The organism is Halobellus sp. H-GB7, assembly GCF_030848585.1.
Taxonomy (GTDB): domain Archaea; phylum Halobacteriota; class Halobacteria; order Halobacteriales; family Haloferacaceae; genus Haloquadratum; species Haloquadratum inordinatus.
On sequence record NZ_JAVDDW010000003.1, the window covers coordinates 230687 to 287840 of the forward strand.

Genomic DNA, 57154 nt, shown 5'->3' on the forward strand with positions numbered 1-57154 from the left:
CATCGGCGACCGGAGCGACAGCGAACTCGGAGAGACCTGGCGACTCCGCACGGAAGGCCACCTGCGTGGCGTTCCGCTCGGTCACTCTGGTTTGCAGTCGGTTCCAAGACAGGTTCTGTGCGTTGTACCGATACAGCGCGACGCGCTCGGCTGAGACGTTCCGCTCGCGCAATCGCGTGCGGTTCACAGCAAACGTCATCGACGCGTTCGTGACGTTCTCGTTCGGGAATTGGTGTGTGATATTGAAGTACCCGAACGGCGCGGGGCCAGAGAACGCACCGACGCCGGCACTCGCGTTGGCGGCCGTTCGAAGGGCGAACTGGTAGTCGCCGCTCCGGTTAGTTCTAACTGCCATCTCTCGCATTCGAACGCCGACATCAGGAGAATCAGCCCGGTAACGGAACTGCACGCGAATCGTCTGATTCGCGCCGACGTTCTCCACTCGCATCGAGTGGCTTCCATTCTGATGTTGACCGGCTGTGACGTTCGGGCCGGGCCCAGGTCCAGAGCCGTGCATCCCATCACCGTTACCCTGTGCGGCGACAGTCGTAGCCAGAATCGGTGCAGCACCTGCGAAAGTGATGACGGACACGATGAAGACCGCAAGGAGAGGTTCTTTTTTAATCCTCATACATTAATATATAAATATTAATAATCATAAGTGTTCAGAATGGGATAAGTAAGTGGCAATAATCTGTGTCGCCTTAGAGGCCGGCATAGTCCCTGCTGCGTCGTTCTCGACCCCTCCAGCGAGCGAAACCCGGGTCCAGAACATGAGGCGTCGTTGAATATATATTGATCGAACGTCATATACGAGAACGCTATGAGTGACTCAGACGGGATCGACGAGGCGGTCCAGCGCGTTCGCGACGCATTCGACACGGCCGCCGAAGAAGCAGAGCAGATGACCGACGAAGCGCGTGGCGAAGTCGACGAAGCGATTGAGGAACTCGAAAAACGGATCGAAGAACTTCGAAGCTGACGACAGAAACCACTACAGTGAAAGTCGGCAGCGGTACTACAGTACCGCTTACAATGAGTACACATTCGATCGCACGCTGTCCGATCAGATACGCGAAAGCGTGCAAACGCTGCTCTAATTCTTACGGGGCACGTGGCGAATACGTTCAGAGACAGAACCATAATTGATCAGTCATATTCTCCGAAGTGACACCAATAAAGATTATTTATATCTCTTATTTTTTGTTCATTAAACCACTTTTTACGTTTTTGGCCCTATTTATTATCAGATTATTTCGCTATAGGGGATAGAAAGTAGTAATCTTCAACCCCAATATTATAATTTATAATATATACTATATACTTCCACATTCAATACTAGTTCGGCAGTTGTAACTTCCAAAAGTTTCCGAGTCGATGTCCTCGCACTGCGGGGTCACCATATGAGGTGCTTCCAGCCGACCCCTGCGGGAATAGCGAGGTACCCTCGGCGAGAAACAGGTCGCAGTCAGCCGAGTTACGTCGGGCCGGTCGTGCTGCGTGGCTGCGGCGTCCGGCTGCTGCCCTCCCCGGACGCGAGCACGTCTTCGACGCGGTCGACAGCCGAAGCGAGATACTCGAGCGTCTCGTCGCGGTCGTCGGTGACGAGTGCGTCCGAGGGACTGGCGACCGACAACGACCCGAAGACGCGTTCGTCAGCCACGACCGGCATTCCGATGGCGTAGATCCCAGAGATGTCTTCACCCTGATTGACGGCGTAGCCGCGGGAACGGACGTATTCGAGTTCTTTACGGAGGTCAGTAGGACTGAGAGAGTCGTCGGCGGCCGGGTCGGCGTCGATGATTTCGGAGAGTCGGTCTTCCGGGAGGTGCGCGAGGATGGCTTTCCCGGCGGCCGTATGTGTGATCGACGACCAGTCGCCGACGAGCAAATCCGGGTTGTGCGTCGGGTTCGATCCAGCACCGTTGACGAACATCAGTTTTCCGTTCTCCTCGATCGCACACCAGGCGGTTTTCTGGGTTCGATCTGCGAGATTCTCGACAGCCTCTTTCGAGGCCGCATAGAATGGCTGTCGGGTCTTGACCGCGGTCCCGATGTGGAACCACTGGTGCGACAGCCGGTACGTGCCGCTGTCGTTGACGGCGTAGCCGTGGGCTTCGAGCGTCTGGAGGTGCCGGTGCGCCGTGCTCTTGGTGAGATCGAGCCGTTTAGCGACCTCCGTCACGCCGACCGGCCCCGCCTCAGCCATCGCTTCGACGATCCGAAAGAGCGTTTCGTCGGCCCCGACGAGATTTCCGGTCATAGATCAAGTTGACGTTGCGGCAAAATAAAGATGCGGTATAAGATCGAACGTCGGGGGCGTTCCCCTCGTCGAGAGCTAGTTCTTCTGGCCGCCGACGTAAACGACGCCGTCTTCCACGACGACCTCGTAGGTCGGCAGGGAGATGTCGTCGTTGGCGAGGTGGTCACCGGACTCGATGTCGTAGGACCACCCGTGCCACGGGCAGGAGATCACGCACTCGTCTTCGGAGTACGACTTCTCGACGCGCTGACCCGGCTCTTTGAACTCGCCGAGGAGCTTCCGGTGGGTCTTCCCGCTGCAGACGGGGCCGCCGTCGTGCATACAGTAGTTCTGCAGCGCGTAGAACTCGTCTTCGACCTGCAGCACGCCGACCTCGACGCCGCCGACGTCGACGAACTCGCGGTCGCCGTTCTCGAACTCGTCGGCGGGTTTGACTTCGACGAGATCGCTCATAGGCCGAACACCTCCTGGGCGTTCTTCGAGAGGACCATCTCGACTTCCTCCTCGGAGAGGAACGGCAGGTCCATCACGGTCGTCGGGCGGTCGTAGTCCCAGTGCGGGTAGTCGGAGGCGAACATCAGCTGGTCCGCGCCGACCATATCGATACACTTCTCGAGGTACTCGGGATCGGCCGAGATCTCGAGCGGCTGGGTGCCGTAGTAGAAGTCGGTGATGTACTCACCGGGCTTCTTCTCGAGGAGCGGCGCTTCCTCGGGGCGCTTGAGGTACTCCTCGTCGAGGCGCGTCATCAGGCCCGGGAGGTACGTCACGCCGGACTCCATGAAGGAGATGTCGAGATCGGGGAACTTCTCGGGGACGCCCTGCACGACGAGGCTCACGATCTGGGACATATTGGATTCGAGGAAGCCCAGCGTGTGCGTTTCGAGCATCTCCTGATAGCCGCCGCGGACGTACTCGTCGAGGCCCGCGCCGCCGGTGTGGAACACGGCCGCGAGATCCATATCCTCACAGCGCTCGTAGATCGGGTCGTACTTGCGGTTGCCGAGCGGGGGCGTCGCGCCAGCAGTGACGAAACACGCGCCCACGTACTCGTCGCGGTCCTCGATCCGGTCGAGGATCTCCATCGAGGCGTCGACGTCGTAGTACGGGATCGGGGCCAGACCGTGGATTCCGTCGTCGGGGTCGAGAACCTCCTCGCTCATATACTCGACGTACGCCTTCGCGAAGGCGGACTGGCGGGTGTCGTCCGCGATCGTCCCGGCGCCAGCGAGGATAAGGTGTGAGATCAGGAGCGTCTCGTCGACACCGATCGACTCCATCCCCTCGCGGATCCGCTCCGGCGTCTCGGGGGAATCGGGGTACGAGGAGTGTTCGCGCGTGATCTTGCCGTGCGCCTGACGGTCACCCGTCGAGAAGGGGAAGAAAGAGCTGAGGTTCTGCTTGGCCCCTTTCTCGTCGAAGTTGCTACCCTCGAACTTCGTCTTCCAGGGTTCTTCCATATACTCTGCGACGTCGTTGAACGACTCCATATAGTGGCAGTCGCAGTCGATTACGTGATACGCGTCGAGGTCTTCTTGCCGTCTCGACTCGGTATCTGCCTGGGACATACCCTTACCTTCGATCAATATGTAATAAAGCTACTGGTAACGCGCTGTTCTCGTTTCGGATTGACACCCCGAATCGTCAACTCCGGAACGCAGTCGTGCGGTTATCGAAGACTAAACCCCGACCAAAGACAGAGATATCCGATCTGCAACAGTTGTCCCGTAATTCGGGACGGAATTTGACGATGGATTTCACCGTGAGATGTCCTATGCCCGCTAACAGTCGTACCTTTGTTAGGGTGATTCGGACGCCGGATCGTATATTTGATCCGGTAAGTAGTATAAGAAATTATTATATTCTCTTGTAGTTTATATTTTCTTATACTATATTTTCCCGAGTATTTTCCCAATAGAGTTCAAATACCCGCTTTGTGTATTATTTTTCTAATTTTTGTATGTATATATTATATTTTAGACATTTATTTTAATATATTCGTGAAAGTATAGATTGTCGACAGAAATCGCAGTGAATGCACTCACAGCCGACCATCTGACATCAGATTGTCCCGTGATGCGGGATTTTTGGATCAGTTCGTTCCGAACACTGCGGATCGAATCGCGGGGCAAAGCGTGCTTTGACGTCGCATACGGGAGAGACAGACACGCGACGACCTGCCGATTCGAACTTTTTTTGACTGACCGGACAGTCAGTTCGAACAACGAAATGGAGCGCCCCGAATGACGACGGAGACGGCGACTCAAATACTGCACGCGACACACAGCGCACTCTCCAAGCACGGCTACGCAGAGCTCACGATGCAGGACATCGCCGACGAGACCGATCTGTGTAAGGCGTCTATTCACTATCACTACGACGGGAAGCACGATCTTCTCGTAGCGTACCTCGACCACCTCTACGAGCAGTTCGAAGACCGTATCGCGGAGCCGGCCGGTGAAACACCCGCAGAGCGACTCCGGGGTCTCGTCGGCGCACTCGTTACAGACCGATCCGACGCGCCGGCGTTTCAGACTGCCCTGTTAGAGATCAAGGCACAGTCGCCGCACGACGACGCGTTTCGAAGCCGACTGCAACGCTTCGACGACGCGTTTACCGCTGCGGTCCGCGAGGTCGTCGCCGAGGGAGTCGCAGACGGGACGTTCCACGAGGACGTCAATCCGGACGCAGTCGCGTCGTTCCTCACGACGTACGTCAACGGCGCGCAGACGCGCCACGCCGCAGTCGGGCACCCGCTCGACGATTCGGCCGCGGCCGTCGACGCCTACATCGACGAGGCGCTACGGGCAGACCAAGCTGCCACCACGGGGGGCGGTCCACCGTCTGAAACCGTAGACGTAGGGGGCACCGAATGAGCCTCGGTGAGCGACTGGGTTCGCTCTTCAAGGGTCCCGACGAGCTAAACCTGACGAGCGGCGGCATCGGTCGCCCGCTGTTCTTCCTATCGCTTCCGATCATCATCACGAACCTCCTGCAGACGGCCTACAACCTCGCGGACACCTTCTGGGTCGGCCAGTACAGCACGGAAGCGCTGGCGGCGATCAGTTTCGCGTTCCCGATGGTGTTCTTGCTCATCTCACTCGGGATGGGCCTGTCCGTGGCCGGGAGCGTCCTCGTCGCACAACACATCGGCGCCGACGAGGAGTCCGAAGCAGGGTACGCCGCATCCCAGACGGTCATCTTCTCGATACTCGGGTCGATACTGCTGGGGGCGCTGGGCTACGTCGCAGTCGGCCCGTTCATCCGCTTCCTCGGTGCCTCGCCGGCGGTCCACCCGCTCGCGACAGGCTATATGCAGGTGATCGCAGCCGGGCTGCCGTTTATGTTCGGCTTCTTCGTCTTTATCGCGCTGATGCGCGGCTACGGCGACACCGTCACGCCGATGCTCGTGATGTTCGGGTCCGTCGTGCTGAACATCGCGCTCGATCCGATCCTCATCTTCGGGTTCGACGGAAATCCGTTGTTCGGAATGCTGGGCCTCCGCGGGCTGGAAGCCTCGCTGTTCGCGACGACCGGATACACGGGCTCTGGGATCACTGGCGCGGCGATCGCGACGGTGTTCTCACGCGCGCTGGCGTTCGTCGTCGGCATCGCGGTGATGATCGAAGGGGTCCGCGGGGTCCGAATCCGACCGAGTCAGATGCGGCCGGACGTCGAGTACCTGCGACGGCTACTCGACATCGGTGTGCCGGCGTCAATCGAGGGAACTGGCCGGGCGCTCTCGGTGAACTTGCTGCTCCTCGTAGTGGGGATGTTCCCGACGACTGTGGTCGCCGCCTACGGAATCGGCGTGCGCGTGTTCTCGGTCATCTTCCTCCCTGCAATCGCTGTCGCCCGCGGGGTCGAGACGATGACCGGCCAGAATATCGGTGCGGAAAAGCCCGAGCGCGCCGGCGCAGCGGCCGACTTCGCCGCGAAGTGGATGCTCGTGATCCTGTCGGGCGCGGGCGTCGTCGCCCTGCTCGTGCCGCGGCCGATCATCGCCGTCTTCACGAACGATCCGGAGGTCGTTCGCGTCGGCGTTGACTTTCTCCGATTCGTGGCTCCCTCCTTCGGATTCATCGGCGTAATGCGGGCTTACACAGGGAGTTTCCGCGGTGCGGGGAAGACCCTGATCGCGGCCGCGATCTCGGTGATTATGCTAGGCTTCATTCGAATCCCGGTCGCCTACGTCGCCTCGCTCAACCTCGGATCGACGGGCATCTGGCTGGCGTTTCCCATCTCAAACGTCGCCGGAGCCCTCATCGCCTACGCGTGGTACCGCCGCGACACGTGGCGAACGGGGTCGGTTCGTCGGCCGACGCCGGCCGACGATTGAAGAGCGAATACTGACAGGGCGAAAATAAGCAGACGTGCAGCAGAAACGAGGTCGCGGCCGTTACAGGGTGTCGTCGTCAAGCCCGCCGGGGTCCGAGGCGGTGTCGAAGAGATTGTTCTCTGCGCCTTCCATAAAGTCGTCACCGGGCTCGCCCTCGTCGACGACGTCGACGTTGTAGGCGTCGATGCCCATACTGAGCAGTTCCTCGACGGCCTGTTCTTCGGTTACGAACTCTTCGTCGACCAGTTGCTCGAACTCGCTCAGCAGTTCGTCGGGGAGCGTCACTTCAACGATTGGCATTGGAGACTGCTTCGTACTCAGGGTACTTGAGTGGCAGGCTTCTCACCGCATCGCGACAGCGGGCACTCGGTGAGGAGATCGGGATCGTAGCGGTTGCGCGCCGTCATCCTGTCGAGTGTAGATTACCGGAGGACGCCGCCGAGCAAGCGGACACCGAGCATCAGGACGATGCCGCCGAGAAAGACGAGGAAGTAAAGTATCGAGCGGCGAACTCCGGTTTCCTGTTTGATTTCGGGGATCAGGTCAGAACTCGCGATGTAGATGAAGTTCCCCGCCGCGAACGATAGCAGTACCGACGGTAATCCGGTGACGACGTCCCCGAGAAAGAAGCCGACGACGCCGCCGAGGATCACAGTCGCCTGCGTGAGATAGTTGAGAACGAGCGCGCGCCGCCGCCCGAAGCCACCGTACACGAGCACGCCGAAATCTCCGATCTCCTGTGGGATCTCGTGGAGCGCGATCGCCAGTGTCGTGACGATTCCGAGCGGCGTGCCGAGGAGGAACGCCCCGGCGATCACGAGGCCGTCGATGAAGTTGTGAAGCGTATCGGAGACCAAGACCAGATACGAGACGGGTTCGTGCTCGTGCGTCGCCGCGTGGTGGTGATGCCAGTGAAGAAACTGTTCGAGTACGTAGAACAGACAGAAGCCGCCGATAAGAAATAGAAACAGGGGGAGGGTATCCGCCGATCCCGACTCGGCGATCGCACGCGGAAGCAAGTGGAGGAACGCGCCACCGATGAGACTGCCCGCGGCGAGCGCGACCAGGCCGAGCAACACCTGATCCACCAGTTCCTCGCGGAGGAACAGCGTGAGAACGCCGATCCAGGCGGTGAAACTGATACTGACGGTCGCGACGACGATAGCGCTGAGCGTGTCCATTCGTAGTTCCAGTAGCAGTCACATACGTCAGTTAAGGAGCCGATTCCTCGCTCAAGAAGGTCCGGTGGTGAGCGAGATAATCGTAGCCACCACCCAAGACGAGCCCATACACGACGTACGAGAGGAGCGTGATGCCGAGAAACGGGAGGTTCGCCCGCAGCGACTCCCCACCGAAGCCGACCGCGAAGAGCACGATGACGAGGTAGCCCGACCAGAGGATCAAGCCGTAGATCACGCCGTGCGTGAGGCCCGATTCGCCGGGAAGTCCCCACGTGAAGCCGCCAAATAGGAGCGGCCACGCCACGGCGAAGAGCAGCATAAACCACGTGAGCGTCAGGATAGTCGCCGTCAGTGTTTGCGGTCGACAGTATGGCGGACCACCGACGGCACACAGGCTGGTGAAGGTGGCGAACACGAACAGGTCCGTGCCGGCGAGGAGCACGTCGAACACAAGCAGAAGCGCCAAGAGGACGATGGTGGCTGCGATCCCGCCACCGAGGCTACTGCGAACTGGGTCCATACCGCCGAGTTCGCACGTACGTTAGAAAAGTATACACCGATTTACGGGTGACAAAGAGCGACATCGGCCACCGTGCCGTCACCTGGTTCGCGGGCGTTTTGTCAATCCTCCCAAACGTATTTGTAGACAGCCGGGTTTGTTGCTATCGTATGTCACAGACAGCCGCGGATGCGGAAACTGAGGAGACGGCCACCGAGGTCGCGACGGATGTCGACGCCGACGCGGGCTCGGAGACAGACGAGCCAACGATCGAGGAAGACCTCTTCGAGGAGGAGCTCAAGATCGACGGCATCTGTGGCGTGTACTGAGATGCCGACGACCGTCTCAAAGCCCGCACACATCAAATTCCGGCGGGAGGCCGACGGCGGGCTCGTGTACGACCACGAGAACTACGGGTACGAGGACGCCTCGATGTACGCCGTCAGCGACACCGTCATCGACGTGCTCGAATTCGTCGACGGCGAGCGGTCGCGCGAAGCCGTCGAAGCGGAGTTCTCGCCGGACGTCGTCGAGACACTCCTACAGCGGGGGGTGCTCAGCGATGGCGAGTGAGCCCCTATCGGCTCCGGTCACGATCACGTGGGAGGTCACGCTGGGCTGTAACCTCCACTGCGACCACTGTCTGTCGGGGAGCGGCCCTGGTCATCAGATGCCGAACGAACTCACCACCGCGGAGGCCAAATCGTTCATCGCCGAACTCGACGAGATGGACGTCTTCCAGGTGAACATCGGCGGCGGCGAGCCGTTCGTCCGTCCCGATATGCTGGAACTCCTCGAAGCACTCACGGCGCGGGACATCTCGACGTGCGTGAGCACGAACGGGACCCAGTTGGACGAGACGACGCTCGACCGCCTGGAGGCGATGGATCCGCTGTTCCTTCAGGTGAGTATGGACGGCCTGCGCGCCGAAAACGACGCCATCCGCGGTGAGGGCGTCTACGATCAGGTCGTCGACGCGCTCGAACGGTTGGAGGACCGCGACATCGGTACCACCGTCAACACGGTGGTCACCCGGCAGAACGTCGCCGACCTCCCCGAGATATACGAGTTCGCCGACGCACACGGCGCGGGCCTGCGTCTGAACCGCTTCCGTCCGAGCGGCCGCGGCGAGGACGCATGGGACGAGTTCCGTCTCGAAGCCGAGCAGATCCGGTTCCTCCACGAGTGGCTCGAAGACCACCAGGACGTCCGGACCGGCGATTCGTTCTTCTATCTGAACGCGCTCGGCGAGGTCAGAAACGACACGCTCAAACAGTGCGGTGCGGGCTCGATGACGTGTCTGGTCGACCCCGCGGGCGACGTCTACCCGTGTGCGTTCACGCAATGGGACCACCTCGCATCGGGGAACGTGATCGAGGACGGTTTCGAGACGGCGTGGAGCGAGATCGCGAACCTCCGGAGCCGGATCGACGACCACGAGGGATGTCCCGCGGTCGCGATGGGCAGTTCGGACCCGAACGGCGAGGATCCACAACTGCGGGCGATCCTCTCCGGTGACTGACCCGAGCGATGGAACCGTCCCACTCCTCGTCCGACGCAGGCGCCGAAGTCACCCGCAATTCGCCGCGGAGACGGACCGGGGCGAACGAACCCGATCCCATCGGCGACGACACGACACCGGCGCCAGAGCGTACCGATCAAAGCGCACCCGACCCGAGCGGGGAGTATCGACTGCGGGACGGTGTCGGCCTCGCCGATGACATCCTCGTCTCGAAGCGTCCGCTCACGGCGACGCGACTCAACGACGCCGCGGTCCACGTCGTCGACGCGCTAGGTCGCGAGAGCGCGTTCCGCGCACCTGAGGCAATCGCCCAGGAAACCGGGACGCGTCCGTCGTCGATTCGAACCCTGTGTGAGCGGCTTCACCAGCGCGGATTCCTGGAGTGGCGACCCGCGCGGGACCCCACTCACACGCCGCCGGTATCGGTCGTCGTCACGGTCCGAAACGATCGCGAACACCTGCGGGCGTGTCTGGACGCGCTCGCAGAGCTGGCGTATCCGACCTACGAGGTCGTCGTCGTCGACGACGGATCGACCGACGGCACTCCGGACGCTGCTGTGAACCATCGACTCGCCGACGAGCGGCGTATCCGAGTGGTCTCCGTCGGAACGGCGGACGAGCCGCTGGGTATCGGTGCTTCCCGAAATCGCGGCGTCGAGGTCACCGCCTACGGGGTCGTCGCGTTCACCGACGCCGACTGCCGACCGCGGCCGTCGTGGCTCGCCGATCTCGTGCCGCATCTTGCCGCGCACGACCTCGTCGGCGGGCGGATTCGTCCCGCAGGGGACGGCCCCGCGAGCGTCTACGAGGGGCACAACTCCTCGCTCGATATGGGGCCGCGGGCCTCCCGCGTCGATCCCGGGGGCGAGACGCCGTACCTCGCGACGGCGAACCTCGTCGGGCGGCGGGCGGTCTTCGAGGCGGTGCCTTTCCCCGAACGAAACGTCGCCGAGGACGTCGCCGTGTGTTGGGGCGCGCTGGAAGCGGGGTTCGACGTCGTCTACACGCCCGACGGCGTCGTCGAGCACGTGTATCGAACCGGAGTCCGGTCGTTCGCCCGACGGCGGACGGCGTACGGTGCGTCGGAAGCGCTCCTCGCGCGTGAGCAGGGACGCGAGGGGATGGACAGCGTCGAGATCTCGGCAATCGGCCTCACCGTCGTCGTGCTCGCGAGTGCCGGAATGGCAGCGACGGTCGCGGCTCCGCTTCCGGACTGGCTCACGGCAGCCGTGGTCGGAGTCGGTATCGCGCTCGCTGGCGTGGGCGCAATCGCTGGCGGTGCTGCCCGGTGGCGACAGTTCCGACGGCTCTCGCCGGCAATCACGCCAGGTGACGTCGTCGAGAGTTGGGCACGGGGACGTCTCTCGTCGGCGTACGCGCTCGCCCGCGAACTCACGCGGTACTACACCGGACCGCTGGTGACACTCGGCGGAGTCGGTGTGTTCGCCGGAGCGACCGGCGTGATCAATGGCGCCGAAGTGGGTGGGGCGATCCTCCTGTGTGCTGTCGCCGTCGCGATGACGCTCCCGCTGGGAGTCGAGTACCGCGTCTCGAATCCTGAGACGTCGGTTCTCGCCTACAGCACGTACTATCTCGCGGATCACCTCGGCTACCAGCGCGGCGTGTACAGGGGGGCGGTCGAACACCGAACGCTTTCGCACCTCCGCCCGACAGCCCGGTTCAGGCTCTCGGGAATCGGTGTGAAGGCGCTCAGACGCCTCAGAGCAGCTCGTTCTCCCTGAGGAACGCGACGACGCGGTCGGCAGCCTCCTCGGGGGGCGCGTCGATACGCTCGCCGGCGCTCTTGGTGTCGCCGCTGCCGCGGCCGAGCATCCGATAGATGCGTTCTTCGACGGTCCCCTGACGAGGCGGTCGCCCGCGACCCCAGCGCTCGTTCGGCCGGACGTTCTCGACGGTCGCGTTGCCGATGCTCATCGAGAACCGAGTTTCGCCGGGCACGACGGCTTCGAGGTCGCGCGTTTCGATCTCCGCGCGGCGCCCGGTGATGACGGTGTCCAGCGACGCCCGATCGGGGTCGGTGAATCCCGCGTCGACGCCGAGCACTGTCGGAAGCGCGGTGACGACGACCTCCTGCCGGCCGATCGCGAGCTTTCGCTGGACCACGAGTTCGTCGTCGTCCGCCTCGATATCCCCGTCGACGTCGATGTTCTCGGCCCCGAGGGCCGTGGCCCGCGTCGCGCAGGGCCAGTCGATGCGGGCAGCCGCGAGCGATGCAACCTCCGATCCGGCGAACGAGGACGTTTCGCCGACGAAGACGACGTCCGGCGACTCGCGAGCCGCGATGCGGGCGAGCGCCGTCGCATACTTCTCGCCGGCGATCTCTTCGATCGGGTCGAACGCGACGTGGACCCCACGGTTGGCACCACGTTCGAGCGCGGATCGGACGCTCGCGCGCGCCGGGTCGCCGCCGATGCCCACGGCGACGACGTCGTCTGCGACGTCGAGGGCGGCTTCCAGCGCCACGCGGTCGTCGATGCTGAGTTGCCAGCGGTACGGTTCGGCGTTGCCGTCGTCGTCGACGACGCGGTGCGGTTCGGGTCGTGCAGTGACGAGTGCCTTCATCGTGCGGTGTACCCCCCGTCGACTGGGATCGTCGCACCTGTGATGGCTTTCGCGTCGGACGAGGCCAGGAAGGCGACCGTGTGCGCGACGTCCGCGGGATCGGCCATCCCGAGCGGCGTCTCCTCGATCATCCGGTCGAGCGTGTCCGGAACGTCGCCGTCGTCCTCTGTGCCCGCTCCGCTGTCCATCGCCGCTTCGAGCATCGGCGTCTCGACGACGCCCGGACAGACCGTGTTCGCCCGGATCTCGGGCGCGTACTCGATGGCGATCGAACGCGTGAGCGACACCAGCGCACCTTTCGTCGCGGTGTAGATGTCCATTCCCGGTTCGGCGACGAGCGCCGCGATAGAGGCGTTGTTCACGACGACGCCGTGGCCGTCGCCGGTGTCCTGCATCGCCGGAATCGCGTGTTTGCACGCGTACATCGACCCCCGGAGATTGACGCCGGTGAGGAAGTCGTAGGCGTCGTCCGCGAGGTCGGTGACCGGACCGTCAGCCTCGCGAGAAGCGACGGCAGCGTTGTTGACGAGGACGTCCAGGCGTCCGAACTCCGCCTCGGCGTGGTCGACCATCCCGGCGACGGCGTCTTCGTCGCTCACGTCCGTCTCGACGAACGACGCGCCGCCGTCGCGCTCGCGGTCGATCTCGTCCACGAGTTCTGCGCCCTGCTCTTCGTCGAGGTCGGCGACGACGACGTCGGCCCCGCGCTCGGCGAGCACGCGGCAGGTCGCCGCGCCGATCCCGCTCGCGCCGCCTGTCACGACGGCGGTTCGATTGTCGAGGCGCATCGTCACCCGAAGTCGAACTCGACGCCCTTGCCGCCCTCTGATTTTGACCAGGAGACGGCCCCCTTCTCGGGGTCGTTCGCACAGAACACCATACACGCACCGCACTCGATGCAGGGCTCGTACGCGAAGTAGATCCCGCCTTCCTGATCCTCTTGGTAGTCGAAACACTGCGCCGGGCAGAGGTGGAGACAGGGCTTGTCCTCACAGGTGACGCACAGCTCGTTGTCGACGGTGATGTGGGCCTCCTCGCTCACGTCCCAGTTCACCGTCTCCAGGCTGTCCTGTACGCTCATCGCTCTCTCCCTCCGTGGATCGCCGTCGTTCGTGTGGTGTGTGAACTCATACCTGTTACCGGTGTCTCATTGGTGTCGAAAGGCATTGCTTTTTGGGTCGCTTCGGTCATAGCGAGCGGAACCCCCGGAAACCGTCTTTGAGTAGGTCCGTGACGCCCGCATCGCTCTGCTGGAAGGCGCGGAAGGCTTGTTTCCAGGTGAGACCCTCCGCGTCGCTGCCGGCGGAGTACATACCGCGGAGCGTCTCGATCGCGATCCCGGGATACGCCCCGTACATCCGCTCGTTCTTCAGGAATTCGGGGAGGTGACGGTGTTGCTTCATATCTTCGAGGACGTAGGAGTTCTCCAGGCGCTCGTCGTAACGTCGGCCGAACGCGTCCCAGTTGCCGTCGCGCGTGCGCTCGATGGCGGCCTCGGCGGCCTCCAGCCCGCTCTTGATGCCGTAATCGAGCCCGCGGAAGGTGTAGCCCTTGTTCAAGACGAGACCCGCGGCGTCGCCGACGAGCGCCACGCGGCGATCGTAGCGGTCCGGGAGCGTGTCGTAGGAGTGCTCGGGGACTAAGATCCCCTGATACTCTTCGAGCGCGTCGCCCTTGACGTACGGGCGGACCGTGTCGAGTTCCATAAATTCCTCTAAGAGACCGTACAGCGGCGTTCCCGTCCCGCCGTAGCCCTGCTCACCGAGCCACCGAAGGGTTTCGAGGCCGCCGACCGCGCCGACAGAGAGGTACTCCTCGAAGGTGTAGATGAAGTAGCCGATCGTCGGCGCGTCCTCGGGGTAGCCGGTGTAGATGTACGCCGCGCCCTCGTCGCTGTCGAGGTTGAACCGCTCGTCGATAGTGTCGCGGCCCACGTCGAGGACCTTCTTCACCGAGAGCGCCATATCCTCGTTTCGCATCGTCCGCTGGATCCCGGTCGCGCGGCCGACCGTGGTGTTCACGCCGTCCGCACCGATGACCGCGTGACACGAGAGGTCGCCGTTCGGGCGGTCCGTGTGGACCACAGCGCGGTCGGAATGCTGGCTGACGTCCTTCACCGTCGTCTCCGGGAGAAAGATCGTTCCCTCGTCGACGGCGCGCTCGACGAACCACTGATCGAACTTCCCGAGCATCAGGGTGTAGTTCGGTTCCTCGCGCAGCGACAGGTCTCGGTAGCCGATCGAGACCTCGGCGTCGCCGTGGAGGAGTTTGATGTTGTGTTCGACGACGTGCCGCTCCAAGGGCGCTTCCTCGGGGAACTCCGGGACGAGTTCGTCGAGGATCTGTCCGTAGAGGACGCCGCCGGTGATGTTCTTCATCCCCGGCTGTTTAGCGCGTTCGACGAGGGCGACGTCGAGGCCCTCGGTCGCGAGTTTGTACGCCGCCGCGGTCCCGGCCCGTCCCGATCCGACGACCACGACGTCGAAGTCGACGTCGGTCATTCCCGCACCTCCTCGGGGGAGCCCTCAGCACCAGGATCGACGACGCGCTCGCCACCGTCGCCGACCGCCTCTGTCTCGCCCGTCCCCGGTTCGCTCTCGGCTTCGGCTTTCGCGTCTCGGATCGCGTTCGCGAGCGCCGGCGCGTACTCGTACGCGTCGCCAACGATGCCGATATCAGCGAAGTTGAAGATGCGAGCGTCGGGATCGGAGTTGATCGGGATCAGGTACTCCGCGTTCACCGAGCGCATATGGTAGGAGTCACCGGATATAGCACACGGAACGTACAGTTCGACGTCGATCTCCTTTCCCGTGACGCCGATCTGTCGATCGTAGGCTACCCAGCCCTCGTCGGAGGGCGGCCGAGACGCGCCCACCGCCGCCCCGACGGCGTCGGCGAGGTCCTCGATAACCTCGAAGCCGTCGGGGCCGCCGAGGCCGAACCCGCCGGCGACGATGCGGCGTGCCTTCGCTAAGTCCGCTTCTGGCACGTCGAACGTCTCGACGTGCCGGAGTCGGTCGTCGTCCGCGACGCTCACCTCGACTTCGCGAACCGATGGGGAGCCGGTCGGCGGGGCCGCCGGCGACCCGAGTGCCTCGGTGTTCAGCGTCACGACGGGCGGGCCGCCCTCGAAGGAGAGTTCGGCGTAGGCGCGCCCGCCGTAGGCCTGCCGCCCCGCAGTCAGTTCGCCGTCGCGGACCCGGAGCAGGCAGTCGGTGACGCAGCCACCCCGGAGCCGCCGCGCCGTCGCCGCCGCGAGATCGGCACCGTCGGCGGTATCAGGCAGTAGAACGACACGGGGGTCGTCTGCGACCGCCACGATCGCCTCGGCACGGGCCCGAACACCGGCGGCCCCAGCAGCGAACTGCTCGTCGCCGTCGCGTACGACGTGGACGACTTCGTCCGGGTTCGCACTCGCCAGTTCGTCCGGATCGACGAGGCCCTCGAAGGCGACGGTGACGACGGCCGGTGAGTCGCCGTCGGTCTCCGCAAGTTCCTCAGCCAGCCGGTGTGCTTCCTCGAGCAGCGCCACGTCGTCGGATTCGGGGACGATGAGTATTGCACCTGTCATACCGAAAGCTCCCGTGCGAGCATCTCGCCGTCGTAGATCGCCTTGTCGATCAGTCGGGGGGCGACGCAGTCGCCGATGCGGTGGACCGCGTCCCCGTCGACGCCCTGCTTGCGAATCGATTCGGCGAGGCCGGTCCGGGCCTCGCGGCGCGCTGCGACCACGAGCGAGTCGGCCTCGACCGTCGTCATCTCTTCTGAGTAGACGTTGAGCAACTGCGCGGCGTTGTCCTCGAAGCCGATGACTGTCGTGTGGGTCACGATGTCGACGTCGTTCTCGTAGAGCGTCTCCAGGAAGGGCGGGACGTTCGTCCCCTCAAGTTGGTCGCCCGGATGGTAGGAGGTCGTCACGAACGTCACGTCGCGGTCGGCGTCGACGAGGTACTCCGCGACGCCGACGCCCGCGGCGTGCTTGTTGTTGTCGAAGACGACGACGCTGTCTCCGACCGACTCGCCCTGGAGCACGTCCCACGAGCGGTGGACGTCCGGGCCGGCGAGTTCGGGTTGCTTTTCGGTCGCGCCGGTGGCGATCACGATCTCGTCCCACGACTCGCCGGCGACGTCCGCCGCCGTGACCTCTGTGTCGGTCTCGACGGTGACGTCCCGGTTCCCCAACTGATTGAGGAGGTTGCGAACGGCGTCGCCGAACTCCCGGCGGGAGTCGACCTGCGTGGCGATGTTCGATTGGCCGCCGAGTTCGGACTCCCGCTCGCGGATTGTCACGTGGTGGCCGAGATCGGCCGCCGTCACCGCGAAGGAAAGCCCTGCCGGCCCACCGCCGACGACCAGCACCCGTCTCGGGGCCGGGGCGTCGTCGACGTCCTCGACGTGCGGAATCTTCGTCTCCCGCCCGGACCGCGGGGTCTGGATGCACCCGACGTGTCCGTTGGTGTGGATGCCGCCGAGGCAGTTCTGATTGCACGCGATACAGTGTGTCACTTCCTCGTCCTCGCCGCGTCGGACCTTCCGGACGGTGTCGGCGTCACAGATGAGCTGTCGGCACATCCCGATGAAGTCCGCGCGTCCCTCTTCGAGGACGTCGTTGGCCTTCGTGAGGTCGTTGATCCGCCCGGCGGCGATGACGGGAATGTCGAGCAGTTCGCGGGCCGCGCCGTAGTACTCCGAGGTATACCCCAAGGGGGCGTGCATCGGCGCGTCGGTGATGTGGAGTTTCGAGATGGTGGCGATGTCCGAATCGAGGAAGTCGAGGCTCGGGTGAAGTCGGCGGAGGACCTCGACCGCGTAGTCGTAGTCGTAGCCGCCTTCCTCCATCTCGTCCAGCGTCAGGCGGATCCCGACTGGGAAATCGTCGCCGACGCGGTCGCGGATCGCCTCGACGACCTCGTTCACCAGTCGGACGCGGTTGTCGATCGAGCCACCGTACTTGTCGGATCGGGTGTTGTACTTCGGCGAGAGGAACTGTCGGAGGATGCCGTCGTGGCCGGCTTTGAGTTCGATACCGTCGAGGCCGCCTTCCTTGACGTGTTCGGCAGTCTTCGCGAACCCGAGTTTGACCTCCTCGATGTCTTCGAGTTCCATCCGTTTCGGCATCTCGTAGCCGAACTCGGAGGGCACTGCCGAGGGGGCCCAGGTCTCGCGCATCGCGTGTTCGCCGGAGTCTTCGCCGCCGGTGTGCTGGAGTTGGGCGAACACTTTCGTCCCGTGTTCGTGGCAGGCGGCGCCGATTTCCTTTAATCGCGGTACGACGTCCGGATCGTAGCCCGCAGCGTACATCGGGTTCGAGGCGCTCGGGTGGACGAGCATACTTGACGGGCCGATGATAAGTCCGACGCCCCCGCGGGCCCTCGCCTCGTAGTACGCGGCGTCTCGCTCCGTCGGGAGTCCGTCTTCGGCGAACCCCGTCTCGTGGGCGAGAAACACCGTCCGGTTCGGGATGGTGACGGACCCGATCCGTCGCGGCGTGAAGAGCATATCTGTCATAATTTTGATTGAGTGACGTTACCTAACATACAATAGTGAGAGAGACGATAAAGATGTACCGCTCGTGACACGGGGTCGTGACCATCTTGACCGCTAATTGTTTAAGATACCGTATCTTGTGTGTATTATTGTTATGGACGTATCGTACCCGTTCACCGCTGTCGTCGATCAGGCCGCGATGATGCGCGCGCTGCTCGTCAACGCGATCAACCCGGACGTCAGCGGCGTGCTCATCCGCGGCGAACGCGGGACGGGAAAGTCGACCGCAGTCCGTGCGCTCACCGAGGTCCTCCCGGAACAAGCGGTCGTCTCGGACTGTCCGTACGGGTGCCCGCCGGACGACTACGAACGGATGTGTTCGGAGTGTCGCGAGCGTGTCGACGCCGGCGAGAAGCTCCCGACCGAGACCCAACGGATTCGGGTGGTCGACCTCCCGCTCAACGCCTCCGAAGACCGCGTCGTCGGCAGCATCGACCTCCAGACCGCCGTCCGGGAGGGTCGCCCGCGATTCGAGCCGGGGATTCTCGCCGAAGCGAACCGGAACATCCTCTACGTCGACGAGGTGAACCTCCTCGACGACCACATCGTCGACGTGCTCTTGGACGCCGCCGCGATGGGCGAGAACATCGTCGAACGCGAGGGCGTCTCCGTCCGCCATCCGGCGGAGTTCGTCCTCGTCGGCACGATGAACCCCGAAGAAGGCGGCCTCCGTCCCCAACTCCTTGATCGGTTCGACGTCGTCGTCGACGTCACCGCGAGCGACGACGTCGACGAGCGCGTCGAGATCGCCGCGCGCCGCGAGCGGTTCGACGCCGACCCCGAAGCGTTCCGAGCGGACTACCGCGAGGAGCAACGCGCGCTCGCCGACCGACTGCGGGCGGCTCGGGATCGCCTCGGCGACGTTCAGATCGACGAAGAACTGCTCAGGGACGCGTCCTACGAGGCACTTCGTCAGCGCGCCCACGGGATGCGAGCGGACATCGCAGTCGAGCGCGTGGCGCGGTCGATCGCGGCTCTCGAAGGGGCGTCGGAGGCGACGTCCGCCCACGTGAAAGAAGCGCAGTACTTCGTGTTCCCGCACCGCGTCGAGGGCGTCGCCGAGATGAGCTTCGGCGAAGGGGTGCTCTCGACCGGCGGCGACGAGGAGCCGGAGGCGGGCGAAGAAGACGACGAGAGCGACACCGAAGGCGACGAGAGCCTCGACACCGAGGCCGGCGGGATTCCGATCGCCGAGGGCGAGGACTCCTACACGGTCGATCGAACGGCGATCGAGCCGACGAAGGACCGGACGATGCGCGACGCACTCGCCCGGCGGACGCCCTCGCGCGTGGACGTGAGAAGCGGACGGTACGTCCGGTCGCGACTGCAGGAGGACGTCGACGACGTCGCGATCGACGCGACCGTTCGGGCGGCCGCGCCGCATCAGCACCGGCGTACCGAGGGCCGACGCGGCGGCCTCGTGATCGAACCGCGGGACCTCCGCCAGAAGATCCGCGAGCGGACCGCCCGCGCACTCGTCGTGTTCGTCGTCGACGCGAGCGGGAGCGTGATGAGCGGGCGGCAGATGATGGAGACGAAGCGGGGCCTGCTCTCGCTCGTCGAGGACGCCTATCGGGCGCGGGACCGCGTCGCCGTCGTCGTCTTCCGCGGCGAAGACGCGTTCACACTCGTCGAACCGACCCGGAACCACCGAATGGCCCGCGACGCCGTCTCGAGGCTGACGGTCGGCGGGAACACGCCGCTGGCACACGGTCTTGTCGAAGCGTACCGTCTCGTACAGCGCGAGCGACGTCGCGATCAGGACCTCTACCCGCTCGTCGTGCTGCTATCTGACGGTCAGACGAACGTCGAGTACCGCGAGGACGGGGACGCGAAGGAGGACGCCTTCCGCGCGGCCGCGCTGTTCGACGAAGACGACATCCCCTCGGTGTTCGTCGACACCGGCTACGAACTCGACACGACGCCCGACCAGATCTGGACCGACCGGAAGGCAGAGCGGATGAAGCGCAAGCGGTTCGAGCGGAACCTCACCTTCGCGGAGACGATGGGCGCGGACTACCTGCCGCTGGTCGAACTCCCACGGGACGCGACGCTGCCGACGGAAGTCGAAGAAGAGGAGGGACAGTTCGCGTGAGCAGCCGAGAGGCAAGTGCGGCGACGCGGCCGCGGCTGCGGGCCGACCGACGCACCGGCCCCGACCGAGACGGCGACCGACGAATCGACCGGAAACCGACGACGTAGACGAAGCACGCTGACGAAGACCAATGACGAATCACGAAACCACACACGAGGCGGCGGCGACCGAGGGACAGGAGACCACGAACCAGACGTTCCCCTTCACCGCGATCGTCGACCAAGAGGAGATGAAGCGTGCGCTCGTGCTCAACGCGATCAACCCCGACATCGGCGGCGTGCTCATCCGCGGGGAGCGTGGCACGGCGAAGTCGACGGCCGTCCGGGCGCTCGCGGACGTGCTGCCCGATCACGAGGTCGTCTCGGACTGTCCGTACGGCTGTCCGCCGGACGACTACGAACGGATGTGCTCGGAATGTCGCGAGCGCGTCGACGCCGGCGAGGAGCTACCGACGCGGACCCAACCGATGCGGGTCGTCGACTTGCCGCTCAACGCCTCCGAGGACCGCGTCGTCGGCAGTATCGACCTCGAACGCGCGGTCCAAGAAGGTGAACGACAGTTCGAGCCGGGGATTCTCGCAGAGTCGAATCGAAATATCCTCTACGTCGACGAGGTGAACCTCCTCGACGATCACATCGTCGACGTGCTCTTAGACGCCGCCGCGATGGGCGAGAACATCGTCGAACGCGAGGGCGTCTCGTTCCGCCATCCGGCAGAGTTCATCCTCGTCGGCACGATGAACCCGGAGGAGGGGGACCTGCGGCCACAACTGCTCGATCGGTTCGGACTGGTCGTCGACGTCGCAGGCGTCAACGAAGTCGGCGACCGCGTGGAGATCAGCCAGCGACGCGCCGCATTCGACGCCGATCCCGACGCGTTCAGGGCGGAATACGTCCCGGCGCAGCGGGAGTTGCGAGCAGATATCGTCACTGCGGAGGAACGGCTCCCGGACGTGACGCTCGACGACGCCATCGCGCGGCTGATCGCGGGAATGAACATCGAACTCGACGTCGACGGCCACCGCGGCGACATCACGCTCCGGCGCGCCGCGCGGACGCTGGCGGCCTTCGAGGGCGACAGCGAGGTTTCGGCGCGCACCGTGCGGCGAGTCGCGCGGATGTCGCTGGAGCACCGGCTACAGCGGCTCCCGTTCGAGGAAGAAGAGCAAGACGTAATGAGCGTGTTCCACGAGGTCCGGCGGGAACTCGGCCTCGAAGACTGATACTGTCGGACAGAAGTCCGTGAACCGTTTTGGCCCCCACGGGGTGGCGATACGCTTCACATAGTTCTGTCCGGCAGTGTGACCACGGTTCGACGAAGGGGCCCCGAGCGACATCGGAAAGCATCGATTATCGACTGAGGCCCACGCGAGGAGCGTCGAGAGCCGCTCTCTATTCTGTGTTTATAACAACATAACGGTTTATAGTTAGTTGTCCCACATTCTTATTATCCGTGAAATTGAAATTTGGATGGGGATGGATAGCACAAGTCGTGACTAGTTCCATTCCCGGAGCCAACAATGCCAGAGTACGACTTCAGCGGGAAAGTCGCGTTCGTCACCGGTGCCGGGCGCGCCCAAGGACGGTCACACGCACAGCACTACGCCAGACACGGTGCCGACGTCGTCGTCACCGACATCTGTGAGAACATCGAGACGAACCCCTACGACCTCAGTTCGTCAGACGACCTCGCAGAGACAGCCAATCTCGTCGAAGACGAGGGCCAAGAAGCCCTGAAGATCGAGATGGACGTACGCGAGGAGGCGGAAGTAGAGGCCGCCGTCGAGGAGGCGATCGACGAGATGGGGAAGATCGACTTCCTCGCCAACAACGCGGGGATCTTCAACGCGGCCGATATGACGGAGATGCCCGAACAACAGTGGGACGAGATGATCGATACGAACCTCAAAGGCGTGTGGCTCTGCAGCAAGCACGTCGGGAAACACTTTATTGAGCGCGGCGACGGCGGCAAGATCGTCTCGACCTCCTCGGCCGCTGGACTGGTCGGGAGTCCCTCTGCCGGACACTACGTCGCGACCAAGCACGGCGTGATCGGCCTGACGAAGACGCTGGCGCTCGAACTCGCCGAGTACGACGTCAACGTCAACGCCGTCTGCCCGACCGGTGTCGACACCGAGATGATCTCGGGATTCGCGGAAGCCTACGGCCAAGAGATGATGGACGAGATGGGAGCGTTCAGCGGCCCCTGGAGCGTCTTCGAAGGCGTCGATATGATCGAGGAGACGGACATCAGCGAGGCGTATATGTGGCTCTCCAGCGACGCCGCCCGCTACGTCACTGGTATTGCACTCCCGGTAGACGCGGGTATGACCGCAAAATAGAGCAGAACAATGGTAGAATACGACTTCAGCGGCAAGGTGGCGTTCGTCACCGGCGCCGCACACGGCCAAGGCAGATCGCACGCACAGCACTACGCGAAGCACGGTGCCGACGTCGTCGTCACCGACATCGGCCACAACGTGGACTCGGTTCCCTACGACCTCGGCACGAGCGACGAGCTCGACGAAACGGCCAGTCTCGTCGAGGACGAGGGGCAAGAAGCCCTCGCGATCGAGATGGACGTCCGCGACGAGAGCCAAGTCGAGGCCGCCGTCGAGGAAGCCGTCGACGAGATGGGGAAAATCGACTTCCTCGCGAACAACGCCGGCATCGAGTCGATCGCCGACGGTGTCGAGATGGACGAGATGACGTGGGACGAGATGATCGACACGAACCTGAAAGGCGTGTGGCTCTGCTCGAAGCACGTCGGCCAGCACTTCATCGAGCGTGGCGACGGCGGGAAAATCGTCTCGACCTCCTCGACCGCCGGCCAAGTCGGCATTCCGGGCAACGCGCACTACGTGTCGGCCAAGCACGGCGTCGTCGGCCTCACGAAGACGCTGGCACTCGAACTCGCCGAGTACGACGTCAACGTCAACTGCATCGGCCCGACGGGCATCGAGACGCCGATGATTGCGGGGATGACCGAAGCCTACGGCGACGAGGTCCTCGAAGAGATCGGCGCGATGACCGGTCCGTGGAACGTCTTCGGCGACGGCGGGATGCTCGACGCATCGGACATCAGTGAAGCGTATATGTGGCTCTCCAGCGACGCCGCACGCTACGTGACCGGGATTTACCTCCCGGTCGACGCTGGATTCCTCGCGAAATAAGAGAGAAAGACAATGGTAGAATACGACTTCAGCGGCCAGGTGGCATTCGTCACCGGTGCCGCACACGGCCAAGGCAGATCGCACGCACAGCACTACGCAAAACACGGCGCCGACGTCGTACTCACGGACATCAACGAAAATATGGACACCGTGAAGTACGACCTCGGCACGCCCGAGGAACTCGAAGAGACGGCTAGCATCGTCGAGGACGAGGGGCAAGAGGCCCTCACGGTTCAGATGGACGTCCGCGACGAAGCCGAGGTGGAAGCCGCAGTCGACGAGGCGCTCGACGAGTTCGGACACATCGACATCCTCGCCAACAACGCCGGCATCGCGCACTTCGGCGACCTCGTCGAGATGGACGAGGCGATGTGGGACGAGATGCTGGACACGAACCTCAAAGGCGTCTGGCTCTGCTCGAAGCACGTCGGCAAACACTTCGTCGAGCGCGGCGACGGCGGCAAGATCGTCTCCACGTCGTCGATCTACGGCAAGGTCGCCGGTCCCGGATCTGGCCACTACATCGCCGCCAAACACGGCGTACTCGGACTGACGAAGACGCTCGCGCTCGAACTCGCCGAGTACGACGTCAACGTCAACGCCGTCTGCCCGACCGGCGTGAACACGCCGATGATCGACGGCGTGATGGAAGCCTACGGTGAGGAGGCCCTCGAAGAAGCGACGGAGATGACCGGCCCGTGGAACATCTTCGAAGACGGCGGGATGATCGAGGCGAGCGACATCAGCGAGGCGTATATGTGGCTCTCCAGCGACGCCGCCCGCTACGTGACCGGCATCGGCCTGCCCGTCGACGCCGGAATGCTCGCGAAATAGGTGAGAGGGATGGTAGAATACGACTTCAGCGGCCAGGTGGCGTTCGTCACCGGCGCCGCGCACGGCCAAGGCAGATCGCACGCACAGCACTACGCCAAACACGGCGCCGACGTCGTCGTCACCGACATCGGCCACAACACCGAGACAGTGCCGTACGACCTCGGAACGAGCGACGAACTCGACGAGACCGCGAGCCTGGTAGAGGACGAAGGGCAAAACGCGCTCGCCATCGAAGTCGACGTCCGCGAGGAGAGCCAGGTCGAGGCCGCCGTCGAGGAGGCCATCGACGAGTTCGGACACATCGACATCCTCGCTAACAACGCCGGCATCGTGACCATCTCGGATCTGGTCGAGATGGACGAGGCGACGTGGGACGAGATGATCGACACGAACCTGAAGGGCGTCTGGCTCCCCTCGAAGCACGTGGGGAAGCACTTCGTCGAGCGCGGCGACGGCGGCAAGATCGTCTCGACCTCCTCGACCGCAGGGCTCGTCGCCTCAGTCGGCGCCGGGCACTACACGGCCGCGAAACACGGCGTGCTCGGGTTGACGAAGACGCTGGCGCTCGAACTCGCCGAGTACGACGTCAACGTCAACGCCGTCTGTCCGACGGTCGTGAACACGCCGATGATCTCGGGGATGACCGAGGCCTACGGCGAGGAAGTCCTCGCGTCGATGGGCGAACTGACGGGGCCGTTCAACGTCTTCGACACCGAAGACCCCGGAATCGAGGCGAGCGACATCAGCGAGGCGTATATGTGGCTCTCCAGCGAGGCCGCCCGCTACGTCACCGGTATCGGCCTCCCCGTCGACGCCGGCTTCTCCTCGAAGTAGGAGCGAGCGCGACGGGTCGCAGGCTTTTTTGATGCTTTTCAGTCGGCAGATTCCCACGGGAGCCGTGGGTTCTCCGCGCTCCAGAACGACGCCAGCCCGACAGCCAGCGCGACGCCCGCCAGAAACGCGGCCGCGAGCGTCGCTCCACTGATCGCGTCGCGAAAGAGCCACGCGAGCGCACCCGCGATGGCGGCGTTCACACTCCCCCAGAGCACGTTCAGCACGGCGCTGGAGTCGGATCCGAACGGCGTCATATGTCGCTTCCCGGTGATCCCTTGCACGAAGTGCGGGATCGCATTCGTGCCGAATAAGCCGACGACGACGAAGACGACGAGCGAATCGAGAGTCGCCATAGGACTACGAGTAGTCCCTCAGACCTCTATTTCGGTCACGTCGCTGATCTCGTACTGCGTGATTGTGGGTTCACCGGCGAGCAGTTCGGGGAGTTTCGCTTCCAGTTCGTGGTAGTGGTCCGTCTGCGCGTGTGCCTCGAAGGCTTCGGCGTCCTCGTACCGTTCGATGAATCGGATCGTGTTCTCTTCTTGGAGATCGGCCGCGGCCCGATATTCGAGGATTCCCGGTTCCTGGTTCGACTCCTCGACCATCGTCTCGAAGAGATCGAGCGCTTCTGCACGGCGGTCCGGGTCAATCGGGAAATACGCGTGGACGACGAGCATCACGGTGCTATATCCATTGGAATGTTGAAATATATTTGGGAGATGATCACAAGCTAGATGCGGCCGGGAATCCAACACCGGAACGTGCCGACCTACGACTTCAGCGGTCAGGTCGCCTTCGTGACCGGCGCCGGACGCGGGCAGGGGCGCTCGCACGCCGTCGCCTACGCCGAACACGGCGCCGACGTCGTCGTCACCGGACTGAGTCGCGGGATCGAGACCTCACAGTACCCGCTAGCGACCGCGGACGACTTAGACGAGACGGTCCGTCGCGTCGAAGCCACCGGACAGCGAGCACTACGGCTTCGAGTCGACGTCCGCGACGAGGCGGCGGTCGAAGCCGCCGTCGGGAGGGCCGTCGACGAAATGGGAAAGATCGACATCCTCGCCAACAACGCCGGGATCTGGAACGTCACCGACCTCGTCGAGATGGACGAACGCCGGTGGGACGAGCTGGTCGACTCGAACCTCAAGGGTGCGTGGCTCTGTGCGAAGCACGTCGGCCAGCACTTCATCGACCGCGGCGAGGGAGGGAGGATCGTCTCGACGGCGTCGACCGCCGGCCTCGTCGGGTCGAAGGGATCAGGGCACTACGCGGCGGCGAAACACGGCGTCGTCGGATTGACGAAGGCGCTCGCGCTCGAACTCGCCGAGTACGACGTCACCGTCAACGCGGTTGCCCCGACCGGGGTCGCCACGCCGATGATCGACGGCATCCTCGAAACCGTCGGCGAGGCGGCACTGAACGCCGTCTCCGACGCCAGCGGGTCGATGAACGTCTTGGACGAACAGCTTATCGACCCGCGCGACGTGACCGAGGCGTACCTGTGGCTCGCAAGCGACGCCGCCCGTTACGTCACCGGCGTGACGCTCCCGGTCGACGCCGGGATGCTCGCAAAGTGAATGCGCGCTCGCGCCAACCGTGCCGTCGAATGCGGCGCTCTCGTCGGCTCACAGCCGCCGTGCAAGCACTTCGCCGTCGTAGTAGGCGCGGTCGAGTTTGCGCGGCGAGACGGCGTCGCCGACGCGGTAGACGTCGTCGCGTCGCTCGTCGAGCTCGAGATAGAGACCTTCGTCTGCCTGTCGGCGGCCGACCACGACGACCGAGTCCGGCCGCCGGGTCGTCGTCTCGCCCGTGAGCGTATTTCGGAGCGTGACGGTTCCAGCAGCGTCGACGGCGTCGAGAGCGTGGTTCCCAGTGAACGTCGCGCCCCGCGCCTGCAGCGCCGCGACGAAGCCCGGAAGGTTCGGTTGCTCCGTCCGGAACGCCGGGTAGTGGTCTCTCGACACCATCTCGACGGACTCCGCGTGGTCGAGCAGCGCGAGGCCCGTCTGGACGGTGATGACCCAGCGGTTGTCGTCCACGAGGAGGACGTCCGCGCCGAGATCGAGGTCCGACGGCCCACCTGCGCCGCGTGCGCTTTCGAGCACGTCGAACGCGTCGACGACGTCGCCCTCGAACCCGAGCGCCGACGTGTCAGGCCGACTCGCACCGGTCGCGACGACGACCGAGTCCCACTCGGGGCCGACGTCGTCGGCAGAGACGGGCGCTTCGAGTTCCACCGTCACGCCTGCCTCGTGGACGGCGGCCTCAAGGTCTTCTACGGCGCGACCGAACGGTTCGAGCGGCCCCTGTGCGGCCAGATTCAACTGCCCGCCGAGGCTGTCGCTCGCCTCTCGAAGAGTGACGTCGTGGCCGCGGTCGGCCGCGACAGCGGCGAATCGGAGCCCCGCCGGTCCGCCACCGACGACCAGAATGCGCTGGGGAAGGGCCGCCGGTTCAGCCTCCGTGAGCGCGTACAGTTCGGTCTCACGCCCCGTTCTGGGATCAACGACGCACTCGACGTGGCTCCCGTGCGCGTGGCCGTAGACGGCTTCCAGGCACTTCTGGTTGCACTGGATACAGCGGTCGTATCGTCTGTCGGCAGCGGCTTTCGAGAGCGTCTCGGCGTCGGCCAGGAGTTGGCGAGTGAAACTGACGAAGTCGACACCTGCATCGAACAGCGTGTCGGCGTCGTCGATTGTCGTGAACGGCAGCCGTCCGATAACGGGAGTGTCGACGTGTTCGGCGGCCGTCGTAATCGGGTCCAGGAGGTCCGGAGCCGAGGCAGAAACCCCCGCGTGCGTTTGATTGTAGGTCGCCCGCGTGCCGACGGTACAGGAGAGATAATCGAACCCCTCGACGGCGTCTAAGATGTCCGGAACGTCTCCGAACTCGTAGCCGCCGTACTCCAGTTCCGCCAGGGAGAGGTGTAGTCCCACTGGCCCGGACGACTGCTCTGAAACGGTCGCGAGCGCCTCGTTTACGAACCGTGCGCGGTCGTCCCAGTCGCCGCCGTACGCGTCATCGCGGGCGTTGTAGCGCGGCGAGAGGAACTGTCGGAGGACCGAAAACGGGCCGGCGGCGAGTTCGACGCCGTCGAAGCCGGCCGCATCGAGATTTTTCGCGGCGGTCGCGAAACCGTCGAGAACGTCGTCGATGTCCGCGCGCGTCATCGTCTTGGGCATCTCGTAGGCCGCATCGGACGGGGACGCGGAGGGAGCGAGTTGGGGTTGCATCTCCCAGTCGCCCCGCGATTCGGCGCCCGTGTGCGTCAGTTGCCCGAAGATACGGGCGTCGTGGTCGTGGACGGCGTCGACGACGTCCGTGAGTCCCGGGACAGCGCTCTCGTCGTAGGCGTCGAGGAACGCGGCGCCGCTCGCAGACGGGTGGACGAGCATCTGGGCCGGCCCGACAACGAGACCCGCGCCGCCGGCGGCCCGCGCGGCCAGGTGGGCGGCGAGTTCGGTCGTCGGTCGTCCGTCGTCGACGAACCGCGTTCGGACGGGGCGGAACACCCCGCGGTTGGGTATCGTGAGGTCTCGGATCTCTCCTGGGTCGAAGATTTCCATGCCAACAAATATCAATCAAAATTACTTGAAGATAGCGCACAGTCGCTTCGGTAGCGTCCGTCGGTTCGATCTTTCGACGAGGCAGTCGCTAAACCGAAAGAGTCGCGATAGTGGTAGAAGCCGTCTACCGCGTAGTATACACAGACTACTCCGGACATCGCGGTGTGTCGACCGACTCCTCAGCCCGGCCAATGCTGAGGGTTTTAAACGACGGCCCGGTTACGTGGGGGTATGTCAGAACAGCCTGATCAGACCCGTTCGAAGGTCGGACGGCTCATTCAGGAGTACGAGATGGACGGCGTCGGCCAAGAGCTCGAAGACCGCTGGCTGGGTCGGGGCTACGAGAGCCAGAGCCTCCGGTCGCTCGCCGACTGGTTCAACGAGCGGCTCCTTCGCGCGAAAATCGAACGCGGCGGCGGGACCCCTCTCGACGGTGAAGTCGCGAACCTCTATCGCCTGCTCTCTCAGGACGACGTCACTGCGGGGATGCGAGTTGATGCCGAAGCCGCACTCGAACGCAACGACATCGACCCGGAGACGCTCCAGGACGAGTTCGTCTCCCACCAGGCGGTACACACCTACCTGACGGAATTCAGGGGCGTCTCCAAAGAACAGGCGACGACCGACACCGATCGCATCGAAAAGGCTCGCACGACGATCCAGCGACTTCAGAGCCGCCTCATCGCCGTCATCGAGAGCAATCTGACGCAGTTGCGCAATAGTGGTCGGCTCGCGCTGGGCGATTTCAACGTTCTCGTGGACGTACAGGTGCTCTGTACCGACTGCGGGACGAGCTATCCGATTACGGACCTGCTCGACAACGGCGGCTGTGAGTGTCAGATAGAAAATAAAGATTAATTATTATTTGATTTACAACAGATAGAGGCGAGAACGGGATGGAGCCTCACTCCGAATCACAGTCCGGAGGCGGAGACGAGATCGTTTGGTCCAATCGTTCGACAACCAAGCGTTCGTTCGGATTACAGCAGTAATTTTGTAACAGAACGGTCGACGCGGCGGGTTCCTACAGACTGGTGAGACTACCCGTCGATGCAACGTGGGACGATCAATATCTCATAGGGATTATCGTAAGTCTGCATAGATGTCTCGCCGGACGGTACGGCGAGAATCTCTGAACAGTTACGATAATCCCTATCAGTTGTTACTTAGTCTAATGTAATATATTTAGCGCAGTTCAGAATTGACTTCCGCGGTCGGGTCAGCTTCGCCGAAATGAGTACCAAGTACCGTCGAAACCACTGAAAGTCAGGAAATTTTTTGATTAGCCAGCAGACAGCCCGCGCCAGTCATATTTCCAGTTAAATTTAATAATCATAATAATATACTACTAATATATCTTATATATTGCGGTCAAGAGGCGGGGGCGTCAGCACGACGTGCAAAATCGTGCTCGAATAGGAGTCTACCCCCTACGCGGTGTCGCTCCGGTCGCCGCTCGTGCCCTCCGCTTTGTAACCCTTATAATGCGCGCAGAAAGTACCGTCCAGTATGACAGGCCGAATCAGGCTCGGTGCCGACGTCGGGGGGACCTTTACCGACGTCGTGCTCGCCACGGGCGAGGATCTCGTGACGGCGAAGGTGCCGAGCACGGCGGACCAGAGCGTGGGGGTGTTACACGGCATCGAGAAGGCGTGCGAGGACGCCGGGATCGATCCGACGGCGGTCGACGAGTTCACGCACGCGATGACTGTCTCTGTCAACGCGCTCTTGGAACGCGACGGGGCGAAGACGGCGCTCGTCACGACCGACGGCTTCCGAGACGTCCTCGAAATCGGCCGGCAGGACCGCCCGGACCTTTACGACCTCTCCGCTGAACGGCCGGAGCCGCTCGTCCCCCGGCGGCGCCGCTTCGAGATCCCCGAGCGTTCGACGCCCGAAGGAATCGAAGCCGGCGTCGACGAGGACGCCGTCCGCGACGTCGCAGCGGAGATCCGGGCGTGCGACGCAGAGAGCGTCGCCGTCTCGCTGTTGCACGCCTATGCGGACCCCCGGAACGAGCAGCGAGTGGTCGAGATCCTGAAGACGGAGCTCGACGTTCCGATCTCGGCCTCACACGAAGTACTCGCGGAGTTTCGCGAGTACGAACGAACGTCGACGACGGTCGTCGACGCCTACGTGACGCCGGCGATCGATCGGTACCTCGGTCGGCTCTCTCAGCGCGCGGCTGAGATAGGGCTCCCGGAACCGCTCGTGATGCAGGCCAACGGTGGCATCGCCGCCGTCGACACGGTCCGGGAACACGCCGTCACGACGACGATGTCGGGCCCCGCAGCGGGCGTCGTCGGCGCGAACGCTGCGGCCGGTGGAGTAGCCGAAGAACGTGGCCTCCACGGACTCGTCACCTTCGATATGGGTGGCACGTCGAGCGACGTGAGTCTCATTCGCGACGGGGAGGCCGAGCGGACGACCGACGCCGAGATCAACGGCCAACCGGTCCGCACGCCGATGGTCGACGTGACCACCGTCGGCGCGGGCGGCGGGTCGATCGCGTGGGTCGACAGCGGCGGTGCGCTCCGGGTCGGACCGGAGTCCGCCGGGTCGGACCCCGGACCAGCCTGTTACGGGAACAGCGGCACCGACCCGACGGTCACCGACGCGAACCTCGTCCTCGGGTACATCGGCGAGAGCACGGCCCTGGGGGGCGAGCTCGCGCTCGACGCCGACGCCGCATTCGACGTGCTGGCGGACCTCGCCGAGGAAGCGGGTCTCGGTGGGCCACTCGACGCCGCGCGCGGCGTCTATCGCGTCGCGAACGCGAATATGGCGCGGGCGATCCGGTCGGCGACGGTCGAACGGGGCCACGACCCGCGCGAGTTCGGCCTCGTCGCGTTCGGCGGCGCAGGGCCGATGCACGCCTGCGCACTCGCCGACGACCTCGACATCGGAACGGTCGTTGTCCCGCCTGCCTGCGGCGTTCTCTCCGCGTACGGACTGCTCGCGGCCGACGAGAAACACGACGCCGTGCGGACTCACCGCGTCGGTCTCGCCGACGTAGATCCCGCGGTCGTCGACGAGCGATACGACGAACTGGAGGGAGACGTGCTCGCAGACGCTCGCGACCCCGACGCGGCGACGGTTCGCCGGCGCGCCGACCTCCGCTACGCCGGACAGAGTTTCGAGCTCACCGTCGACGTGGGGGAACCCTTCGATGCGGATCGCGTCGAAGAGCGGTTCCACGAGGCGCACGCCTCGACCTACGGCTACCGGATGGACGAGCCGGTCGACCTCGTCAACCTTCGGGTGTCGGCGACGACGCCCCGGCGCGACCCGGCCACCGCATACGAAGCCGAAGGCGGCGCTCATACGGGCGAACGCGAAGCGACGTTCGGCGGAGAACGGACGTACGAGACGCCAGTGTACGATCGCGCAGGACTCGAAGTCGGACGGTCGATCGGCGGGCCGGCCGTGATCGAACAGGCCGAAAGCACCGTCGTCGTCCCGCCGATCTGGGACGCCGAAGTGCGCGCGGACGGATCGGTCGTGCTTGTGGAGGAAGATCGATGACCCGAGACGACACACCCAGCGACGATGCAGGTCGCACCGGCGTGAAAGCGAACGGGAGCAGTGTCGACCCTGTCACGCTCGAAATCCTCCGGAATCAATTGGAGGGCGTCGCCGAGGAGATGGGCGAGGTGCTGATCCGCAGCGCGTACTCGCCGAACATCAAGGAGCGACAGGACTGCTCGACGGCGCTCTTCGACGCGGAGGGCCGGATGGTCGCGCAGGCAGAGCACATCCCGGTCCACCTCGGCGCGATGCCGGAAGCCGTCGACGCGATCCGGCAGTACGATCCAGAACCCGGCGACGTCTGGGCGTTGAACGATCCGTTCGAGGGCGGCACGCACTTGCCGGACATCACGCTCGTCTCGCCGCTCGCGCCCGACGTCGAGGGAGGCCCCGGCGACGGCGAGGAGATCCTCGGCTACGCGGTATCGCGCGCGCATCACGCCGACGTCGGCGGGTCGACGCCCGGAAGTATGCCCGCCGGGGCGCGCGAAATCTACGAGGAAGGGCTTCGTCTCCCCGGCGTCCGTCTCGTCCGCGACGGCGAACTCGTCGACGACGTCTTCGCGATGCTCCTGGCAAACGTCAGAACACCAAGCGAGCGACGGGCCGACATCCGTGCACAACTCGCCGCGCACGACCGCGCCGATGAACGCCTCGCCGACCTCCTCGAACGCTCCGGAGAGACCGTGCTCGACTCGTTCGGCGCGATCATCGACTACTCGCGAGACCGGATCGAAACCGAACTCGATGCGATCCCTGACGGGGTCTATACGTCCGAAGACGTTCTCGAAGGAGACGGTGTCAGCGACGACGACGTGCCGATCGAAGTGACCGTCACCGTCGATGGGACCAAAATCGACGTCGACTTCGCGGGCACTGCGGAGCAGGTCCCGGGGAACCTCAACGCACCGCTGGCGGTCGCAAAGAGCGCCGTCTACTTCGTCGTGCGGAGCCTGACCGATCCCGAGATCCCGCCGAATCAGGGCTGTTACGACCCAGTCTCCGTCTCGGCCCCCGTGGGGTCGCTCCTGAACCCCGAATCGCCCGCCGCCGTCGTCGGCGGCAACGTCGAGACCAGCCAGCGCGTCACGGACGTCGTGTTCGCGGCCCTGGCCGAAGCAGTCCCCGAGCGCGCGCCCGCACAGGGCCAGGGAACGATGAACAACCTCATCGTCGGCTCCCGCGAGGGGGCGTTCACCTACTACGAGACGATCGGCGGCGGCGCGGGAGCGACCGCCGAAAGCGACGGCATCGACGGCGCACAGGTGGGGATGACGAACACGCTGAACACGCCGGTGGAAGTGCTCGAAGCGGAGTACCCGCTCACCGTCGAGCGCTACGCGCTCCGGCCGGGCACCGGCGGTGACGGGGAGCACCGCGGGGGGCTCGGTCTCGAACGGGCGCTGACCGTCGAGTGCGACGCCACCGTGTCGCTGCTCACCGAACGCAGGCGCACACGACCGCGAGGCATCGCCGGCGGCGCTGACGGCGCGACGGGCGAGAATCTCGTCGACGGCGAGGCGGTGGCCGCGAAGACGACCGTCGACGTGGACGCGGGGACGACAGTCACGATACGGACGCCCGGCGGTGGCGGCCACGGGTCGCCCGACGACCGCGACCCGGACGCACGGGCGGCCGATCGGCGCGACGGGAAACGCGACGAGTGAACCGGAGCGCTGGGACGCAGAAGGGACAACGCTGAAATCGCTCTGCCGTCTCGGTTTAGGCACTGATGGCGCTCACCTATCCGCATTTTCTCATCAACTTCAAGCTCTACGAGGGGACGACAGGAGCCGACGGACTGGCGTTGGCGAGGACGATCGAGACCGTACAGCGACGGACGGGCGCGACGTTCGTCATCGCGCCACAGACGCCTGACATCTATCGGATCGCTACGGAGACGTCGCTGTCGGTCGTCGCACAGTCCGTCGACGCGCTGGACGCCGGACAGGGGAACGGGCAGGTCTCGCTCGACGCAGTCGATTCGGCGGGGGCCGACGGCGTGCTCGTCAACCACCCCGAGAGCCCGGATTCGTTCGGCGACGTCGCGGAGACGGTGGCTTGCTGTGCAGAGCGCGACCTCGAATCGATCGTCTGCGTCGACAGCGTAGAGATGGGCCGGGCGGCGCTTTCGTTCGACCCGGACTGCCTCCTGTTCGAGAATCCGGCAGACATCGCGAGCGACCGCGCACTCGCGCAAATGGACCCTGCGCGCGTCGAGACGTTCGTCTCGATGGTCGAAGCGGAGAATCCTCGGACCCGCGTCCTGCTCGGCGGCGGGATCAGTACCGGGGCAGACGTGAAAGCGAGTCTCGAACACGGTGCCGACGCGGCCGGCGCGGCCTCTGCGTTCGTCGGCGCGAGCGATCGAGAAGCGTGGCTCACCGCTGTGGCGGAGGCGCTCGAAGCAGGCGACGAGAGCGGATGAAATCGGTCGACGGGAGCGGGACCGAACGGGATGACACCCCAGCGTATTATAGTGGGGTCTGACGTACTTCCGGTAGATGGACGATACGACGTACGAACTCGTCGTCTTCGACGGCGACGAGACGCTCATCGACGGCGACATCGTCGATGCGCTTGCCGAACACGTGGGCGTGACTGACGAAGTAGAGCGCGTGAAGACAGACGTCTGGGAACACGACCTCGACGCGATGGAGGCGCTCTCCGAACAGATCTTCCCGCTCTTCGAGGGCGTCTCGGCGGCGGAGCTCGAACGTCTCGTGCAGTCGCTCCCGTTCGCGCCGGGCGCGAAGGCAGTCGCCAGCAACGTCACCTGCCAGACCGCGATTTTCACGGCGCTGACTCCCCTCGCGGACCACATCGCCGACGAACTGGGGTTCGACTGGAAGCGCGCGAACGGTCCCGTCGTCGAGGACGGCGTCCTCACGGGCGAAATCCACGGCGACATCATCGACCGCGGCAAAGGGCCCGTGCTCGACGACCTCCTCGAGCAGTTAGGAATCGATCACGACCAGGTCATCGCCGTCGGCGACGGCCCGCACGACATCCCCCTGTTCGAGCGCGCCGGGTTCTCGATCGCGATGGCTCCGAGACCGGCCGTTCGCGACGTCCCCGACGTCGCCACGGACCAACAGAACTTCTTCGAGATCGTCCCGCACCTCGAAGCGCGAGGCGTACTGGACGTCGAGGGCGTGCAGAGAAACGCGGACGAGCCGGTCGACCTTACAATCGACTAAGCCGGCAGCAGCGACGCTGTCGGAGAAACGAGAAAAGAACGCTCGGCGAGAGCGAGAAAACGGCCAGAAGAGCGACGGGCCGTGACCGTCGCAGTCGCCTACAGTCGGTCGAGGATCCGCTCGGCCGTGCTCGACGACGACGTACTGGTCGCGTTCGCGCTCGCCTCGTCGCCCTCGTTCCACGTTGTCTCGGGGCGACTCTGCAGGATGTAGAACCGCTTGTCGTCGCCGTCTTCCTCGATCGCCCACTCGATGTCTTGTGGCTCGTCGTAGTGTCGTTCGATGGCCTTCGCGAGGTCGGTTAGTTTGACGATCTCGTCGGCGGTTACAGAGGGGACGTCCCGCTTGTCGTCGTCGATCTCGACCTCCTCGGTCCCCGCGTCGGTCGGGACCGTCATCACGTCCTTTTGTTTGACGTTGCGGTCGACGATCTTGTAGACGGGTTTGTCGACCAGGAAGCTATCGGGGGTGACCGTCCCGCTCACGACGGCCTCTCCCAGCCCCCAGTTCGCTTCGATCCGAACTTTCGATTGGTCGCCGTTCGCCGGGTTGAGCGTGAACATCACGCCGGAGGTCCGCGCTTCGACCATCTTCTGGATGCCGACGCTGATGAGGACCTCGTCGCGGTCGAATCCGTGCTTCTCGCGGTACGTGATCGCACGCGCGGTGAACAGACTGGCCATACACTCCTTGGTGCGCTGTTTGACCGACTCGAAGTCGGTGACGTTGAGGTAGGTGTCCTGTTGGCCCGCGAAACTGGCGTCGGGCAGGTCCTCGGCGGTCGCGGAAGACCGAACGGCGACCTGCAGGTCGTCAGTACCGGTCTCGGACTGGAGCTTCTGCCACGACGATTCGAGTTCGTCGGCGAGAAAGTCCGGGAAGTCTGCGCTCTCGATGTGGTCGCGAATATCCTCACTCGCCGCGGCGACAGCGTTGTCGTCGTCGATATCCACGGTCGACAGTCGTTCGCTTATGTACTCGCCGAGCGATTGCTCTTCGATGAAGGCCTCGTAGAAATCCGTCGTGACGGCGAAGCCCGGCGGGACCTGAACCTCCTCGCCCGCCTCCATCAGTTCGCCCAGCGAGGCGTTCTTCCCGCCGACGAGACCGATGTTCGCTTTGGTGCAGTCCGGAGACTCGAAGTGCAGTGTGTACGTTGGGTCAGCCATATTTTTGTAATTAGTGATGGTCTATTTAGGGGTTACTCTGCCTTCTCGAGGATCTCGACCTCGCCCGTCTCACCATCGAGGCGGACCAGATCCCCAGTCTCGATGACCGAGGTGGCGTGACCGGTGCCGGTGACCGCGGGGAGACCGTACTCGCGGCACACGATGGCGGCGTGGCTCGTGATGCCGCCGTCGTCGGTCACGGCACCCGCCGCGCGGGGGAAGATAGGAGCCCACGCCGGGTTCGTGAGCGGCGCGACGAGCACCTCTCCCTCCTCGAGTTTGTCGATGTCGCTGGAATCGTTGATCACGCGGGCGGGTCCCTCGACTTGGCCAGACGACGACCCGAACCCTTCGAGGTTCGTTTCGTCACCCGCATCCGACTCGATGTCGAGCCAGTTTTCGACCTTCTCGGTGGTGATACCCCACAGCATCTGCATCAGCGGGTCGGTGACCTCCTCCGGCGGTTCGCCGAGTGCGGGAGAGGGGTCCCACTCCTTTGCGGCCTCGAACATCTGTCGGCGCTCCTCGGCGCGGTCCTGCCAGCGCTCGGAGACGAACGCGCCCTTCCCGAGCGCCCACGTCTCGCAGGCCTCTTCGAGGAGTTCTGCGACCTCGAAGCGGTTGAAGAGGAAGACGTCCGCTTCGTCTTCCAGCAGTCCGTGGTTGACGAGCAACTGTCCGAACTCCCGCATCTTGCGGAAGATGATGGTGTGCAGCCAGTTCTCGATCCAGAACTGGTGGTTCTCGGCGTACTCATAAACGGTCATACACGTTTCGTAGGCGTGGTCGAACTCCTCGCGTTCCTCGGGGTCCAGATACCGGCGGTACTCGTCGACGATTTCGTCGCGTTCGTCCTGTAGGGCCTCGAAGTCGCGGCCCAGTTCCTCGCCGTCCTGCAGTCGATCGATCTTGGATTCGAGGTGGTCGAAGGGCGCTTTGAAGTCCTCGATCCACGAGCCCTTGTAGCTGTGGAAGCCGTCGCCGTAGGTCATATAGAACCACGGATCTTTGACCTCGTCGAATCGGTCCATAAATTCGCTTCCAGCCTCGGTCTCCCGGAGGCGCTCCATCTTCTCGTCGGGCGAGGCGTCGGACGTCAGAACGTCGGTGACGTCGTCGCCGAGTTCCACGGCGAGTTCGGCCAGCTCGTTCAGTTCCTGGTCCGGGCGGAACACGTCGGCTTCGACGGCCGAGACCATCTTCCCGATGGCGTCGTCGGAGATGTCGGGGAACAGTTCGCGGCTCGTCTCGGTGAACTGCATATACGCGAGATACGCGAGATAGAGGAACTCGAAGTGCCGCTGCCAGCCTTCGAGCGCGAGTTCGGTGAGTCGGTTGTAGTTCCGGATGACGTCGAGGGTCGATTGACTCTGGCCTTTGGCTTCGGTGATAACGTCGTCAGGGACGTATTCGGGGAGTTCCGCAGGGACGTCGAGGGAGTCGATCTCGTTGCCGATTTCCTTGACGGCGGGGAGCCAGATACCGTTGTACAGGGCGTCGTAATTCTCGTAGTAGTACTCGCTGCGCTCTGCGAAGATCTGGGCGCGTTCCTGCAGGAGCTCCTCATCTTCGACGTTGATCCCGGTGAAGTACGCGTAGCCAGCGACGACGCGGATGTCGACCGACATCGACGGCGGGATCGCGAACACTCGGCTCGTGTTTTGTGCCATCGCGATCTGCCACGCCTGCGCGCTGATCGTCATATCCCACGGCATCACCGGTTCGGTGGTGTCCTTCTTGTCCCAGAACCAGAACCGGTCCCGCTCGTAGTCGGTCCGGTCGTCGGTGAGTTCGAACTGGAAGTACTCGGGGTACATCTCCTCCCATCCGTCCAGTTCTTCGGGAAGTTCTAGTTCACCGGCGTGTGGAAACCGTTCGCGGGACTCTACTGTGCCACTGGGGTCTTCTCCCGCAGTTGCGGGTGCGCCCTGATCTGATCCCATGGGAATAGACAGCGTGACACAGCTATTTATAATTAACGAAGGTTCATTTGGTATTGTAATCTATTTCTCGTTCTAAAGAATTTATTGTATTCTTTATACCGAGTGGAGACAAGAATGAGGTTGTAGAAAGGAGTAGATTGATTACACCATAATCACGATGTATTTCTATGCAAGTCGGACTCATCAGTGACGTACACGCCAATCGACCGGCGCTCGAAGCCGTTCTCGAAGATATGCCCGACGTCGACGCGATCGTACACGCGGGCGACGTGGTCGGATACGGGCCGTTCCCCAGTGAGGTCATCGAGATATTCAGAGAGAACGACATCGTCTCGATCCAGGGGAACCACGACCGCGGGGTGCTGGGGGACTTCCACGACAACTTCCACGAGATTCCGAAGTCGGCCGCGCTCTGGACGACCGAACAGTTGACCGACGACGAACTCGGATACATCGAGTCGCTCCCGATCGAGCGCGAGCTGTACGACGGACAGGTCAAAGTGGCACACGGCGCACCCGACAAGCCGAACACCTACACCTATCCCGAGGATTTCAGTCCCGACCTCCTCGGCGAGGAGTCCGTGCTCGTCATCGGCCACACCCACATTCAGGCGAAGTCCGAATTCGACGAAGGCGTCGTCGTCAATCCGGGAAGCGTTGGGCTCCCACGCGACGGCGACTGGCGCGCCGGCTACGCCGTCCTCGACGTGGAGGCGGGAACCGTCGGTCTCCACCGCGTCGAGTATCCTAAAGCGGAGACGCAAGAGAAAATCGACGAATATGGCCTCCCCGAGGTCCTGATCGATGGCCTCGAAAACGGCGAGTTGGTGTTCGGCCGGGCGAAGCGGTCGGTCAACGACTCCGTCGAATAACTCTCCGCGCTCTTTCTTCGAGCGGTCCTCGACGCACCAGAACCCTCAGAACGGATAGTCCCGGGGCTGGTGCTGGATCGACGTCCACTTCGTCTCTGTGAGTTCCTCGATGATCCACTCGCCGTTGTAGCGGCCCATCCCGGAGGCTTTCGTCCCGCCGAACGGGACGTGCGGCTCGTTGTTGATCGGCTGATCGTTGATGTGGACCATCCCGGCGTCGATTCGATCGGCGACGTCGCGGGCGCGTGAGATCCGCTCGGAGTGGACCGACGCCGAGAGGCCGTACTCGGTGTCGTTCGCGAGTTCGACCGCCTCGTCGTCGTCGCTGAACGGGACGACCGGCGCGACGGGGCCGAAGTGTTCGTTACACGCCGCGGCCATATCGTTCTCCATATCCGAGAGGACGGTGGGTTCGACCAGCAGTCCCTCTGCGCTGCCGCCGAGTTCGAGCGTCGCACCCTGCTCGACGGACTGCTCGACGTACGCGAGGATGTCGTCGCGCTCGGCCTCGTTGATGATCGGGCCGACGATCGTATCCGCCTCCAGTGGGTCGCCGACCTTCAGTTCGGCCGCGCGTTCGACCAACCGCTCGACGTACTCGTCGTAGATGTCCTCGTGGACGAGGTGGCGGTTGATCGAAATGCAGATCTGTCCCTGATGCATAAACGAGCCGAAAATGCCCGCGTCGACGGCCCGTTCGACGTCCGCGTCTTCGAGCACGACGTGGGGGTTGTTGCCGCCGAGTTCCATCGCGGGGAGCGCGAACGCTCCGGCCGCGTTGCGAGCGACGCGGCGGCCGACCGAGGTAGACCCCGTGAACGCTACCGCCGACATCTCAGGGTGGGAGGCGACCCGGTCGCCGATCTCCGAGCCGTGACCGGTGACGACGTTCAGGACGCCCTCGGGGAGCCCAGCGGCCTCGAACAGCCGTGCGATGAGGAGGCCACCGGTGATCGGCGTCTCGGTGGCGGGCTTGAGCACGACGCTGTTCCCGAGTGCGATCGCCGGCGCGACCGCGCGCAGCGAGAGCTGGAACGGGAAGTTCCACGGCGAGATGACACTGACGACGCCGACGGGTTCGCGCTTGACGATGTTCTCTTTCCCCTCGACCTTCGATTGGCTGTGACTGCCCGTCATCCGGAAGGGGTAGGTCGCGACATCGTGCATCATCTCGCCCGTCGAGGTGAACTCTCGGGAGGCTTTCGGGCGTGCGCTCCCGGACTCGATCGCCAGTAACTCTGTCAGTTCCTCGTGGTAGGTCTCGATGAGGTGTTGGACGTCGCGGATGATCTCACCGCGTTCCTGGGGGAGCACCTCTTGCCACTCCTCTTGGGCCCGCGCGGCTGTCTCGAACGCCTCGTCGACGTCAGCGACGGTGCCGGCGGGGACCTCGCTCACGACGTTGCGAGTGGCAGGGTTCTCGACGGGGATCGTCTCGTCCCCCGCTGCGGGTCGCCACTCGCCGTCGATGAACAGGCCGTTCCAGTCCGCGTCGATCGAGAAGTCGCTCGCCTCTACCTGTGCTGTCTGTGGTGACTGCTGTGTCATTGTCTCGGTAAATGTGCTGTCGTTTCGGTGTCTGTCCGTACTGCGTCGACGCCCCGAGGGTCGCGCGACGAGTGTCGGCGACCCCAGGATCGTCAGTGTGCGTGATCCCGAGGTCCTCAGTTCGGGCGGTCACGCGGTCCTCAGTGCGCGTGACCACCCGGGCCGTGCGGCGTTTCGAGGAACTCCGAGAAGATGCTCGTGTCCTGTGCGGCGAGGCCTTCGAGCCCCTCGGCGTCGACGCGGATGCTGAAGTGCTTCTTCGGCGCTTCGATGACGAGCCGGTCGCCATCCGGCGACGCGACGCTGCGGACGACGATGTCCGCGTACTCGTTACTCAGTGTGAACTCGCAGTCGACCGCGTCGTCGGCGTCAGACTCCGGTTCCGACCGAGCCGCGAGGTCGTACTCGTACCCGAGGAACTCCGAGAAGACGTCCAGGTCCTGCCACGAGAGGCTCTCCAAGCCGAGCGCGTCCGCCCGAAGCACCTCGTCGCCGGCGCGGACCTCCAGCCGTTCGCCCTTCGGCGTCTTGATCTGCCGGACGGTCACCGCCGCGTCGTCGCCGCGGATCTCGGTCTCCTCGGCAATCTCGAGGTGGGGCGCTGATTCAGTTGCGTCCGTCATAGGAATATCGAGATGTTGTCGGTGCTCAGGACCGTCTGATCCAGTCGGATCTCCCGGTCTGCGATCTCGAATGTGTCCCCGCGTCGCCGGAGGACGTCCTCGCGCCGCGCCGAGAAGAACGTGTGTTTCTCACTGTCCCCGCGGCTCAGGTACACGAGGAGGTTGGCCTCGACGAACAGTTCGTCCTCGGCGAGTGCCTCGTCGTCCCGGGTGATGCGCACGTTGGTGACGTAGCGGCGTGTCCGGGTGGGCGGGCGTTCCGCCCAGGCGTACTCGGAGTCGAAGCGCTCGACGCGGGCCTTCAGCGAGCCGTAGTCCTCGTTGAAGTAGTACCCTCGTTCGCTGAACACGCTGGCGGTGTTCTCGCGCATCAGCCGCCGTGGCATCCGGTAGTTGATGTCGTCGGCGACGTGGTCGAACCACTCGTGGAGTTCGCGGTTGTCGAGCAGTTCCGCCTCGTAGTAGAGGAACTGCTCGACTTCCCGTTCGACGAGGAGGGCTTCCAGCTGCTCTTCGCGTTCGGCCAACATCACTGGTCCTCCTGGACGTTCATCGGCGTGCCCGTGGCGTCGGTTCTATCGTTGCCCGCGAGCATCTCGTACCACTGCTCGTGGAACAGGCGCATCCCGCCCTCTTCGAGGTTCTCCGAGTAGGCGAAGCCGGGGCCGAGCCACTCGTCGTCGAGTTCCATCTCGCTCATCCACTCGAGCCCCATCTGGTAGTTCAACTGGAGGTTCTGACTGCTGGCGAACTGCCCGTTGGCGGATTCAGTGATGCCCTTCCAGATCGGCACGTCGTCCTGTTCGAAGTTCCCGGTCGGGCCGAAGTTCGAGGTGTACATCTTGTACATCCGTTCTTTGAACTCCTCGGGCGCGTTCTTCGGGGCCAGTCCCCAACTCCACAGTTCCATCTTGTCGGGACCGAGCGGTCGCCACTTCCGGATGGTGAAGAACGGCGCGACGTCTTTCTCGGGGTCGTCTGTGGTGTCGCCGAAGTGGAGGAACCCGAAGTTCGGGAAGATCGCACCGGTGAACGAGAGCGCCTGACGGGCCAGTTTCCACTGGGCGTCCGAGAGATCCTCCTTCGTGAACAGGTCCTCGACGACCTCCTCGGGGTAGGTGAGGAAGACGTCTTCGTCCTCGAACCCGCGCATACTCGTCGTGTGGCCGTCACAGTGGATGTGTCGGTCGAGGCTGTCGCCGGTTCCAGCGTGGCCGACTGTCTCTTCGCCGCCAAGTTCCAGATCGAGGACCGAGCCGTGCGCCCACGCGGTGTGGTAGCTGTCGCCGTTGAAGTTGTCCGCGATGGTCTTCCAGTTGGCGTCGATGACCCAGCGGTGCGGTTCGCCGATGACCTCCATTCCGCCCTCGGGAAGCTTCATATGGACGTCGAAGTACCACTTGAAGTCGCCGAGCCACTCCTCGAACGACGGTCCCTCTTCGGCGAGCGAGGCGAAGACGAGCCCCTCGTAGGTTTCGAGTCGGGGGACGTGCGCCAGGCCGTACTCCTCTCGATCGAGGTTCTTGAACGCCTTCGATTTCTGCGGGATGCCAGCCGCGTCGCCGTCGTTCTTGTACGTCCAGCCGTGATACGGACACCGGAAGTGCGAGGTGTTCCCCTGTTCGGCACGGCAGACCTGCGCGCCGCGGTGGCGACAACTGTCGAACAGCAGATTCACCTCGCCGCTCTCGTCGCGGACGAAGATGAACGCGTCGTCGCCGATGTAGCGGCGGGCGTAATCGCCCGGCTCCGGGATCTCCGATTCGTGACCGATGAACACCCACGCCTGCCCGAAGATGCGCTCCATCTCGAGGTCGTGGAGGTTCTCGTCGTGGAAGAACTCGAGCGGGAAGAACCCCTCATCGAGCGAGTCGCGAGCGTCCTGCAGCGCTTGTTCTGTCGCGCTGGGTTTGTCACCTGCTGCCATACTTATACGTCGACTTCAGAGTATAGATACTTAAATATTCCGAATATAGGAGTATTTGTAATTTGAAAGTGGCTCAGTTTGCTCGATTGTATTCTGCTAAGGCAAAATTATATTACGCTGTCTTCTGTAGGGTCGAGCGAATGAGTCAGTCCACATCGAATCGGGGCTCCGGTACGTCAGGGTCGCGAGACAACGTCGCACGACTCACGGACACGGCGTCGCGCGATCGCGTACGCAGTGATATCGATGCGTGAGATCGAAGCGGCAGTCGTCCGCGGACCAGAAGAACACGCAGTCGAGACAGTCACACTCGACGATCCCGAACCGGGTGAGGTCCTGGTGGACGTGCGCGCGACGGGCGTGTGTCACACCGATTATCACGCCTACACGAGTGACGACACCGATTTCCCGGTCGTGCTGGGCCACGAAGGCGCAGGCGTCGTCGAGGCCGTCGGCGACGGCGTCTCGACGGTGGAGCCGGGCGACCACGTCGTGCTCTGGGTGCTGCCCTCCTGTGGCGACTGTGAGTACTGTCGGAGCGGCCAGCCGTATCTCTGCCAGGCTCGACGCGAGACCCGGGGACAGATGATGGACGGGACGCATCGGCTCAGTCAGGACGGCGAGCCGATCGACCACTTCTACGCCCAGTCGTCGTTCGCGAGTATGGCTGTCGTCCCCGAGCGACAGGTGGTTCCCGTCGCCGACGACGTCCCGTTCGAGATCGGGGCGCTGCTCGGTTGCGGCGTCACGACCGGCCTCGGAGCCGTCTCGAACATCACCGACGTCGACGGCGGCGAGACGGTCGCGGTATTCGGCTGTGGCGGCGTCGGCGCCGGGGCCGTCCTCGCGGCCAACGCCGTCAGCGCGGGCACGATCGTTGCCGTCGACCTCGATGCCGACACGCTCGACACGATGGCGGAAATCGGCGCGACACATACCGTGAACGCCGGCGAGGAAGATCCCGTCGAACGGATCGAAGAACTCACCGGCGGCGTCGACTACGCTTTCGAGTGCATCGGCGCTCCCCAGACCGTCCAGCAGGCCATCGCGTCGCTGAGACCGGGCGGCACGGCGGCGATCACCGGGACGAGCGACACGCCGCCCGCCGAGATCGACCTCGGACGGTTCACGAAGGGGATCTCCGTCGTCGGCAACATCGTCGGCTTCACGCAACCGCGGGTCGACATCCCGCGGTACGTCAGGATGTATCAGAACGGCGATCTCGATCTCGACGCGATCCTCACGCGCCGCTACGAACTGGAGGAACTCGACGAGGCGTTCGCCGCGCTCGACGCGGGCGAAGTGATCCGAAGCGTCGTTCAGTTCGAAGAGGGGGCGTGATACTGTCGGAGATTGGAAATTTCTCGGCATCCACGGGTGTCGCACTGCTTCAGTGGCATCTGTCCGACAGTCTGAAGGCGTCACAGCGACGCCCACAGTCCGGACCACGGGCAACTTCTCGCAGCCCTTTTGAAGGCTGCCCGAAAAGAGTCGGAAAACACGATGACCAATGACACGCTGGCCGAAATCGGCCCCCGAGATCTCATCCTTCTGCAGGCACGCATCGCGAATCCGACCGCGTCGAGTCGCGAACTCAGCGAGATCCTCAAAGAGGAGTACGGCATCTCACTGTCCCACAATCACGTGAACACGCTGCTTCGGGAGATGGAGACAGAGGGGCTCTTCCGGAAAACCGTCGTCCCGCGACGGACGCTGTTCAAGCACTACGTGTTCCGCATCGCCTTCCACTACCCGAACTTCAGAGACCACTGGGAGGACTGTTACGACACCCTCGTCGAGGACCCGCACGTGTTGATGTTTTTCAACGCGGATCACAAGTACCGCTGGCAGCTCATCACCCAGTTCCGAAGCACCGAGCAGATGGACGAGTGGGTGACGGCGTTTTTCGAAGACCACGGCGAGGTGATCGACGAGTTCGAGACGACATCCGTCCACAACCTCCACAAGTTCAAGACGGACGCAGCCATCTTCGACGACCTGATCGCCGAAACCGAGGAGGGACAAGAATACTTGGAGCGGCGAGGCGATCTCGGGCCTGATGCCGAGACCGACGCCGCGGAGAACGGCGCTACAGAGATAGAGTAATTCGGTCGGGAAATTGGTCCTATTTTTGATCGGTTAGACCATTATGAATTATATTTTACCCTCTTCTGAGCGACAGCACTCTCTTTCGCGATCCGGAATAAGACGTGGAGCGCGCTGTGGAACCAGCACAAAAAGGAGTTAGCAGAGTTTTGGTGCTTGTTTTCGCATAGTTCATTAGAGACAAGAAAGAGATTCCGAGATAGCTATACGTTGGATGCGGATTAGAGAACAGAGAAATAGTAAATAAGATATGAATGATTGGATTCTTATATTTATTTGTCGAGAGGGATTTCGGGCAGCGAGTCGGCGAACGTCGGCCTACGATTCGCTCCGCCGTCGCGGACGGTGGCCGAGCGCGGTTTCGACCGCCGCGACGCGGTCGTCGATGTGTTGCTCTCGACCGCGCTGTTCGTCAATCTCAAGTGAGGTGATCACTCGATCACCGTCGGCAGCGGCGTGGGCGGCTTGCCTCGAGGCGGGCGATGGCTGTCATAGTGGATAGCTCCGTAGACCGGCCGCTCGCGTACAAACACGACGGCCAGCCGGTGAGTTGAACCACGAGCACGCAAAAAAAGGACACGCCGAGAGGGGGTACTATCTTGGTACTGCCCCGTGATGTAGGAATCGTATGCCGGGGAAATGTCCCTACTGTGAAGAAGAGATTACGCCCGTGAGCGGCGGCGAGCCGCAGGATCACTCCGGGATTGCCACTGTCTGGGTCTGCCCGATCTGTGAGAAGATCCTCGGAATCACGGAGTGGATGGATTGATATGGGCTCGTGTTTACTGACTAATATGTTTGGTCACGTCCAGACACGTGATCGGATGGACCGTCGAGCCCAAACACCACGCACCGCTGATTCGAAACACCAGACCCCCCCACGGAGTTAACAAAGATGCCACGAGAAAGCCCATCAGTAACGTTCGATCGAGTGAGCGAAATCAACGGCGACGCGACGACGCTCATCGAAGGATTACCCGGTCACGGATTAGTTGCCGCCATCACAGTCGACGTCATCACGAGACAGTTGTCACTCGAACACCACGGGAACATCGTCTCGGAAGATTTTCCGCCCGTAACGTCGTTCAAAGACGGTCGCGTCCGGGATCTCGTCCGGGTGTACGCCCGCGACGATCCAGCCGTAATGACGCTGCAAAGCGACGTCGCACTGCCTGGACAGGCGTTCAAAGCGCTCAGTCGGTGCATCCTCGACGACCTCGCCCAGGAGTTCGAGCGAGCGGTCTTCCTCGCAGGAGCACCGGCGGAGAGCGAAGACCAGATCGGCAACGTCGTCGGCGTCGGGACCACAGCAACGATCGAATCGCAACTTCGCGACGCTGGGATCCAGCCGGCTGATGGGCCCGGGTTGATTGGCGGGATCACCGGAGCGCTCGTCTCGAAGTGCCACCACGCCGACGTTCCCGCGGCAGTGCTGGTGGTGAAGGCGAATCCGTACTTGCCTGACCCAGCCGCCGCGCGCTCTGTCATCGAAAACGCCCTCGAACCGCTGGTCGACTTCGACATCGACACGACTGAACTCGAAGAGCAAGCCGACCAGATCAGACAGCAGATGGAACAGATCGCACAGCACTACCGGCAGATGACCGAGGCCCAGCAACAACAGGAGCTCGAGGAATCCCCAGGTTTGACCATGTATCAGTAGCGGCGGCGCATCGACGGAGCGAACTCACTATTCTCGCGAATCCGACGAAGTAGTCCGATGATTTCATAACGCCTTCACACGCCGAATACGTCGCCACTCGCTTTTCACTCTCTGGGCCCCGTAGTGATATCATAACAAATAACACTAACAGACGTACAGTTGTTATATTAATTGCTTCCTGACCGGTGGTAGCAGCTTTTTACTCCGTGAGACAACGTCGGGTTGCGTCCACAGATAGCGGAGGACTGGGGAGAGCAGTCATCCGGAATCGGGGGCGAGAGACAGTTAGATCACGAGGGGCGCGTGCAGAACGGCGGCGTGTGGCGGAAACGTACAGCCACAGATACAATTATACAACAGGCATCCGATATCTCCGATGGAGGACAATGCCTGTAGTAGACGTCGCTCGGACAGGAGTAATGACAGCGCAGCGAGACCAATCCGCAGGGAACCTCGCGACCGTGATGAAAGAAGAGAACGTCGGGAGCGTGATCATCGAAGAGGACGGTCGTCCCGTCGGAATCGTCACCGATCGCGACCTCGTCGTCGAGGTCCTCGAACCCCGCGCCGACCCGACGACAGTGACGGCGGCCGACGTGATGACCGAGACGCCAGTTACGGTCGATACCGATGCCGGCGTCTTCGAGGCGATCAGACAGATGCACGAACACTCGGTTCGCCGGATGCCCGTCACCGAGACCGATGGCAATCTGGCGGGGATCGTGACGTTGGACGATCTGTTGATCCTGCTCTCTGACGAACTGGACAACCTGGCCGGCGTCATCGAAACCGAATCGCCCCCGTACTGAACGACAGCCCCGATTGGGGGATCGACGTCGAAAAAACGACCGAGGCCGTGGTCAATCGAGTGCCGTCGAGATCCGGAGGGCACCGCAAGAGTACGGTCGTCCCACAGTGCGTCCGCAGACACACAGGAACCGGATTCTCGGTGATACCTGCCACTATTTTTTGATCGGCCCAGTCGAGGCCTTTGAGTTCCACCTCGCTCCAGCCGTGGATACCACAGATGAGAAGCAAGGGCAGAACAGAAAGCGAAGAGCGAGTCACCACCGACGGCTGCGGCCGACCCTCAATCGGCGGCAATAGATGCTCGTCCGATCGGTCGTGACTGTGACGAACGGTTCGCAACCCCGAGGTTGCGGGATGCGTCACAGACGTGCAGCCGACGTGATTAGCCTGACCACCGACGAACCAGCACGAGGACGCCGATGGCGGCGAGCACCGCTACGACGCCCATCCCACTCACCGGTACCGGACTGGAGTCGGCGTCCGTGACGGAGTCGGAACCGGCCGTCCCGAGATTGTCTGCCGTCGCTGGATCGGTCGCGGTACCAGCGTCATCGTCAGCGACGTCCGTCGCTGCGCCAGCGTCGTTACCGTCGGCGGTGCCGTCACCAGCGTCGGCTGTCGTCTGGAGTTCGCTCTCAGTCGTGTCTGCTGGGCTCGATTGCTCGTCGCCGTCGTCACTCGAGTCCGCAGAGTCGCTGGCGTCCGAACCGTCGTTGTCGTCGTCGCCCTGGCTCGGATCCGTGGGATCGTCTTCGACCGACTCCTGCGTCGACGAGACGACTCGCACGCGCGTGTCGGCGTCGTAGGGATCACCCTGCTCGTCACCGAGTGCGTTGACCGTGAGCGTCGTGTCGGCTGACTCGGCGTCCGCACCGCTGAGTGTGAGCGAGCCGATCCGTACGCGCCCGGTATCGGTGGTGTTCATCAGCGCGACCGTCGCGACGACCCGCGATCCGTCCGCCGATATCGTGGTGTTCGCCAGATCGGCGGTCTCGTGCGGATCGAAGCCGGTGATCCGCGCAGACGACGAGTCCGCGAGCGAGACGGTGACGTTGTACGCGCCGACGCCGTCGGTCGCGTCCTCGACGACGACGTCGTAGGCGTCGGCGTCCGCGTCCGCGTCTTCGATCGGCGGTCCGCCGTTTCCTGAGTCGAGTTTTTCGGTTGCCGCTACTCCGGTGCCGGTCACGACCAGAACCGCGGCCACTACCGCGAGACCCGCGCGGAGCGCGCGTCTACGTTGGGCGGTCGAAGTCAGGTCGCCGAGCAGTGTCGTGATCATTACTGTCCTCTGTGTATGTTTTTGATTGGTGGTGGCTCGAAACGGAAAGAGAGAGGCGTAGTTAGGTAGTCAGTTCGTTGAAGAGAGCCTGGACGTCGGCGACATCGACGGTACCGTCACCGTTGAAGTCGAAGTAGGCCGGGTTGTCCTGGACGGCCTCGTCGTCGAGGTTGACGAACAGGCCCTGGATGTCGACGATGTTGAACTCGCCGTCACCGTTGATGTCCTCGTAAGCACCGTCGTCGTCGACGTCAGTGACCGGACTGGTGTAGTTGCCGACGGTGATTTCGGTGACGGTGAGGGACGCACCGTTCGTGCCGGTGACGGCGTAAGTGGTCGCGTCTTCGTCGGCAATCGCTTCGACAGCGGTCGAGAGGGAAGTCGAGCCGGCTGCCTCACCCTGGACGGTTATCGTCGCAACGACCACGCTTCCGGAGTCGGCCGTATTCATCAGTGCAGCGTCGATCGCGACTGAGGAGCCGTCGGCCGCGATGTTGGCCTCCGAAGTCTCCTCAGCCGGATTCCCTTGCAGTTCCACGTCGGTGATGGATCCGACAGACGGATCGTCGACGGAGACGGTCGCCGTGTACGCACCGACGCCGCCTTCCGCGTCGTCGACGACGAGTTCGTACGTCGTCGTCCCGCCGACGGAGCTCTCACCGTTCGCCGGCGAGAGGCTCACCGACGTCTCAAGGTCGTCTGCTGGGGGTTCCGGTTCGGTCACCGTCAGCTGTCCGCTCGCGGAGTCGTTCGCAGTCGAAAGGTCGACGTCGTGGTCGCCGACGGAGAGACTGTCAGTAGCAACCTCGAAGGTGACGTCGTCGCTCGCACCGCTCGCGAGCGTCACGCCCTGACTGTCGACCGTCGCACCGTCGACGGCGACAGCGACTGTCTGCGTCCCGTCGTCGCCGGTGTTCTCGACGGACGCCGAGACGGTCGCCGCATCGCCCTGCGTGACCGGCGATTCGACGTCGATCGCCGAAATTTGGAAGTTAGCGGGAGCGGCCGTCTCGGCGACTGAGACCGTCTGTGTCGTGGTGTCGGTCGCGCCGTCGTCGTCGGTCACCGTCAGTTCGACGTCGTAGTCGCCGGGCGAACTGAAGGTGTGCGTGACCGAATCACCGGAGTCAGTCGAACCGTCGCCGAAGTCCCACTCGTAGCTCGCGATCGAGCCGTCCGCGTCACTGGAGCCGGAGGCGTCGAAGCTCACTGAATCGCCGACTGCGGGATCAGATGGCGAGGCACTGAACGAGGCGCTCGGGGCTTGGTTCTCCGGGGCTGCCTCGGAGACAGTAATTGTCTGCTGGGTCGTCGCAGTAGCCCCGTCGTCGTCGGTCACCGTCAGCGACACCGTGTAGCTGCCTGCGCTGTCGTAGCTGTGCGACGGCGACGCGCCCGTGGCGCTGGTTCCGTCGCCGAAGTCCCACTCGTAGCTCGCGATCGAACCGTCCGCGTCACTGGAGCCGGAGGCGTCGAAGCTCACTGAATCGCCGACCGTTGGATCAGACGGCGAGGCGCTGAACGAAGCGCTCGGGTCCTGGTTGTCGGGCGTCGTTTGAACGGTGATAGTCGTCGTCGTCGACTCGGCGATCCGTTCGTCGTTGGCCGGATTGATTCCGGAGCCTTCGGTAGTGACCGAGTAGTCGCCAGCGTCAGCGTCTGCGGGTATTTCGACGTCGTAGGTCACTTCGTAGGTGCCGTTGCTGAGCCAGACGGCCTGCAGGACGTTCCCGCCGGCTTCCTTAACGAAGCCACTATCAGAGTCAGTCATCTCTCCAGTCCAGCCCGAGGGGAACTGCGCTTCCAACCCCGGCCCGTTGACATCTGTTGCCGTGAACGTCGTCGTGATGGTCACCGTGTCGCCGGGTGCAGCCGTCGTCGTCGACGGCGAGTTCGATACTGAGACGCTCTGGGCCGCGGCCGTCCCCACCGGCGCGTAGCCGAATGCCGAGAGGGCGACCGTCAGCGCCACGAGCGTCACGAGCGCTTGTCTGAATCTGCTTCGAGTCGTTGTCATCGATGATTGCTATCGTGTTTGTATCTATCACTTCGTGCCGTCCACGACGGCACGGGCGATGCCTCGGAATGGTTTCCCGGGCTAGTTGCCCGCCACGTTGTACGTCCCGACGTAGATACCGCGGGGCGGCGTCAGCCGGGAATTGGCGGCGCGGGTCGGGAGGTGGTCGCTGGGGTCGCCGTTCAGTTACCACCCTCCGTCTCGACGATTTCGATCGCATTGACCTGCGGATTCTCGGCCGCTCCCTGATCGAAGGTCACCGTGACGTTGCCGTCCCCGTCGTCGGTGACAGTGAACGACTTCATCGTCCCGGTCGCGTGGCCGACGTCGGCCGCCGGGTCGTAGTTGGTCAGCACCTGCGTGTCCTCGATGGAGACGTTGTACTCCCGTTCGCCGGGCTCACTGGTACTCGAGAACTGGTTGCCGAGGTAGAGACGCACCTCGACCTCCTGGCCGGTATCGACCGAGAACTCCCAGGTGGCGTTCCCGTAGCGCTCGCAATCGAACACCCCGTCGGGCGTCGACGAGGGAACGTCGGCGGTCGTCGAATCGATCGTACCGCCGCAGTAGTTACCCGAGGTAGACGGCGCAACCGAGACGAGGTGCGGTGAACTCGTGTCAGCCACACCGGTCCAGTCGGGGCCGTCGTCGGTCGCAGAGAGCGTCGTGCTCTCGCCCGCGTTCACGCGGTGGAGCAGCTGGGCCTCGGCCTCCTCAACGGCCACCTCGAAGCTCTCGGTGGTCGTGGTGGTGCCGTCGTCGGCCGTCACTTCGACAGTGTAGGTTCCGGCGTCGCCGTCTTTGGGAGCGATGTCAAGCGTCCCGGTCCCGTCGCCGTCGTCCGTCAGGTCGACGAAGTCCGGTCCGTCGACCGACAGCGTCAGCGAGTCGCCGTCGTCGTCGGAGGCGTTGACGGTGACCTGGGCAGTCTCGCCCGCGGTGACGGTCTGGTTGTCGATTGAGTCGATCGTCGGCGCGGCGTTGTCGTCGCCGTCGCCGTTGACGGGGTCGATCTCAATTGCCGACACCTTCGCGTTGTCTTCGACGGTGCTGAAGTCGACGTTCAGTTCGCCGTCGGTGACCTCGGTGGTAAACGTCTCGGTGACGGCGGCGTGCGCACCACCGGCTTCCGCGTAGATGTCGTACTCGTCGAGGACCTGCTGCCCCTCGATCGAGACATTGAACAGGCGGTCGCCTTCGCCACCGTCGTTCGCCACGCCCTGGTAGATCTCCACGAAGTGCAGAGTGACCTCGTACTCGCCGTCTTCGAGAGGCACATCGTAGCTGAAGTCGCCGTACCGCTCGGTGTAGTACAGCTCATCGTCCTCGGTGTTCGAGATCTCGGGATTCGAGGGCGTCCCCGAGTTCCCCGTCGTGAACGTCGAGCCGCCGTCGAAGTTAGCGTCAGCCTGGAACTCTGTGCCGTCCGCGGCGGTGTAGGCGTCACCGCCGGCGTTCACGGCGAAGCTGGTGACGCCGTCGTCACCACCGTCGCCGGCGCTCTCCTCGTACTTCAGGACGACCACGTTCGAGTCGAGGCCGGTGTCGGAACCGGGCTCGCCCTGGGTCGCCACGAAGTAGTTGTAGCCGCCGACTGCGGTCGTGTTGAGCAGCGTGACGGGCACTTCGGCCTCCCCGTTCGAGTCGAGGGGGACCGTCTGATAGTCGACGTTCTCGATCTTGTTCGCCTCATAGGCCTCGATGTCGTAACCGGGCGTACCGTCGTACTCGGGCACGTTGTCGAGTTCGAGTTCGCTCTCGAAGTGCAGCAGCGTGACCGTCTCGCCGGGCTGGCCAGTGACGGTCACAGTCTGGTCGGCTTCGTTCACGGTGGCCGCGCTGTGGTGGTCGCGGAGCACGCCGTCGTTGAGGTCGACGGCCTGCACGTCGATGGTCGGTGCCGGTGCGACCGACTCGTCGAGCGTCGCCTGTGCGCCGCCCGCGCTGCCGTCACTGAACAGCTGCGTCTCCTGGGCACTTCCGTCCGCGTACTCGACGCTCACGCTGGAGCGGGCGAGTTCGAGACCGGAGACCGGACCGGCCTCCTGGGAGGAAACGGTCGCGCCCTTGATACCCGTCGGGTCGTTGTCTGCTGAGAACGACACCGACTCGCCGGGGTCGAAGTCGGTGAACTCGATGGTCAGCACGTCGTAGCCGTCGGAGCCGTTCACGCCGTTGTGCGGCTGGCTGAACACGTCGTCGTCTGCCGTGCTCACGACGCCGACGCCGTCACCCGATTGGGAATCGATGTTCAGGCCCTTCGCAGCCTGGTCGCCGGCGGTCCCGTCGGGGTCGAACACCATATCGGGCATCGCCGACTCCGAGAGGTCGAAGGTGACCGACGATATCTGCTGGTCGCCGGTGTTCTCGACGGTAAACGAGCCACCGCCGTAGGTGCTCGCCTCGGTTCCGCTGTCGGGCGTGATCGCGACCTGCGCCGAGCCGGTGGCTGCACTGGGCTCGTTGACGGTGAGCTGGAAACTCTCGGTCGTGGTGGCCTGGCCGTCGTCGGCCGTGACCTCGACCGTGTAGGTGCCGGCGTCGCCCGACTGCGGGGCGATAGTGAGTTCGCTGTTCGAGAGGCTGACGAAGTCGGGACCGCTGACCGACAGCGACACCGCGTCGCCGTCGAGGTCGTTCGCGTTGACCGGGACGGTTGCCGAGTCGCCCTCGGTGACCGTCTGGTCCGAGATGGGGTCGATCGTCGGAGCGGTGTTGTCACCGCCGTCGCCGACGGTCGCGCCGGTCGACCACATATTGATCAACTGCTGGATCTCCTGGAGGGAGATCGTCTCCCCGCCGGTGTTCGGGACTTCCGTACCAGTCGACCACCAGTTGATGCCCGTCTGGATCTCCTGCAGACTGATCGTAGAGTCGTCGCCGTCACCGTAGCTCGCGACTGCCTCCGCGACGGTCATCTCGTCGTCGGGTACCTCTCCGACTGCGACGATCTTGATCGCCGATATCTTCGCGTTGTCGTAGTTATCCGAGTCCCAGGGGAACGCGACGTTCAGTTCACCGTCGGTGACCTCGACAGTGAACGTCTCTTCGGTCGCGTTCAGCGGACCGACCTCCGCATAGAGGTCCTTGTTCTCGATGACCTGCTGTCCCTCGATGGTCACGTCGAACACGCGGTCGTTCTCGTTCGTGCCGTCCTCGGGGCCCGTCGAGTCCGGGGAGTCCTGGGGGGAGACCCCCTGGTAGATCTCGGCGAACTTCAGGGTGACCTGGTACGTGCCGTTCTCCAGCGGGATGTCGTAGCTGAAGTTCTGTCCGTACCGTTCGGTGTGGTACAGCGGGTCGTTCTGCGTGTCGTTGATCGGCTGCGAGACGCTGTACGTCGAGCCGCCGTCGAAGTTCGTGTCGGCCTGGTAGACTGTGCCGCCAGTGGCCGTGTACTCCGAGCCGCCGGAGTTCACCGCGAACACGACGTCACCGGTCGCCACGTCCGTGTCCTGCACCGTGACGTCGACCGTGTCGGTGTCGGTCGCCTCGCCGTCGGAGACTTCGACCTCGAAGGTGAGCGTCTCGTCAGCGCCGATGTCGGGCGCAGTGAACGTCGGCGTCGCCGTGTCGGCGTCCGAGAGGGTCACCGACGGACCGGCCGTCTGGGTCCACGAGTAGCTCATCGAGTCACCGTCAGGATCGCTGGATTCGGAGCCGTCAAGCGTGACCTGCTGGCCCTCGTCGACCGTCTGGTCGGAGCCCGCGTCGGCGGTCGGTGGCTGATTTGCGGGCGGAGTGACGTATTCGACACTGATGTCGGTCCACGTCGCGTCGAACGTCGAACTCGCACCGTTCGACGTCGAGATGACGCCCACCGCGAGGCCGGTGCCGTCGGAGGTGTCGAGCCAGGACGCCGGAATCGCGGCCGTCCCGACTTCCTTCGTCTCACCGTCGACCTCGTACTCGGCGGTGAGGGCGACTTCGTCCTCGCCGTTGTCCGGCATCGGGTCGGTCGTCGGATCGACCGTCAGCCGGAGCGTCGTGTCCGCACCGGTGACGTTACTGTCGCTCACGATGTTCGGTGAGGTCTGGTGCGTGAACGAGTCGCCCTCCTCCTGGGCGAACTCGATGCCGCCGTTGCCACCGTCGGCCGCGACGACGAGCTTCGAGTAGTTGGACTGGTCGCCGGTGCCGACGTAGATGCCGGCGGACTGGAAGTCCTCGGGGTTCTCCGGGAAGGAGGCGACCGTCGACTCGACCGTGAACGGCTCGTCCGGCGGGTTGACGCCGAACTGGAACGCGTACTGCTGCGTGTTCGTGCCCGCGTGGGCGTCACCCTGAGGGACGTTCTCGACCGTCAGGACCTCCGCCGCGCCGCCGACCGTCATCTGCGTCGGGTCGTAGAGGTCCTGGTAGTCGGTACCGTTCGTCATCAGCCCGGTCCAGCCCTGTCCGTCCTCGCCGAACAGGCTCAGTTCGGAGAGGTCGTGCTGGACGGGGAGCGTCGTGTCGAGCCCGTTGTCCGGATCGACCGCGAAGGGGTCCTCGGTGTCGTCGAGTCCGTCGTTGTCGTCGTCGGGATCGAGCTCGTTCGGATTGCCGTCGTCGTCGAAGTCGGCCGGCGTGGAGGCCGACGAACAGGGATCGGTTCCCACGGCGAGTTCGTCACCGTTGGAGTAGCCGTCACCGTCCGCGTCGCCCTCCGGGTCGAGGTTGTCGGGGTCGCACTGCTCGCCCGTGTCGCCGTCGCCGTAGTCGACCGGCTCGAAGATGGTGACGTCGTTACCGCCGTGGTTGGCGGTCCAGATCGTCCCGGGGAAGACCTCGCCGTCGTCCTGCGCGGAGATACCGAGCGCGCCGCCGGTGTTGCCGATCTGTTCGACGTTCGTGACCGTCTCACCGTCGGCGCTCAGTTCCACGCGGTAAATGTTACCGTTGAGTTCGACCTGCAGGAGGTCGCCCTCCATCGCGCCGCCGAAGTTCGAGGCGGTGTACTGTCCGGTCCCACCGGTCGGCCCGAAGAGGACCTTGCTGCCGTCCTCGAACTCCATCGTGTTGGCGCTACCCGCTGGTGCGCCCGGATCGGGCGACCCGCTCGTCGGCGGGATGTAGTCGGCCTGCCGCGGGTCGACCAGACTCTCCGGAACCGGGGAGTTCGACGACGTGATGTCGAAGATCACGTTCCCGTCCGCGTCGTAGATGTCCGCCTGCGTCGGGTTCGCGCGAATCGGCGCGGCGTGGCCGGCGTAGTCGCCCTCGTCCGCCGCGATGAGTTGATCGTTAGTGCCGTAGCTACCGTCCTCGTTGGGGTGGTTCGTCACCGACGCCGCGTCGGCCACGATGTTACCGTTCGCGTCGGCCGGCTGGCCGCCCCAGCCGCCGTTCGGACCGTGGTCGCTGACGTAGAGCTGGCCGCTCTCAGCGAGGACCAGGTCGTAGGGGTTCCGGTACCCGGGCGAGTAGATCTGCACCGGGCCGCCCTCGACGAGCTTCGCCTGGTTGATGCCGTCGTTACCGCCGAACGGCAGGTCGCCGCCCTGGATGGTCGGGAGGGCGTACAGGTAGTCGAGGTCCGGGTACTCGCTGTTGTGCGTCTGCAGGCTCGTCGCCTGGTGGTTGTTCTCGATCTGTGCCAGGTCGATCTCGAGGACCGCCGCCGACAGCGCGTACTCCGGCGTGTGGCCGAAGTTGTCGCCCGGCGCGCCCTTGTTGGTGTGGCCGCCCTGGGCGACGTACAGCGTGTCGCCGTCGGGAGTCAGGTCGAGGCCGTTCGTCGCGTGGTTCTCCTCGGAGCGCGGCAGCCCGAGGGCCATCACGTCGTGCTCGACGTCGCTCGCCTGCAGCGTCTCGCCGCTACCTGCGTTGACCGTCAGCCGCGAGATGGCCCCGGAGTTGGTGTCCGTGTCGTCGTCGTCCTGCCCCACGTCGATCTCGGGATCACTCGAGGAGACGTAGACCACGGGCTGGTCGGCGGTGCCGCCGACGGTCAGACCGGTGATCTGGCGGTTGTCCTCGCTGGTGTCGATGTTCCCGAAGTCGTCGTGGTTCGGGATGTCCTTGATGGCGTCAATCTGAACCTCGT

At 63.8% G+C, this 57154-nt stretch carries 51 protein-coding genes (2 of these 51 cut by a window edge); 26 read left to right on the forward strand and 25 right to left on the reverse strand.

All coding sequences use genetic code 11. From position 1 onward, the window contains the following. Positions 1 to 631 carry the 5' portion of a PGF-pre-PGF domain-containing protein gene (locus RBH22_RS07930; RefSeq protein ID WP_306677122.1) on the reverse strand. Its footprint begins 119 nt before the window's first position, so only the first 631 of its 750 coding nucleotides appear in the window; the start codon lies at positions 629 to 631; its stop codon lies off the left edge, out of view. 192 nt (positions 632 to 823) lie between these two features. On the opposite strand from RBH22_RS07930, the gene RBH22_RS07935 reads away from it, so the two are divergent. Further along, entirely contained in the window at positions 824 to 982 is a 159-nt protein-coding gene (locus tag RBH22_RS07935; protein WP_256290082.1) for a hypothetical protein, read from the forward strand. A gap of 495 nt (positions 983 to 1477) precedes the next feature. On the opposite strand, the gene RBH22_RS07940 is transcribed toward RBH22_RS07935, so the two are convergent. From RBH22_RS07940 to RBH22_RS07950, 3 genes are all read right to left on the reverse strand, one after another. Continuing rightward, on the reverse strand, positions 1478 to 2263 hold the full coding sequence (locus RBH22_RS07940) for an IclR family transcriptional regulator (RefSeq protein WP_306677123.1): 786 nt from the start codon (positions 2261 to 2263) through the stop codon (positions 1478 to 1480). Between the two features lie 75 nt (positions 2264 to 2338). After that, positions 2339 to 2716 carry a Rieske 2Fe-2S domain-containing protein gene (locus tag RBH22_RS07945; RefSeq protein ID WP_256290078.1) on the reverse strand — a complete coding sequence of 126 codons (378 nt, stop codon included), beginning with the start codon at positions 2714 to 2716 and terminating at the stop codon, positions 2339 to 2341. Then, a complete protein-coding gene (locus RBH22_RS07950; protein ID WP_121569671.1) occupies positions 2713 to 3831 on the reverse strand; it encodes an amidohydrolase family protein in 1119 nt (372 codons plus the stop codon). Before RBH22_RS07950 ends, RBH22_RS07945 begins: the two co-directional genes overlap by 4 nt. Before the next feature lie 675 nt (positions 3832 to 4506). On the opposite strand from RBH22_RS07950, the gene RBH22_RS07955 reads away from it, so the two are divergent. Together RBH22_RS07955 and RBH22_RS07960 are read left to right on the forward strand one after the other, a co-directional pair. Then, positions 4507 to 5139, forward strand: coding sequence for a TetR/AcrR family transcriptional regulator (locus RBH22_RS07955; protein WP_306677124.1), 633 nt, complete (start codon positions 4507 to 4509; stop codon positions 5137 to 5139). Continuing rightward, the gene (locus RBH22_RS07960) at positions 5136 to 6602 is read left to right on the forward strand and encodes an MATE family efflux transporter (RefSeq protein ID WP_306677125.1); all 1467 of its coding nucleotides are present in this window, start codon (positions 5136 to 5138) and stop codon (positions 6600 to 6602) included. The genes RBH22_RS07955 and RBH22_RS07960 overlap by 4 nt, the downstream gene beginning before the upstream one ends. Positions 6603 to 6662: 60 nt before the next feature. On the opposite strand, the gene RBH22_RS07965 is transcribed toward RBH22_RS07960, so the two are convergent. From RBH22_RS07965 to RBH22_RS07975, 3 genes are all read right to left on the reverse strand, one after another. After that, complete coding sequence (locus tag RBH22_RS07965) at positions 6663 to 6902, reverse strand: hypothetical protein (RefSeq protein ID WP_121569674.1); 240 nt, start codon at positions 6900 to 6902, stop codon at positions 6663 to 6665. A gap of 122 nt (positions 6903 to 7024) precedes the next feature. After that, entirely contained in the window at positions 7025 to 7783 is a 759-nt protein-coding gene (locus tag RBH22_RS07970; protein WP_306677126.1) for a ZIP family metal transporter, read from the reverse strand. A gap of 31 nt (positions 7784 to 7814) precedes the next feature. Then, the gene (locus RBH22_RS07975) at positions 7815 to 8303 is read right to left on the reverse strand and encodes a DUF6789 family protein (protein ID WP_306677127.1); all 489 of its coding nucleotides are present in this window, start codon (positions 8301 to 8303) and stop codon (positions 7815 to 7817) included. A 149-nt stretch (positions 8304 to 8452) separates the two neighbouring features. Here RBH22_RS07975 and mftA point away from each other — a divergent pair, with 149 nt between their 5' ends. From mftA to RBH22_RS07995, 4 genes are read left to right on the forward strand one after another with little or no spacing between them, the layout of a single operon-like run. Beyond that, a complete protein-coding gene (gene mftA, locus RBH22_RS07980; RefSeq protein WP_306677128.1) occupies positions 8453 to 8611 on the forward strand; it encodes a mycofactocin precursor MftA in 159 nt (52 codons plus the stop codon). A 1-nt stretch (position 8612) separates the two neighbouring features. Further along, entirely contained in the window at positions 8613 to 8855 is a 243-nt protein-coding gene (mftB2, locus tag RBH22_RS07985; RefSeq protein WP_306677129.1) for a mycofactocin biosynthesis chaperone MftB2, read from the forward strand. Continuing rightward, positions 8845 to 9804: a mycofactocin radical SAM maturase gene (gene mftC / locus RBH22_RS07990; RefSeq protein WP_256290069.1), complete on the forward strand. Its 960-nt coding sequence runs from the start codon at positions 8845 to 8847 to the stop codon at positions 9802 to 9804. Before mftB2 ends, mftC begins: the two co-directional genes overlap by 11 nt. Before the next feature lie 8 nt (positions 9805 to 9812). Continuing rightward, the gene (locus RBH22_RS07995; RefSeq protein WP_306677130.1) at positions 9813 to 11546 is read left to right on the forward strand and encodes a glycosyltransferase; all 1734 of its coding nucleotides are present in this window, start codon (positions 9813 to 9815) and stop codon (positions 11544 to 11546) included. Here RBH22_RS07995 and RBH22_RS08000 read toward each other — a convergent pair. The 6 genes from RBH22_RS08000 to RBH22_RS08025 form a co-directional block, all read right to left on the reverse strand. After that, positions 11524 to 12387: a hypothetical protein gene (locus tag RBH22_RS08000; RefSeq protein ID WP_306677131.1), complete on the reverse strand. Its 864-nt coding sequence runs from the start codon at positions 12385 to 12387 to the stop codon at positions 11524 to 11526. The genes RBH22_RS07995 and RBH22_RS08000 overlap by 23 nt on opposite strands. Next, positions 12384 to 13175, reverse strand: coding sequence for a glucose 1-dehydrogenase (locus tag RBH22_RS08005; protein ID WP_256290066.1), 792 nt, complete (start codon positions 13173 to 13175; stop codon positions 12384 to 12386). The genes RBH22_RS08000 and RBH22_RS08005 overlap by 4 nt, the downstream gene beginning before the upstream one ends. 2 nt (positions 13176 to 13177) lie before the next feature. Then, the gene (locus RBH22_RS08010) at positions 13178 to 13468 is read right to left on the reverse strand and encodes a hypothetical protein (protein ID WP_256290065.1); all 291 of its coding nucleotides are present in this window, start codon (positions 13466 to 13468) and stop codon (positions 13178 to 13180) included. Between the two features lie 106 nt (positions 13469 to 13574). Then, positions 13575 to 14888, reverse strand: coding sequence for an FAD-dependent oxidoreductase (locus RBH22_RS08015; RefSeq protein WP_256290064.1), 1314 nt, complete (start codon positions 14886 to 14888; stop codon positions 13575 to 13577). Beyond that, positions 14885 to 15958: an electron transfer flavoprotein subunit alpha/FixB family protein gene (locus RBH22_RS08020; protein ID WP_306677132.1), complete on the reverse strand. Its 1074-nt coding sequence runs from the start codon at positions 15956 to 15958 to the stop codon at positions 14885 to 14887. Before RBH22_RS08020 ends, RBH22_RS08015 begins: the two co-directional genes overlap by 4 nt. After that, a complete protein-coding gene (locus tag RBH22_RS08025; protein WP_306677133.1) occupies positions 15955 to 17895 on the reverse strand; it encodes an FAD-dependent oxidoreductase in 1941 nt (646 codons plus the stop codon). Before RBH22_RS08025 ends, RBH22_RS08020 begins: the two co-directional genes overlap by 4 nt. A 133-nt stretch (positions 17896 to 18028) precedes the next feature. Here RBH22_RS08025 and RBH22_RS08030 point away from each other — a divergent pair, with 133 nt between their 5' ends. The 6 genes from RBH22_RS08030 to RBH22_RS08055 all read left to right on the forward strand — a co-directional run bounded on the left by RBH22_RS08030 (position 18029) and on the right by RBH22_RS08055 (position 24869). Beyond that, the gene (locus tag RBH22_RS08030; RefSeq protein WP_306677134.1) at positions 18029 to 20029 is read left to right on the forward strand and encodes a VWA domain-containing protein; all 2001 of its coding nucleotides are present in this window, start codon (positions 18029 to 18031) and stop codon (positions 20027 to 20029) included. Positions 20030 to 20159: 130 nt separating this feature from the next. Further along, positions 20160 to 21251, forward strand: coding sequence for an AAA family ATPase (locus tag RBH22_RS08035; RefSeq protein WP_306677135.1), 1092 nt, complete (start codon positions 20160 to 20162; stop codon positions 21249 to 21251). A gap of 297 nt (positions 21252 to 21548) precedes the next feature. Beyond that, positions 21549 to 22370 (forward strand): mycofactocin-coupled SDR family oxidoreductase, encoded by an 822-nt coding sequence (locus RBH22_RS08040; RefSeq protein WP_306677136.1) that lies wholly within the window; start codon positions 21549 to 21551, stop codon positions 22368 to 22370. A 9-nt stretch (positions 22371 to 22379) separates the two neighbouring features. Then, positions 22380 to 23201, forward strand: a complete 822-nt coding sequence (locus RBH22_RS08045; protein ID WP_306677137.1) for a mycofactocin-coupled SDR family oxidoreductase — start codon at positions 22380 to 22382, stop codon at positions 23199 to 23201. A 12-nt stretch (positions 23202 to 23213) separates the two neighbouring features. Then, positions 23214 to 24035 (forward strand): mycofactocin-coupled SDR family oxidoreductase, encoded by an 822-nt coding sequence (locus tag RBH22_RS08050; protein WP_306677138.1) that lies wholly within the window; start codon positions 23214 to 23216, stop codon positions 24033 to 24035. A 9-nt stretch (positions 24036 to 24044) separates the two neighbouring features. After that, on the forward strand, positions 24045 to 24869 hold the full coding sequence (locus RBH22_RS08055; protein ID WP_306677139.1) for a mycofactocin-coupled SDR family oxidoreductase: 825 nt from the start codon (positions 24045 to 24047) through the stop codon (positions 24867 to 24869). Between the two features lie 38 nt (positions 24870 to 24907). Here the strand turns inward: RBH22_RS08055 and RBH22_RS08060 are convergent, their stop codons facing one another. Both RBH22_RS08060 and RBH22_RS08065 read right to left on the reverse strand, forming a co-directional pair. Continuing rightward, positions 24908 to 25222 carry a hypothetical protein gene (locus RBH22_RS08060; protein WP_306677140.1) on the reverse strand — a complete coding sequence of 105 codons (315 nt, stop codon included), beginning with the start codon at positions 25220 to 25222 and terminating at the stop codon, positions 24908 to 24910. Between the two features lie 18 nt (positions 25223 to 25240). Further along, positions 25241 to 25546 (reverse strand): putative quinol monooxygenase, encoded by a 306-nt coding sequence (locus RBH22_RS08065; protein ID WP_256290051.1) that lies wholly within the window; start codon positions 25544 to 25546, stop codon positions 25241 to 25243. A gap of 57 nt (positions 25547 to 25603) precedes the next feature. On the opposite strand from RBH22_RS08065, the gene RBH22_RS08070 reads away from it, so the two are divergent. Next, a complete protein-coding gene (locus RBH22_RS08070; RefSeq protein ID WP_256290050.1) occupies positions 25604 to 26449 on the forward strand; it encodes a mycofactocin-coupled SDR family oxidoreductase in 846 nt (281 codons plus the stop codon). 48 nt (positions 26450 to 26497) lie between these two features. Here RBH22_RS08070 and RBH22_RS08075 read toward each other — a convergent pair whose 3' ends face one another. Continuing rightward, positions 26498 to 28438 carry an FAD-dependent oxidoreductase gene (locus tag RBH22_RS08075; protein ID WP_306677141.1) on the reverse strand — a complete coding sequence of 647 codons (1941 nt, stop codon included), beginning with the start codon at positions 28436 to 28438 and terminating at the stop codon, positions 26498 to 26500. 231 nt (positions 28439 to 28669) lie between these two features. Here RBH22_RS08075 and rdfA point away from each other — a divergent pair, with 231 nt between their 5' ends. The 5 genes from rdfA to RBH22_RS08100 all read left to right on the forward strand — a co-directional run bounded on the left by rdfA (position 28670) and on the right by RBH22_RS08100 (position 35166). Beyond that, on the forward strand, positions 28670 to 29296 hold the full coding sequence (gene rdfA / locus RBH22_RS08080) for a rod-determining factor RdfA (protein WP_256290047.1): 627 nt from the start codon (positions 28670 to 28672) through the stop codon (positions 29294 to 29296). Positions 29297 to 29947: 651 nt separating this feature from the next. After that, entirely contained in the window at positions 29948 to 31963 is a 2016-nt protein-coding gene (locus tag RBH22_RS08085) for a hydantoinase/oxoprolinase family protein (RefSeq protein WP_306677142.1), read from the forward strand. Further along, positions 31960 to 33633 carry a hydantoinase B/oxoprolinase family protein gene (locus RBH22_RS08090; protein ID WP_306677143.1) on the forward strand — a complete coding sequence of 558 codons (1674 nt, stop codon included), beginning with the start codon at positions 31960 to 31962 and terminating at the stop codon, positions 33631 to 33633. Before RBH22_RS08085 ends, RBH22_RS08090 begins: the two co-directional genes overlap by 4 nt. A gap of 65 nt (positions 33634 to 33698) precedes the next feature. Then, complete coding sequence (locus tag RBH22_RS08095; RefSeq protein WP_306677144.1) at positions 33699 to 34394, forward strand: triose-phosphate isomerase; 696 nt, start codon at positions 33699 to 33701, stop codon at positions 34392 to 34394. Positions 34395 to 34470: 76 nt separating this feature from the next. Beyond that, on the forward strand, positions 34471 to 35166 hold the full coding sequence (locus RBH22_RS08100; RefSeq protein ID WP_306677145.1) for an HAD-IB family phosphatase: 696 nt from the start codon (positions 34471 to 34473) through the stop codon (positions 35164 to 35166). 98 nt (positions 35167 to 35264) lie between these two features. On the opposite strand, the gene RBH22_RS08105 is transcribed toward RBH22_RS08100, so the two are convergent. Both RBH22_RS08105 and RBH22_RS08110 read right to left on the reverse strand, forming a co-directional pair. Continuing rightward, positions 35265 to 36335, reverse strand: a complete 1071-nt coding sequence (locus RBH22_RS08105) for a PEP/pyruvate-binding domain-containing protein (protein WP_306677146.1) — start codon at positions 36333 to 36335, stop codon at positions 35265 to 35267. A 32-nt stretch (positions 36336 to 36367) separates the two neighbouring features. Continuing rightward, positions 36368 to 38278 (reverse strand): PEP-utilizing enzyme, encoded by a 1911-nt coding sequence (locus tag RBH22_RS08110; protein WP_306677147.1) that lies wholly within the window; start codon positions 38276 to 38278, stop codon positions 36368 to 36370. Between the two features lie 167 nt (positions 38279 to 38445). Here RBH22_RS08110 and RBH22_RS08115 point away from each other — a divergent pair, with 167 nt between their 5' ends. Next, positions 38446 to 39150, forward strand: coding sequence for a metallophosphoesterase family protein (locus tag RBH22_RS08115; RefSeq protein WP_306677148.1), 705 nt, complete (start codon positions 38446 to 38448; stop codon positions 39148 to 39150). A gap of 45 nt (positions 39151 to 39195) precedes the next feature. Here the strand turns inward: RBH22_RS08115 and RBH22_RS08120 are convergent, their stop codons facing one another. From RBH22_RS08120 to RBH22_RS08135, 4 genes are all read right to left on the reverse strand, one after another. Next, the gene (locus RBH22_RS08120; RefSeq protein ID WP_306677149.1) at positions 39196 to 40698 is read right to left on the reverse strand and encodes an aldehyde dehydrogenase family protein; all 1503 of its coding nucleotides are present in this window, start codon (positions 40696 to 40698) and stop codon (positions 39196 to 39198) included. 140 nt (positions 40699 to 40838) lie between these two features. Continuing rightward, the gene (locus tag RBH22_RS08125; RefSeq protein ID WP_306677150.1) at positions 40839 to 41321 is read right to left on the reverse strand and encodes a hypothetical protein; all 483 of its coding nucleotides are present in this window, start codon (positions 41319 to 41321) and stop codon (positions 40839 to 40841) included. Beyond that, positions 41318 to 41851, reverse strand: coding sequence for a 3-phenylpropionate/cinnamic acid dioxygenase subunit beta (locus RBH22_RS08130; protein ID WP_306677151.1), 534 nt, complete (start codon positions 41849 to 41851; stop codon positions 41318 to 41320). Before RBH22_RS08130 ends, RBH22_RS08125 begins: the two co-directional genes overlap by 4 nt. Continuing rightward, the gene (locus RBH22_RS08135) at positions 41851 to 43248 is read right to left on the reverse strand and encodes a Rieske 2Fe-2S domain-containing protein (RefSeq protein WP_306677152.1); all 1398 of its coding nucleotides are present in this window, start codon (positions 43246 to 43248) and stop codon (positions 41851 to 41853) included. Before RBH22_RS08135 ends, RBH22_RS08130 begins: the two co-directional genes overlap by 1 nt. A 246-nt stretch (positions 43249 to 43494) precedes the next feature. Here RBH22_RS08135 and RBH22_RS08140 point away from each other — a divergent pair, with 246 nt between their 5' ends. The 6 genes from RBH22_RS08140 to RBH22_RS08165 all read left to right on the forward strand — a co-directional run bounded on the left by RBH22_RS08140 (position 43495) and on the right by RBH22_RS08165 (position 47826). Beyond that, the gene (locus RBH22_RS08140) at positions 43495 to 44589 is read left to right on the forward strand and encodes a zinc-binding dehydrogenase (RefSeq protein WP_306677153.1); all 1095 of its coding nucleotides are present in this window, start codon (positions 43495 to 43497) and stop codon (positions 44587 to 44589) included. A gap of 162 nt (positions 44590 to 44751) precedes the next feature. Then, positions 44752 to 45354: a helix-turn-helix domain-containing protein gene (locus RBH22_RS08145; RefSeq protein ID WP_256290032.1), complete on the forward strand. Its 603-nt coding sequence runs from the start codon at positions 44752 to 44754 to the stop codon at positions 45352 to 45354. 276 nt (positions 45355 to 45630) lie between these two features. Continuing rightward, positions 45631 to 45780 carry a hypothetical protein gene (locus tag RBH22_RS08150; RefSeq protein WP_306677155.1) on the forward strand — a complete coding sequence of 50 codons (150 nt, stop codon included), beginning with the start codon at positions 45631 to 45633 and terminating at the stop codon, positions 45778 to 45780. 202 nt (positions 45781 to 45982) lie between these two features. Beyond that, positions 45983 to 46123, forward strand: a complete 141-nt coding sequence (locus RBH22_RS08155; protein ID WP_256290031.1) for a hypothetical protein — start codon at positions 45983 to 45985, stop codon at positions 46121 to 46123. Between the two features lie 126 nt (positions 46124 to 46249). Next, the gene (locus RBH22_RS08160) at positions 46250 to 47017 is read left to right on the forward strand and encodes a PAC2 family protein (protein ID WP_306677156.1); all 768 of its coding nucleotides are present in this window, start codon (positions 46250 to 46252) and stop codon (positions 47015 to 47017) included. A gap of 386 nt (positions 47018 to 47403) precedes the next feature. Beyond that, positions 47404 to 47826: a CBS domain-containing protein gene (locus tag RBH22_RS08165; RefSeq protein ID WP_306677157.1), complete on the forward strand. Its 423-nt coding sequence runs from the start codon at positions 47404 to 47406 to the stop codon at positions 47824 to 47826. 383 nt (positions 47827 to 48209) lie between these two features. Here the strand turns inward: RBH22_RS08165 and RBH22_RS08170 are convergent, their stop codons facing one another. The 3 genes from RBH22_RS08170 to RBH22_RS08180 all read right to left on the reverse strand — a co-directional run. Further along, positions 48210 to 49109: a hypothetical protein gene (locus RBH22_RS08170; protein WP_306677158.1), complete on the reverse strand. Its 900-nt coding sequence runs from the start codon at positions 49107 to 49109 to the stop codon at positions 48210 to 48212. A gap of 61 nt (positions 49110 to 49170) precedes the next feature. Further along, positions 49171 to 51126 carry a PKD domain-containing protein gene (locus tag RBH22_RS08175; protein WP_306677160.1) on the reverse strand — a complete coding sequence of 652 codons (1956 nt, stop codon included), beginning with the start codon at positions 51124 to 51126 and terminating at the stop codon, positions 49171 to 49173. 182 nt (positions 51127 to 51308) lie between these two features. Further along, a protein-coding gene (locus RBH22_RS08180; protein WP_306677161.1) for a malectin domain-containing carbohydrate-binding protein crosses the window boundary here: on the reverse strand, positions 51309 to 57154 show its 3' portion. 1147 nt of this gene lie beyond the right edge of the window; 5846 of the gene's 6993 nt are visible here — the last part of the coding sequence; its start codon lies beyond the right edge, outside the window; it ends in the stop codon at positions 51309 to 51311.

Coding starts and splice junctions, on each gene's coding strand:
- RBH22_RS07935 (WP_256290082.1), top strand. CDS start 824: ATGAGTGACTCAGACGGGATCGACGAGGCGGTCCAGCGCGTTCGCGAC.
- RBH22_RS07940 (WP_306677123.1), bottom strand. CDS start 2,263: ATGACCGGAAATCTCGTCGGGGCCGACGAAACGCTCTTTCGGATCGTC.
- RBH22_RS07945 (WP_256290078.1), bottom strand. CDS start 2,716: ATGAGCGATCTCGTCGAAGTCAAACCCGCCGACGAGTTCGAGAACGGC.
- RBH22_RS07950 (WP_121569671.1), bottom strand. CDS start 3,831: ATGTCCCAGGCAGATACCGAGTCGAGACGGCAAGAAGACCTCGACGCG.
- RBH22_RS07955 (WP_306677124.1), top strand. CDS start 4,507: ATGACGACGGAGACGGCGACTCAAATACTGCACGCGACACACAGCGCA.
- RBH22_RS07960 (WP_306677125.1), top strand. CDS start 5,136: ATGAGCCTCGGTGAGCGACTGGGTTCGCTCTTCAAGGGTCCCGACGAG.
- RBH22_RS07965 (WP_121569674.1), bottom strand. CDS start 6,902: ATGCCAATCGTTGAAGTGACGCTCCCCGACGAACTGCTGAGCGAGTTC.
- RBH22_RS07970 (WP_306677126.1), bottom strand. CDS start 7,783: ATGGACACGCTCAGCGCTATCGTCGTCGCGACCGTCAGTATCAGTTTC.
- RBH22_RS07975 (WP_306677127.1), bottom strand. CDS start 8,303: ATGGACCCAGTTCGCAGTAGCCTCGGTGGCGGGATCGCAGCCACCATC.
- mftA (WP_306677128.1), top strand. CDS start 8,453: ATGTCACAGACAGCCGCGGATGCGGAAACTGAGGAGACGGCCACCGAG.
- mftB2 (WP_306677129.1), top strand. CDS start 8,613: ATGCCGACGACCGTCTCAAAGCCCGCACACATCAAATTCCGGCGGGAG.
- mftC (WP_256290069.1), top strand. CDS start 8,845: ATGGCGAGTGAGCCCCTATCGGCTCCGGTCACGATCACGTGGGAGGTC.
- RBH22_RS07995 (WP_306677130.1), top strand. CDS start 9,813: ATGGAACCGTCCCACTCCTCGTCCGACGCAGGCGCCGAAGTCACCCGC.
- RBH22_RS08000 (WP_306677131.1), bottom strand. CDS start 12,387: ATGAAGGCACTCGTCACTGCACGACCCGAACCGCACCGCGTCGTCGAC.
- RBH22_RS08005 (WP_256290066.1), bottom strand. CDS start 13,175: ATGCGCCTCGACAATCGAACCGCCGTCGTGACAGGCGGCGCGAGCGGG.
- RBH22_RS08010 (WP_256290065.1), bottom strand. CDS start 13,468: ATGAGCGTACAGGACAGCCTGGAGACGGTGAACTGGGACGTGAGCGAG.
- RBH22_RS08015 (WP_256290064.1), bottom strand. CDS start 14,888: ATGACCGACGTCGACTTCGACGTCGTGGTCGTCGGATCGGGACGGGCC.
- RBH22_RS08020 (WP_306677132.1), bottom strand. CDS start 15,958: ATGACAGGTGCAATACTCATCGTCCCCGAATCCGACGACGTGGCGCTG.
- RBH22_RS08025 (WP_306677133.1), bottom strand. CDS start 17,895: ATGACAGATATGCTCTTCACGCCGCGACGGATCGGGTCCGTCACCATC.
- RBH22_RS08030 (WP_306677134.1), top strand. CDS start 18,029: ATGGACGTATCGTACCCGTTCACCGCTGTCGTCGATCAGGCCGCGATG.
- RBH22_RS08035 (WP_306677135.1), top strand. CDS start 20,160: ATGACGAATCACGAAACCACACACGAGGCGGCGGCGACCGAGGGACAG.
- RBH22_RS08040 (WP_306677136.1), top strand. CDS start 21,549: ATGCCAGAGTACGACTTCAGCGGGAAAGTCGCGTTCGTCACCGGTGCC.
- RBH22_RS08045 (WP_306677137.1), top strand. CDS start 22,380: ATGGTAGAATACGACTTCAGCGGCAAGGTGGCGTTCGTCACCGGCGCC.
- RBH22_RS08050 (WP_306677138.1), top strand. CDS start 23,214: ATGGTAGAATACGACTTCAGCGGCCAGGTGGCATTCGTCACCGGTGCC.
- RBH22_RS08055 (WP_306677139.1), top strand. CDS start 24,045: ATGGTAGAATACGACTTCAGCGGCCAGGTGGCGTTCGTCACCGGCGCC.
- RBH22_RS08060 (WP_306677140.1), bottom strand. CDS start 25,222: ATGGCGACTCTCGATTCGCTCGTCGTCTTCGTCGTCGTCGGCTTATTC.
- RBH22_RS08065 (WP_256290051.1), bottom strand. CDS start 25,546: ATGCTCGTCGTCCACGCGTATTTCCCGATTGACCCGGACCGCCGTGCA.
- RBH22_RS08070 (WP_256290050.1), top strand. CDS start 25,604: ATGCGGCCGGGAATCCAACACCGGAACGTGCCGACCTACGACTTCAGC.
- RBH22_RS08075 (WP_306677141.1), bottom strand. CDS start 28,438: ATGGAAATCTTCGACCCAGGAGAGATCCGAGACCTCACGATACCCAAC.
- rdfA (WP_256290047.1), top strand. CDS start 28,670: ATGTCAGAACAGCCTGATCAGACCCGTTCGAAGGTCGGACGGCTCATT.
- RBH22_RS08085 (WP_306677142.1), top strand. CDS start 29,948: ATGACAGGCCGAATCAGGCTCGGTGCCGACGTCGGGGGGACCTTTACC.
- RBH22_RS08090 (WP_306677143.1), top strand. CDS start 31,960: ATGACCCGAGACGACACACCCAGCGACGATGCAGGTCGCACCGGCGTG.
- RBH22_RS08095 (WP_306677144.1), top strand. CDS start 33,699: ATGGCGCTCACCTATCCGCATTTTCTCATCAACTTCAAGCTCTACGAG.
- RBH22_RS08100 (WP_306677145.1), top strand. CDS start 34,471: ATGGACGATACGACGTACGAACTCGTCGTCTTCGACGGCGACGAGACG.
- RBH22_RS08105 (WP_306677146.1), bottom strand. CDS start 36,335: ATGGCTGACCCAACGTACACACTGCACTTCGAGTCTCCGGACTGCACC.
- RBH22_RS08110 (WP_306677147.1), bottom strand. CDS start 38,278: ATGGGATCAGATCAGGGCGCACCCGCAACTGCGGGAGAAGACCCCAGT.
- RBH22_RS08115 (WP_306677148.1), top strand. CDS start 38,446: ATGCAAGTCGGACTCATCAGTGACGTACACGCCAATCGACCGGCGCTC.
- RBH22_RS08120 (WP_306677149.1), bottom strand. CDS start 40,698: ATGACACAGCAGTCACCACAGACAGCACAGGTAGAGGCGAGCGACTTC.
- RBH22_RS08125 (WP_306677150.1), bottom strand. CDS start 41,321: ATGACGGACGCAACTGAATCAGCGCCCCACCTCGAGATTGCCGAGGAG.
- RBH22_RS08130 (WP_306677151.1), bottom strand. CDS start 41,851: ATGTTGGCCGAACGCGAAGAGCAGCTGGAAGCCCTCCTCGTCGAACGG.
- RBH22_RS08135 (WP_306677152.1), bottom strand. CDS start 43,248: ATGGCAGCAGGTGACAAACCCAGCGCGACAGAACAAGCGCTGCAGGAC.
- RBH22_RS08140 (WP_306677153.1), top strand. CDS start 43,495: ATGCGTGAGATCGAAGCGGCAGTCGTCCGCGGACCAGAAGAACACGCA.
- RBH22_RS08145 (WP_256290032.1), top strand. CDS start 44,752: ATGACCAATGACACGCTGGCCGAAATCGGCCCCCGAGATCTCATCCTT.
- RBH22_RS08155 (WP_256290031.1), top strand. CDS start 45,983: ATGCCGGGGAAATGTCCCTACTGTGAAGAAGAGATTACGCCCGTGAGC.
- RBH22_RS08160 (WP_306677156.1), top strand. CDS start 46,250: ATGCCACGAGAAAGCCCATCAGTAACGTTCGATCGAGTGAGCGAAATC.
- RBH22_RS08165 (WP_306677157.1), top strand. CDS start 47,404: ATGCCTGTAGTAGACGTCGCTCGGACAGGAGTAATGACAGCGCAGCGA.
- RBH22_RS08170 (WP_306677158.1), bottom strand. CDS start 49,109: ATGATCACGACACTGCTCGGCGACCTGACTTCGACCGCCCAACGTAGA.
- RBH22_RS08175 (WP_306677160.1), bottom strand. CDS start 51,126: ATGACAACGACTCGAAGCAGATTCAGACAAGCGCTCGTGACGCTCGTG.